A 52,356-nucleotide genomic window follows, 5' to 3' on the forward strand; every position below is an offset into this window, starting at 1 on the left:
GAAACTTAGAGCCTTTATAAGCCATCTGCAGGATCGTTCAACCGATCATTTATCTCTTAACTGATCGGCATTAGCCTTTCAGCTACCTTTTTACTTTCAATCCCTATTAATCGATGGTTCGACTGAGCCTCAAACTCGCCAGCAATCCTAACATGCCTAGGCTAAAGAACACCGCTAAGTTCAGTGTGCCAGCGTTAGCAAATGCGATCATAGGGTTAGATTCAACCAACACATCTAGCGGCAAGTTTGTGATGGCATCAATAAATTGGCTGACAAGATCCGTGGCAAACAAGTTGCTCGCCAACAGCTTAATCACATACAGAGCGATCAGCATAATCAACAGCGGTGAATTGACCTTTTGCGAAATTGCCATCGCTATGGTGGCAAAAGGCAACAGCGCTAAGCCAACCAGCCACATACGGCCAATAAACTCTAGCCAATGACTTCCAACGTAAAACAACGATTCACCAGTAAAGAACAGAGGGAATTGCTCAGACATCACTAGGTTGATAATCCACATCAAAAAGTCCGCTGCAATAACCAACATTGAGCAAATGACAGGAACCACCAGCAGGCCGAACGCCAACTTCACTGCGTGCATGTTTAAATCGGTGACCGGCATACTGCGCCAGAACATCACACTGCCCTCCTGACGCTCCTTACGCAGCGTTTTAGGAAAATAGAGACAGGTAAGCAGTATTGAGAGCAATCCACTAACAACCAAAACTAAGTGACTGAGCTGTTTCCCAAGTTCGAAACCCGACTCAAAACCATCATTCTGATAGGTCAATTCATAGGTAACATTGCTCTGGATAGTTGAGTTCATCAATAAACTCAACAGCAGCACCACGCCACAGATCAGCAAAGCAACAGGGATACGGGTAATGACCTTATGCTCCAACCACTCTTTTTCTAGCATATAAACATTCGCGTTCATTACACCGCCTCCTTTTGCAACGCTAAAAATAGATCGGCCAGTTTTACATTGTAAATCCGGTCAACATCTTGCAAGCGCTCAGCTTGTTCTGAACGCAGTAGCCAACGTGTAGAGCCTAAACCTCGTTCGCTTGAAAGCGGATTCAACGACTCGATTTGTTCATTCTGGTCGTGATTCGTTTCAACAACTACGAATCCTTGGGCAACATCTTCCATCGACGCCTGCAACACCACTTCACCACGCTTTAGAATCAACACATCTGTAAGAAGGTGTTCAATTTCAGACACTTCATGACTGGCAATAATCAGCGCGCGCTCGCCATCATGGAACCACTCTAGCAAGTGGCGGTAAAAAGTATCGCGATAAACAAGATCCAAACCGAGAGTTGGTTCATCCAAAATCAACACTTTGGTGTCCGTCGAAATGACGATCGCCAGATGCAACTGGACTTTCATCCCTTTCGACAACGCTTTGATTTTGCTATTTGGTCTAATATCCGTCTTAGCGATCACTTGCTGAGCTTTGGCTAAATCAAAACTCGGATGAACACCGGCGGTATAACGAAGCAGTTGTTCCACCGTCATCCACTCAGGCAACACATTAACATCTGATATATAGGATAAATGCTGCATCACATTGGCACGCTGCGCCAACGGTTCAAATCCAAGAACCTCGATATCACCACGATATTGATGTGCACCAAGTAAACTTTTGATCAAAGTGGACTTGCCGGCACCATTATGACCAAGCAGGCCTAAGACCTGACCAGGTTTCAACTCAAAGCTAATATTTTTTATGGCTTCGTTTTGTCCTTTCACACGACCTGAGTATTCTTTGCTTACCTGTCGAGCACTAATTAATACACTCATTGTTTACCCTCAACGTGCACCGTTAACCGTTCAATAAATTCATTCAGTGGAATATCTAGCTGTGTTAGTTTTGCTGCGATTGAAGGAATTTGTTGTTCAATAAAATCATGTTTCTGAACTGCTTTTAGACGTGCTATTGCACCCACCGCAACAAACATCCCTTGACCACGCTTTTTCTCAACTAGGCCTTCATCCACGAGTAATTGATAGCCTTTCATCACGGTTATGTGGTTGATCTTAAGATCACTCGCCACAGCCCGCACTGATGGCAAAGCCTGCCCTTCCAACCAAACTCCCTGCAAAATCTGCTCGGTAATTCGATCGGATAGCTGACGAAAGATAGGCTGTGTTTCGTTCCACTCAGTCATGAATTCTGCCTTATCATTTACGCTTTAGTGATATACATAGGTATAACACTAAAGCAATTCTAATAAATTGCAACAGAAAAGAGGTCTCACTCACGCAACTCGGTCTCTATAGATTCATTCATCCTCAAAACTCGCGAAAGCCACCATTTGTTTTTGACCCAGATTAATAAAAGGTTAACTAGTACCGCAGCAGGAGTCTGAAACCCGTAGAATGCGTGCTCATTTTCGATTTTATCTAAGAGGCGAGTAGTGACACGCGATCAATTTGAGTTGTTGGCCCCAGGGGGAGATATTGACTCTATTAAAGCTGCGATTGCCGCTGGAGCGGATGCGATATACTGTGGGCTTGATCGATTCAACGCTCGCAACCGAGCGACCAATCTAACATTGGCCAACTTAAACGGAGTGCTTCGCCTCGCACATCAGCACAACTGCAAAATCTTCCTGACGCTCAACGTATTAATTCTTGAGAGCGAAATTCCAGCAATCGTGCGCTTGCTCAGCCAACTCAACACCACCAGCATTGATGGCGTCATTGTTCAGGATCTTGGCCTTGGCTACATCTTAAAACATCATTTTCCTGATCTGGATGTTCATGCCTCGACCCAATTGAATACCCATAACGAAGGACAGATCCTATTTCTCAACCAACTAACGGCAAGTCGCGTCAATCTTTCACGCGAACTCAATATCAATGAGATCAGTCACTTGGCTCAGTTTGGCCGTCAGCATAACGTGATGATGGAAGTGTTTGTCCACGGTTCCTATTGCATCGGGTTTTCTGGTATTTGCTACATCAGTTCTGCACGTAACGGAGCATCGGGTAACCGTGGCCGCTGTAGCCAACCATGCCGAGAACAATATCAGCCAACTAACACAGGGCATCACTACCCGCTCAACATGAAAGACAACTCGGCCTTTGGCGATCTTGAAGCCTTAGCAGCAGCCGGTGTGTATTCGCTTAAAGTCGAAGGACGGATCAAAAAATCCCATTATGTTTATACGGTCGTCGACAACTGGCGTCAGCAAATCGATCGCCTGTGTGATGGTGTGGAGCTTTCAAGTGACACGAGAGAGCTTTACACCGTGTTCAACCGAGACTTTTCCAATGCTTTCTTGCAAGGAGATTTCGGTAAATCGATGTATATCGATAATCCACGCGATCACGCTGTAAAACATTTCTCTAAAATTTATCAATGTAAGACCGTAGAAGAAGTACAGCAGGTTAAGAAAACACTGTACGATGATAAAACAGCCATCATAGAAAAAGTCGCAGCCGCCACTGAGAGCTTCAACATCGAACAAACTGACAATACTGGCAGTAGCCTAAAAGGAGCGGTAGATGTTCCCGTCTTACCACCCTTGGTTCAGGCTGAAGCACTGGCAGCATCGCCAAGGCTATCTGTTCTCATCTCTTCGAACGAAGAAGTCGCACTGTGTGACAACCCAGATATTGACGTGTACTACCAAATGCCGATGGGACTAGCCGATGAACTGGAGGCTATGGTGGCCCTTTTTCAAGCCAATCCGAACCTCAAACCTTGGTTTCCAGCGATTTTAATCGGTGATGATTACCAAGCAGCAGGAGCATTTTTGCAAGCCATCAAGCCGCAACTGTTGATCACCAATAACTCCGGCGTCGGTATGCTTGCCAAAACCCTAGAATTGCCTTGGGTTGCAGGGCCACAGATGAACACCGTCAACTCCTACTCATTCAAGTGCTTGCAACAAGAGTTCGCAGCCTGCGGGGCGTTTATCTCTAATGAGTTAAATATGAAGCAGATGCGTCATATCAAACGTCCGCAAAGTATGCGCAGCTTCTACAGCATCTATCATCCGAATACGCTACTGACCAGCCGCCAGTGTCTATTCCAGCAGACGGAAGGATGCCGCAAGATAAAGGTCAACAAAGGTTGCCTCAAGCGCTGTGAAAAACGCACATCCATCATCAACCTCAAAGACAACCCTTATGTGGTACAGAAGCACAGAGGTAGCCACAATTCGATTTACAGCGAGCACAATGTACTCAATCTTCAGGTGCTGACAGACTTACCACATCTTTTCACAGATGTACTGATCGATCTTCGAGATATTGAGACTGAAACTAGGGTGGCGACAAGTAAGCTCAATTTGGTCGGAAAATTTCTCAAACTATTAGACGATATAAGCGAACCACAGATCTCTGCGCTGACCGCAGCGATTCATCCAACCTCGAACGCTCAATATTTAAAAGGAATGCAATAGGAAATCGCACGATTCTCTATATTGGTAGGTGTCGAATAAGACTAAATGATAAAAGGGTGCTAGAAAGCCTAGCACCCAGGTAAACACACTATAGGGGGGGAGTTTACCAAAATAGATGAAAGCTAAAGCTTACCTTCACTACCACACATATGAATCTTATCCATCACCACTTGTTTCATCGCAGCTTTACCTGGAGTGATATATTTGCGCGGATCATTCGCATCCGGATGTTCAGCAAAATGCTGCTTAACGGCATTTGAGAAGGCGATTTTCAGTTCAGTCGCCACGTTGACTTTGCACACACCTAAATCAATACAGCGACGAACCATCTCATCAGGTACACCTGAAGCACCGTGTAAAACAAGCGGAATGTCAACCACGGTTCGGATCTTATCCAGACGGTCAAAATCAAGCTTTGGTTCTGCTTTGTACAAGCCGTGGGCGGTCCCAATTGCCACTGCTAACGAATCAATTCCTGTACGACGAACAAACTCTGCTGCTGATGCAGGATCGGTCATTAGCGCATCAGAGCAATCGACAATCAGGTCATCTTCTTGACCACCCAAGCGGCCAAGTTCAGCCTCAACACTAGCGTCAAATCGATTGCAGTATTCGACAACCGAACGGACGATTTCTATGTTTTGGTCAAACGCATGATGAGAACCATCAATCATCACAGAACGAATTCCGTGATCTACTTTAGTGCGGATGTCCTGTAGCTCTTCATGGTGATCGAGATGTAGAACGAGTGGGATCGAGTGCTTGTGTGCGGCTTCTTTACAGATACTAATTAAATAGTCAGTCCCCGCGTAATCATAGGTGCCAGGCGTGCCGGCTAGAATCACAGGAGAACCCATCTCTGATGCAGTCTCAACGATGACCTGTACCGTTTCTAAGTTATGAATATTGAATGCAGGAACGGCATAGCCACCGAGTTGGGCACGTTTTAACATTTCACGAGAAGAGATTAGATACATAAAGCCTCCTGACTTGGTACGGAGTCCGTTTCGAATACAATGCGTCCGTTAACCCAAGTTTTTATAATTGAGAAATCTGATTGAATTGCCACCATAGAAGCGCGTTTACCCACTTCTAAGCTGCCAAATAAATGCTCTAAGCCTAACGACTTAGCGGGTGTTAACGAGGCCATCAGCCACGCTTGTTCTAATGGCAGACTTAACCACTGCTGGATATTTTTTACTGCTTGCACAAGAGTCAGCGTACTGCCGGCTAAACTACCTGTATCAACCGTCACCACACCATCGTTCATCTCAACGGTATACTCGCCCAAGGTATAGCGACCATTTGGCATACCAGTGGCACTCATTGCATCGGTAATCAGCATCATACGACTACTACAACAGTGGTGAGCAATATCAATTGCCGCAGGGTGAACATGATGTCCGTCCGCTATCATCTCTACGTAGCTGTTGGGGTGAAGAAGACCTGCGCCAACAACACCAGGATCTCGGTGATGTAATCCGCGCATACCGTTATAGCAATGGACGATGCCACTTGCACCAGCGTCTAGAGCTTGCTGAACTTGATCGTAGCTGGCATCAGTGTGCCCAAGCATCACTTGTACACCTTGTTCATTTAGATAACGGATAGCCTTCAAAGCGCCGCTTTTTTCCGGAGCCAGCGCTACCTTGAGTAACTGGTTATCACTGTAAGAAATCCAGTCATCAAGCTCTTCTACTGATAAGTCTCTAAACCATGCTGTAGGGTGTGCACCACGATTTTTCTCGGTGAAGTATGGACCTTCTAAATACGCCCCAAGGATTTCAGCACCATCAACGCCCTGCTGCTTACTTTTAGCCACTTGTTTAAGCGCACATCGAATTTTTGCCACTGGCGCCGTCACGGTCGTTGCAACGAAGGCTGTCACGCCAAGACTTGCAAAGTAACGCGACATAGTATTGAGACTTTCATGGCTAGCATCCATAACATCGCAGCCCTGTGCACCGTGAACATGACTATCAATCATGCCTGGGAGTAAACTCACTTCCCCCAAATCTATAAGATCTACATGCTGCTGAGGTTCAAATGGTTCGATAGCGTCAATAACTCCGTCAACATTAACGGTAATTAAGGCATCGTTGAGCCAGCGGTCACCATGTAATATGCGTTGAACACGATAGCTCTTCGGTATATTCGCGTCTCTTTCAGATGCCATCTTCTTCTACCGTATCCGCTATTGACGCTTTTAGTTCCATTTCCGCCGCCAATGAAGTTATTCCACGATATCCACACTCAACTGCTTGCTGGCGAAACTCAACCAGACTTAGCTCATCACGTTCAAGCAGCATTTCCGCCGCCATCTGCATATTAGTGCCGGTGACAACTTCAATATCATCTCGCTCTTGACTTAGAAGTGATGCTGTACGAAATGGCGTACCTCCCAATAAATCCGTCAGAAAAACAATCCCTTCACCAGAATCAATCTCTTCAATCGCCTCACGCATTGCTTGTTCAAGTTGTGGTGTAGTAGCTTCTTCTGGGAAGTCGATGAACTTGAACTGAGATTGATCTCCAATAACTTGAAATACCGCTTTTGCTAACCCCGAAGCGAAACCACCGTGACCAGATAAAATTACTGCAATCATTTTTACGTCCCTTAATGGGGCTGAACACTCAGCCCCGTTTTATCTTGTGTTAGAAATGCCTTACAAGAAGCCCATAAAGCGCCCTGCAACTCCGAGTAACACAGTCAAGCCAATCAGTTTCAGTGGACTCCAGCCGCGTTTAACCAATGCGTACATAGTCAAGGTGTAAACCAGAGGTAAGAATGCAGGCATCAGTTTGTCGATGACATCACCCTGCAACTTAACCACGGCATCACCCGCTGTGATTTCTGCGGTTGTAGACAAACGAACATAAGTAGCAACTAAAGCACCGATAACTGTCATCCCGACCATTGATGCGGCATGCCCTACCTTTTTGGTATTTGCTTTAATGACAGGGATGGCCGCAACTCCCATTCGGTACGCATAATGTGCTAGACCAAAACGAAGACCAAAGTGCACCACGTTAAACAGAACAATAAAGAACACGGCGCCCATAATAGAGCCCTGTAATGCAAGGTCAGCACCGATACCGCCACAAATTGGCAATAGAGTTAGCCAGAACATCGCATCACCAATGCCTCCCATTGGCGCACCAACTGCAATCTTGGTGCTTTGGATACTGTTGATGTTTTGTTTTGAGCGTTCCATTGCCAGAACGATCCCCATAACAAACGTCACCAAAAATGGGTGAGTATTGAAAAAACCCATATGACCTTGCATCGCTTTAGAAAGGTCAGCTTTGTTGGTGTGGATCTTCTTCAGTGCTGGCAGAAGGCCATATAGCCAACCAGATGCCTGCATACGTTCGTAGTTAAAGGACGCTTGGAGCAGTAGTGAACGCCAGGCCATACGGTTGATGTCTGCCTTCGTTAGCTCTGCACCTATTTCTTTATTTTCATACTCATCCTGTGCCACTCCTGGTGCAGGTTGCACTTCAGCGTTTTGACCACGGAAGTCGAGTTCGTTACTTACATTAGATTCCATCTTCAAAGTCCTCAGCTGGTACGGTTGCGGGGGTTGGTTCGGTTTTGCGCATAAAGTCGATAATAGCCATTGCAGTTGCCGCAGCAGCAATAGCGAGAATTGGGAGTTCAATCCACGCAGCGGCAACAAACCCTAGGATGAAATAAGGGATATAGGCATTTTTCATCATGATTTTCATCAGAACTGCAAAGCCAATTGCTGGCATAATGCCCCCCGCGATGCCTAGACCATCAATGAGATCTTTTGGTAGGACTTCGACGATTTTTCCTGCGTGTTCAGCGCCAAGGTACACGGGTAAGAAAGCACATAAGAAGTAGAAGGTACCCAGAACTGCAAGTGCCATGTAATTAATGCGTTCAATACTATTAGTGTCAGCATTCTGAGCGTACTCATCACACTTAGACATAACCGCTGACATAGCAGAGAAAAGTAGCGTGATGCCCATCTGTACGGCAACAGCAAAAGGTACTGCGACACCAACCGCGACATTGGGCTCAACTTTAGTGGTGATAGCGAAAGCTGTACCAACGATAGTACCGATAATCACATTTGGTGGCTGAGCACCGGCCAGAGGAGCGAGCCCCATCCAGATCAGTTCTAGCGTACCACCGACTAAAATACCGGTTTGCAAGTCGCCCAAAATAAGGCCGACAAGCGGACCGAGTACTACCGGACGGTGGAAGTGAGTAAGGCCGTTAAATAAATCTAGGCCAGCAAAGAAGGCTAAGATGCCCAGCATCAACGCCTGTAAGAGTCCTATTTCCATGGTTGTTGTCCTTATTGTTAGATAAGAGTAAAGAGGTCAGTTGCGCTTTCAGTGGGCACACCTTGAATGGTACAAACCACACCCAACGCTTTTAATTGTTCAAATTCCGCAACGTCTTCAGAATCCACTGAAACCGTTTTTGCAATTTGCTTTTTGCCATCAACATAGTGCATGTTACCTACGTTGATATTGCTGATTGGTACGCCGCCTTCGACCAATTGACGAAAGTCTTTTGGTGTACGACAAACCAGTAGAATTCGTTGACGATCTGCTGCTTTATGGATGGTGTCGATGGCCTTTTGTACTGACCAGAAGCGGATGGCAATCCCATCAGCTAGCACCATTTCCATCAGGTTTTGTTGAATACTGTCTTGCGCCACCTCATCATTCACAACAACAATGATGTTGGCATCAGCAAAGCCTACCCACTGCACTCCGACTTGGCCGTGAACAAGGCGCTCATCAATGCGACTTAATACGATATTTGGCATGGTCTAATGTCCTTATAGAAATCTTTACAGATTAAATGGGTAGATCGTGACGCCTTGCACCACACGGTTTACTTCACCAGTTGGACAAGGATTATCTGGTCCTAAGCCAAGCTGGAGTGACTTTTCACATGCCAACATTTGGCAGAAGAGAATAAATGGGAAACAAAGCCACTGATCACCCAAACCTAGTCTTCCAAGCTCAAAGACATCTTCTTCGTTAAGAGCAATTTCCGAGATTGCAACGTGACCAAGCGCCTGTTTATCGCGACGGATCTCATTGAACAGATCCATATCGTACTGACGTGTATATGGTTGACTGGAAAGCAATTGGATAACGATCGCTTTGTCGTTAATCGTAAATTTAGGACCATGGCGAAAACCGAGCGAGGAATCGAATGTCGTCATCACTTTACCCGCACTAAGCTCGAGAGATTTGAGTGACGCTTCTCGGGCCAATCCAGCAAAACCACCACTGCCCAATACAATCAAACGATCATAAGGAAGAGCAGCAAGCGCTTTTATGGCTGGTTGCCACTGTTGAAGTTTGTGCTCACACAAAGTGGCTGTCGCTTCAATTTGTTCATTCCACTCACTTGGAGACTGACCACCTAGTAGCGTTAGCGTAGCCATAAGCATGCACGTAAAACTAGAAGTCATGGCGAAGCTTTTATCGTTTGATCCTTCAGGCATCAGCATGCAATAAGCATTGTCAGCTGTTTGGGCATAACGAGAGAGTTCACCTTCACCATTACACGTTATAAATAGGTGGTGGCAGTCAGTAACCAACTGATCAACCAGAGCCACAGCAGCAACACTTTCAGGGCTATTGCCAGAGCGAGCATAAGAAACCAGCAAAGTCGGACGTGTTGAATCAAGATACTGCTGGGGATTTGAAACCAAATCGGTGGTCGGAATCGATTCCACTTGGAAGCCAAGTCCTTGCTGAATAAATGGTGCTGCGGCATCCCCAACAAAGGCAGAAGTTCCTGCTCCAGTCAAAATGATGCGCAAATCCGAACGTTGCAGCAGGGGATTAAGAAATATACTCACTGCTTGATACTGCTTGTCTAATATCGCAGACAGCGCACGCCATAAACGAGGTTGATGGCTAATTTCCTGAGCTGTATGAACACCATTGTGCTGCTCTAACCACGGAACTTCATAGCCTAGAAATGAACTCATTTGATAGTCTCCTTGCTAGCCACGATGTTTGCATAACAGGCTTCGGAATAGACTTGCGTCACTTCCATAATCTTGTGCATAACAATCTCTGCTGGCTGATTTTGAATTTGATTTTGAGAAATAGCCTTGGCCTGATTTGGCAGATATTGGCTAAGGATTGTTACTGGCAGCGGACGGTCCATCAGATTGTCAAACAAAGCCTTTTGCGCTGCTTGAACCTCTGGATGAGTCCAGTAGTAACGAATGCGATCACTCAAGCTATAACTGCAATCAAGGTACTGTTGGTGCCCTCTACTTGAATAATGTGAACGCCAGTAATCTGGTTGTTCGTGCATCACCTGTTCGATGGTGTCACGTAAGTGCGAAGAGTGATGGATTCCAAGCCACTCTTTTTCTGCTCGTTCAAGGCCATAGAGCGCCTCGCGTAGGGCAAAGGTCAAAGCAGGGCCGACCTTTAAAATAGCAAAATGGTCACGCACCAATTGATGGTATGCCGGCGGGTTTTGATAATCGGTAGAGTGAGCTTCAAACACGATGTGGGGCTGACTGTCTATAATCTTACTCAGCAACTGCGCTTCGTCACTCTGATAGTGGTGCACCATATGGTGGTCAAACTCAACACCTGGCTGAACAACCAAAGCAATCACTCGTGGCCAAACATAACCCAGTCCAGCATCGCTAAATGCCTGATGATGGGCATCCAATGTTGCCAACGCCTGCTCGGGTTGAGTTACTTCAATACACTCATCCTGCAACGATTCAAGAGCACCACCCGGAGTCGGTACTTCTGTACCGATGACATATACGGGTGCTTCACCACCAACACTTCTCCAAGCCTGCTCCGCAACCACACATAGCTGTGCGGCCCGCTGTGCCATGATCTCTTCACTTAGCGGAGTTTGGTCATCCGCGCATGGCATTGAACAATCGAGGTGAATTTTCTTAAACCCTGCACAAACGTAGTCATGGATCATCTGAGCTGAATATTCCATAGCCTGACTTGCAGACAGGTTTTGCCAGCAGTTTGGGCCAAGGTGATCGCCACCCAACACCACTTTTTCCGCAGGGAAATTGAGACGTTCTGCTAAAGCAGCGACATGGTTCGAATAATCCTGCGGTGTCATCCCTGTGTAGCCACCAAACTGATTGACCTGATTTGATGTCGCTTCTATTAACACCAGTTGCTGATCTTGTGCCGCTTGTTTAATCGCAGCTTCAAGAACGAGCGGATGCGCGGAACAAACAGAGTAAATACCCGTTGCTCGGCCTTGCTTATGCTGTTCAATTAGAGAAAGTAACGCTTTCATTTTGATTCCTAGTTAACGGTTTGGTCGGCAATAATCACGTCAACACCCATTTCGAGAAGAGCGCGATGCGTTGCATGGGGAATATTGCTGTCAGTGACCAACACATCGATTTGGTGAGCAGCACGGATCATGCAAAAACTTTTACGGCCAAATTTACTTGAGTCGGTAACAGCAATAACTTGACGTGCAACCTCACACATAGCTCGATTGACTTGTGCTTCCTGAGTGTCTGGAGTGGTTACACCGGCTTGCAGATCGAATCCATCTACACCGAGAAAAAGTTTGTCAAATAGGTAAGAGCGAATTTGCTGCTCCCCGTGATTACCCGTTAATGAACATGACGCACGACGAAGACTGCCACCCACAACATGAAGATCGACGTTTTCAAGCTTGCTAAGTTGATAAGCAGTGTTAAGTGCATTGGTCATAACAACCAATTGCTGTTTGTTTGCGAGGTACTGTGGCATTAAGCCTATAGTAGTCCCTGAATCTAAGATAACCGCTTCGCCATCATGGATAAGGTCAGCAGCTACTTGAGCGATCGACTGCTTAGCAGTTCGGTTAAGTTGATCTTTACGATAAAGAGGTTGATCAAATGCAAAGTTTGGATTGAGTGTTGCTCCACCATAACAACGGAATACACAGCCCTCTTTCTCGAGCAAATTCAGGTCATGACGAATAGTGACCGCAGAAACATTGTACTGCTCGACAAACTCGTCCACTTTTCCAGAACCATGGCTGCATATATATGCCAAAATTTGCTGTCTTCGTTCCGCACTGGTCATTTACCAAATCCTCTTTCGTTACATTTCACTTGGTGCATGAAATGTTTCGATTTCCTTTTGATTGGTATTAAAGCAGGACAGACTAAGGAAAAGTGAAAGCTAGATCACAGTCAGTTTCCTTTCGATTTGAACCCAAAAAACGTTTCACTTCAGAGAGAGTGAAAGACTAGACTTTCACTCTTGACCAAAATTTGCACTTCGTAAGTACCATGAAAGCTGGTTTTCACTATTTGATAACTGAAAGAAACAATTAATTGGGTACAATTCATTAGGTTTCGAAATGCAATCTGTCTTAGATCACAAACTGGAGCATCAATGAATTTTTATAGCGCTATAAAAATAAAACCAGCCGGTGTTTGGCTGGTTAAAAAAGTCACTTTTATAAGCACTAAGATAGATTTATGAAGGAATAATAAGGAACGAGATTAGGCAACAATATAAACATCTACACCTAATGCTGTGAGGTGGTCCACATAATTTTGAGGGATACCGCTATCAGTAATTAATATGTTAAGTTGTTCTGGACGAGCAATCAGGCAAAAGCTTTGACGGTCAAATTTCGACGAATCCGTTACCGCAATAACTGTTTGAGTAGCCTCTAACATTTTCCGGTTAATATCAGCCTCACCTTGATGTGGAGTGGTAATTCCAGCCGATTTATCAAACCCATCAACTCCCAAGAACAACTTATTAAACCTATAGCCAGTAACTAAGTCTTCTCCACCGACACCATGAACTGAGTAGGAATTTTTACGCATCGTGCCACCAGCCACCATAACAGTGACATTCGTTTTGTTGGCAAGGTGGTAAGCGATATTGATGCCGTTGGTCATGACAACAAGATCATGCTTAGAGTCGAGATGGTAAGCAATCTGCTCAGTCGTTGAACCTGAGTCAAGAATGACCTTATCGCCATCCGCAATAAGAGATGCAGCGTATTCACCGAGCTTAGCTTTGATACTACTGTTGAGCTGCTTCTTATCATTCAATGGACGCTCAAAAGCAAACTGGTTGTTAAGCAGTGCGCCCCCATAACATCTTTTTACACAGCCTTGTTTCTCAAGATAATTGAGATCATTGCGAATCGTTACTTCAGAAACCCCATATTGCTGCGCAAAATAATTGACATCCCCTTTTTGAGTATTCTGAATAAACTTCAGAATTTCTTTGCGTCTCAAGGCAGCATTCAATTTCATATAATGTGATAACCCATAATAGAAGTAGCGTTCTTATCCACGATATTTAACAACCGATGACCATTGATATAATGCAACCTTTTACACATACCATCAATGGAAAATCTCGCCAGAACGTTGCAATAACTAGGGGCAACGGGCGAACTAACAATACGCTAAAACCTTGCCGGCGTTAAATGCCTGCTAGAAAAAGGACAGGCTTGAATCCAAATCAAGCACTGACTACAATAACGCACTTTTTTTACGGACTTCAAGGTCGCAAACATGACAGATACAGCTAAACCAGCTCTACCAGATCGCCTATCAGGTAACCCACGCAGCCCTTTCTTTGTCAAAGAGTGCTTCGATCACCAAATCGGTATTCGTTTCAAAGGTAAAGAGCGCACTGACGTTGAAGAGTACTGCGTTAGCGAAGGTTGGATTAAAGTCGCTTCGCCAAAAGCAAAGGACCGTTACGGTAACCCTATGCTTATCCAACTTAAAGGTGAAGTAGAAGCGTACTACGTATAAGCGTATCGACCGCAAATACTCTCAAGCTCGAGTCTTCACTCGAGCTTTTTTGTATCTGCGACTAACATCGCCCGACAAAGTAGCATTGGAATCCTGCTGGCTGGGAGTTCAATCGTACCCGAACCAGTGCTAAACTCTGGCGAAATGAGTACCAACTAATAAGGAAACATGATGAATCCGATTATTGCACTGCTAAAAGAAAGCAACATCAGCGACGCACAAATCAACGAGATTTTTCAGACTCTGACACAAAACCCTTTTGCAGCGATGGCAACGATCAGCCAACTAGGCCTGCCACAAGACAAACTTCAAATGCTGATGGCTCAGGTAATGCAAAACCCTGCGCTAATCAAAGAAGCGGTTGAAGAATTGGGATTGGACTTCTCAAAAGTTGAAGAAGCGAAAGAGAAGCTTCAGAGCCAGAACCAGGCTAACTAAGCGCTTGATACAAAAAGGCCGTTAAACCCGACTAAGGTATTTAACAGCCTTTTGCTTTATCAGCGGTTTAATGCACTGAACTGCTCGGCAGTAATGCCGTAATAGAGCTTGTCATCAAAACCTTGTTCAAGCTTATAGTAGTCTTTCTGGCGTCCTTCCTGAACGAAGCCACACTTCTCAAGAGTTTTGTAAGAGCCGACATTTTCCGCGTAGCAATCTGCACTTACCTTATGTGCGTCCAGTTCGGTGAACCCTAGCTCAGTCATCATCTGACATGCTCGGGTTGCAATACCCTGCCCCCAGGCACAAACAGGCAGCTGGTAACCCACTTCGTAATTGCCGGTTAAAAACATCACTTGCGTTATCGCTGTCATACCCATGTAGTTATCCTGGTGGTCACGAATAACAAATGTTGGATTATCGGGCCAGAGTCCGTCTTTAATCGCCTGTGCTGTGTTGTCGATGATAGGACCAAAGAAACCTTGGTACAGGCTGTTTTCGGCTGGAGCAAAGAACAGGTACGGATTGACCTTATCATCGTTAAGCATCTCGATAATATCGGCCAGATCAGATGCTTGAATCAGCTTAATATTCAGTGACTCGCTAAACGCAATAGCTTGACCTTGTTTTAGTTTTTGATATGACATGTTTTACCTCGTTATCTGCCAGAGATAGTAGCGCAGCAGTCGAGAGAATAATTGGACTTTTGCGACAATCTGGATTGGTGCGATTACTCAAAGTCTCCGTAGATATCTATGGTCAAGTCACGTCTTTTCATATAGTTACCCGGCGTTTTTCTAAGCAGCTGTTTAAGCGTTCTTATCAGATGGGATTGGTCGCTAAAACCAAACTGCTGGGAGAAGTGGGTCCAGTCAACCGCGCTTTGTTGCTGATAAAGCGCCAGAATCATCTGCTCTAAACGTGCCATTTTCTGATATTGCTTGACGCTTAATCCCACGACCTGCTTAAAACTGCGCTCAAGAGTACGCCTAGAGCAGGCACATTGGCTGGCAAGCGCTTCAACATCCAACATCACGTCAGGTGTCATTACAGTTTGCTTATCCATCTCCTGAACCGCTTTCTGCACTGCGATAAACGACTTGCTTTGAGGTAGGGATAGAGACAGGGACGCAAAATGGCTCTGCAGATAGTCGACCAGTGATTCTCTGGTATTCTGTTGCCAAAGCCCTTGCTGAAATTCCGCGTTAAACAGTGGAGTCAGCCAGTCAAACCACTGACACTGATTGATTGCGCTCACCGGTTGGTCGACGTTAATCGCATGCTGAAGGATAAACAGCCCCTCGGGACGAAAGGTGATACCAATACGTTTGATCGGTGGATTGTCATCGAGTAAGAGTAAGTGTTCACTAGCCGCTAGGAGATGACTGCCTTTGCCTGAAAGTAGAGTTTCCCCACTGTCATACACGTAAGGTTGCTGCTGTGGAGTAAGCAGTAGATGAGCGCGAGGATTGGGAATAAGGTGCGGTTTAGGCTCGATCACTTCCCCTGGTTCCACCTCTAAGTACCAGATTTGGTGAATCAGCCATTCATACCCTGCTAACTGCTGCTTCCAAGCGATCATAATTGTCCTTATCAATGACGAAATTAAGCTGAAGTCTGAAGCAAAATGTCGAGACTCGCTATACATTTATACAATCATAGCTTTGAAACAAGCTGTCTGTGGGGTAGGCTTTTTAGCAAGTAAAGCAAGGATGTACCAACCAATGCGCGTTGATTATAAAAAACGGCTAATCCCAGTAATTCGCTATCTGGAAAGACACTTTAACCAGCCTCTGAACCTGCCAGAGGTCGCCGCCTTGGCGAACCTCTCTCCTTACCATTTTCACCGCACATTTAAAGCGGTTCAGGGTGAAACTCTGGCTGATTACATTCGTCGTTTAAGACTGGCCGCTGCTGCTGACGATCTGTTTAAGTCTAAGCAACCTGTGCTCAATATTGCCCTTGAGTATGGTTTTTCCTCTTCGCAAAGTCTGGCAAAGGCCTTTAAACAGCACTATGGCGTCACGCCAACTGCGTTCAGAGACTGTGAGAACTATCAGGAGTTTTCTAAGCTGGCACGAAACAGCAAGATTGGACACACGTTGCGCAAGAATGGAAACGAAGAGCTAAACAGCGATCCATATACTGGCTCTGAACCAACAATATGGAGCAAGACAATGGAACTACAACAATTTGATGCTACTAAACTCGCTTACATTCGTGTGACAGGCCCTTACGGTGAAGGTTACGAACAAGCAACTCAACGTCTCTATCAGTGGGCTGGAATGAAAGGTTTAGCTGGCAACACCTGTATTTTTATCTATCACGACAACCCGGAAGTCACACCAGATGACAAGTGCCGCACCGATATCTGCCTAATGGTGCCTGAAAATACTGAAGTACCAAACAATATCGAGCTGCAAGATTTTCCTGGTGGACAATACGCCGTGATGCGCCAGAAAATTACCGAACATAGCCAGTACTCCAGAGCGTGGGATGATTTAATGGATAACGTGGTTGGTTCAGGAATGGAAAACGATGATCGCCCTTGTTTCGAGCTGTACCACAGCTACGATCCAGAGACTCAACACTCAGATGTCAGCTTCTGTACAGCAATTAAGCAGTAATCCACTCCGTGGAGCGAACGACAAACCAAGCCTTCATATGTCAAGGCTTGGTCTGTTCTAATTCTAACCCACTATCACACCTTAGTTAACTCTACAAGCCGGGTTGGCTAACCACGAATAGCGCGACAACAGCCAAACTAGCGCCAAAGCATCGATTGATTGCCACCATCTTACGAGGTGATTCAATAAATCGGGTCAGCATCGAGCCAAAGTAAGCCCAGACCAACATACCAATCACTCCGGTCACGACCATGACGCTAATGATAAAAATCACTTGAGCCGTATAGCTTCCGGTTGGTGAGACGAATTGAGAAAATACTGTGATAGATGCGACCCAACTTTTCGGATTAAGGATCTGCACCAATATACCGGAGAAAAAGCCAGATTTTTTCACACTGGCGTCACTGTCGAGTTCCATATTGACAATTCCCCACGCCATGTACAACAGATACGCAGCACCTAGCCATTTGAGAATCAGATACAACGTCGGATAGAGATTCAATAGTCCGGCAACCCCGACGCTAGCCCCGACAAGTATCACGATCACCCCAACCGCATTACCGATAATGAAAGGTAATGTCGCCCCAACTCCATAACGGCCAGACAGGCCAATTAAAGCAATATTCCCCGCACCTGGAGTCATTGAAATTGAAATTGCGAACAGCATAAAAGCTGTCATTAACTGAGCACTCATTGCTCACTCCCATAAAGTCATTGTTGCGATATGAGATCCAGTCTACCTATCTCTACAGGAATAAAATTGCTATCTGGGTTATGGTAATCATTAAATTGAGCAAATTATTTCCATATGAGCTATGAAAAAGAAAGAATCCACCAACTTTGAGTTAGACAGTACAGATTTTTCCATTCTTGAACGTATCCAGAAAGATGGCCGCATCAGCAACAGCAAGCTAGCGGAAGAAGTTAATCTGAGCGAAACGCCATGCTGGCGACGCTGGAAGAAAATGGAACAAGAGGGCTACATCGAAGGTTATGCCGCAAGACTGAACCGCAAGAAGCTTGGCTTTCAGGTTTCGGGCTTTACTCTGGTGACTCTGGGCAGTCATGAAGTCGAAAATACTGACCCATTTGAGGACTATGTAGCGGAATCAGACTGGATCACCATGTGTCACTGTATAGCTGGCGGCGCAGATTACATCGTTCAGGTAGTCGCAAAAGACTTAGATGAATACTTTGACCGCATCAGCTCAATAAGACGAGTTAAAGGCGTGAGCGCGATTCAGTCCAATGTATCGGTTAAAGAGATTAAGAGTACTTTCCAGTTGCCGTTAAGTTAAAGATAAAACCCGGCTACATTGAATTCACCGATATCTACTTACCGAAAACTTGTCAGTCCATTCGGGTAATAAAGGTTTGCTCATCATCGACAAAAGCGACAAAGCCACCGTGATAGATAAACACCCGACCACGTCCCTCAACTAGGCAGGCAAGCTGTGGGTTTAAATCTTCTTCGTTATCCTGGCTTTGAAAAGTGCCGGTATCGGTGATGACTCCACTCAATGTTGGCAGGTAGCCATAAGCGCGTTTTGCTTGATCAATCAGGCTCAATTCGCTGGCGCTAGAGAAGCAAGAAGGGATCGCTCCTGCGTCTTCGATAAACATGGTTTTCAGTTCTTCAAAAGCGGTAATCACCAGCCAGTCGATGCCGTTAACATGATGGATAAACATAGAGTTTCTCGATAATTCTGATGCGCAGATTGTATCACCTTCAGAGCATCAAAGGGGAAGGGCTGACGGTTTTATATTATGGTGTGTGTCCCTCTAATACGTGTGTCCCTCTAATACCCATGTTACAAGTGAGATCACGCAAAACATCACCTCAATTAAAGATGTAGCGGATGAGCTTGTTATCAATGCTCAGGACAGCTCGCAAGAATCAGGCAAGCTGAAGCTGCAAGCTCAAGAACTGACTGACAAAGTGGCAACGTTTAAACTTTCGTAATAATAGTTAGTGTTAGACAAACGGCGAGATTCTAAGTCTCGCCGTTTTTTGTGGTGTGTGTCCTTCAAATCTTGTCCTTCAAATCTAGATATACTGCCACACTATTTTGCACGTGGCGCTGAGCGCTTAACCTTACCCTGAAACTGTTTAATACTCTTCTTGCTGTTGGTGCGGCGGTTAGCTTTTTTATCGCGAGGAGCGCGTTTGCTTTCGCCAGTTGACGGCTTATCGGTTACCGGAAAGCCCTCCAATTCAGCCAAAGGCAGTTCACGCTGAGTCAGTGCTCGAATTGCATTCAGCGCCTCCATTTCACCATGACAGACTAATGAAAGCGCCATCCCCTGCTCTCCTGCCCTAGCGGTACGGCCAACACGATGAACGTATGTTTCAGCATGCATCGGCAGTTCAAAGTTAACAACGGCTGGCAGTTGATCGATATGAACGCCACGAGCTAACAGATCGGTAGCAATCAAAACCTGACTCTGACCTGTCTTGAACTGAGCAAGAATCTGCTCTCGTTCATTCTGATCTTTGTTTCCATGTAGAGCTTGGCTGAAAATACCCGCCTTATTTAGTTTTTTACTTAGCGCATCTGCGTTCTCTTTGGCACCAATAAACACCAAAACCTGTGACCACTTATTCTGTTGAATCAACTCGATCAAAGCCTTCGTTTTGCTGCCCTTGTTAACCAGATACAAACTTTCAGAAACATCTTTATTAGTACTATTTTGCTGATGAGCGCTAAGTTCAATTGCACTGCGCATCACGGTGCTTGCCTGTTTTTTAAGCTGATCTGAAAAAGTCGCCGAAAACATCGCCGTCTGACGTTGTTGATTAGTACGACTGGCAATGGTTTGTACATCAGGCCAGAAGCCCATATCCAATAAACGATCCGCTTCATCGAGAACCAAATAAGAGACGCTGTTCAAATTCAGTCCATCATTGATAAGGTCAAGCAGACGACCCGTTGTCGCAACAATGATCTCCGGTTGCTGCAAAAGAGCTTGCTGTTGTTCAGCTTTATCCACACCACCACATAGACAGATGGCCGATAAGTTAAACGCAGCCGCTGTCTGGTTAAAAACCTGAGTTACCTGTATTGCTAACTCGCGTGTTGGAACGAGTACCACTGCTCGCTGTTTAGGGTCAGCCTTAATCTTCTCTACGAGTGGTAAGGCATAAGCTAACGTTTTACCACTCCCAGTATTCGCTAGTGCGATGAGATCCTTTCCAGCCAATATCTCAGGAATCACCAGAGTTTGGATATCGGTAGGTTTACTGATATCAGCAGATAATGAGCTCACGAGCTCAGGACTAAGTAAAAGAGTACTGAATGGCATGAATTAACGACCTTAGCAACTAGCGAAGAAACAGTGATTGCGTCCATATGGTGTGATAGCTCACAGGAACAGCCAGCGGGGGAGTATATCATCAAAACCCGCGTCACGGCGCGATTCAATAATAGGTAAAGCGGAGAATATTATGGCCGTGATTAACGATACAAAGAGCGGGCAATGGCTCTATTTCTGACATCACTGTGAATAGGAATTAGCTCAATCACCTAGCCGTTGCTCTTAACTCCGCAGCCTTTGATGACTAATTGGGTTAAAAACTCAGCAGCCTGACGATAGTCTTCGTTATCAAGCTGATGTTTCTGCATCACATTACAGATCTGCCAACCAAAGTCAGCGTATGTCTGAGTAGCCGCCCAGATGGTAAACATGAGGTGTTGAGGGGGAACATCATCCATAAATCCAAGCTGAGACCAGGTCGAGAACTTATCCATCATCATTCGAGCCTGCTTAAAAAGCTCATCACCAATATCTTTTGGCAGTGCTTTCGCACCCGACATCACTTCATTGGCAAACACTTTTGACGCATGAGGGTGATCTCTTGAAATACGTAGTTTGGCTTCTATGTATTGGCTCAAAGCCTCTACCGGATCGCTCAACTCTTCAATAGGACGCGATGCTTCAAGCAATGGCTGAGTCACGGTTTGCAGCACTGCGTAATAGAGCTTGTCTTTGGAACTGAAATAGTAGAACACGTTCGCTTTAGGGATATCAGCGGCCTTGGCAATATCGATCATTTTCGTCGCAGCGTACCCTTGAGTCGCAAACTGCTCACTCGCCACTTCGATGATCAAGTCCTGATTTTTCTGCCTAATGCGAGTCATTACGTATTCCTATATCAATCTATTAAGTCATAGTAAACAAACTGCTAACAATGGTAAATGACATTACCAAAAAGGTTAGAGCCCGTTTCATTGAGCAAATCCCTGTACCTTATAAGACAAACCAAGTATAGATTTGAATGATAATATCGTAACAAACTTCCAAAGTTTCCATTAAATAAAAACGGCCACTAAAATCGTGGCCGTTGGAAACATGAGAATAAGGTAACTTAATCAAACTTCATTGCTAGCGCAGCCGCAATATTACGTGAGGTCATTTCGACGTTAAATGCTGCTTCTTTTAGCGCCGTCGGTAAGTCCGTCGCACCTAAAACGACACTGTACACCGCATCTAGACCATGATCGTGAACCACACGGCAGTCCTGCGCGGTACTGCCTGCGATACCAATCACAGGCAAGTTATACAGCTTAGCGGTACGAGCAACACCAATCGGTGTTTTGCCATGTATGGTTTGGCTGTCAATTCGCCCTTCACCCGTAATCACTAAGTCTGCATCTTTGATCACTTCAGCAAGATTGACGGCATCCATGACAATGTTGATCCCAGGACGGAGCGTCGCATTAAACAAACCAAGTAACGCAGCCCCTAGCCCTCCAGCAGCACCCGCTCCGGCTTGATCAATCACATCCTTACCGTTGGTCTGAAGAATCACCTTAGCGTAGTGAGCAAGGTTTGCATCTAGCTGAACCACCATTTCTGGCGTCGCTCCCTTTTGGGGACCAAAGATATGTGACGCACCTTTCGGGCCACACAACGGGTTATCAACATCACAGGCCACTTCCAATTGTACGGTCGCTAAACGCGAGTCCAGCCCCGACAAGTCAATACTGACCAAATCAGCCAGAGCGCCGCCACCAAAAGGTAAGTCAACGCCCTTTGCATCAACCAGTTTCGCACCCAGTGCCTGTGCCATACCCACACCGCCATCATTGGTCGAACTGCCACCAATACCGATAATAATATGGTCAACACCTCTATCAAGTGCCGCTTTAATCAGTTCGCCGGTGCCATATGTGGTAGTCAGTAATGGGTTTCGCTCATCGGGTTCAACTAAATGAAGGCCTGATGCTGCCGCCATTTCAATAACGGCAGTCGAACCATCACCAAGTAGTCCGTAAAAGCCTGTGACTGGCTGACCCAGAGGCCCCGTCACTTCAACCGTTACGATATCGCCTCCAGTCGCGTCAACGAGGGATTGCACTGTGCCTTCCCCACCATCCGCCATCGGCAGTTTGATGTACTCTGCGTCTGGCATGATTTCTTTGAAGCCACTTTCAATCGCAGTCGCCACTTCCATAGCAGTGAGACTTTCTTTGTAAGAGTCTGGAGCGATCACTACTTTCATATATGTTTCCTATTTTGGCTTGTTACAGAAGAACAAGACTTAGAATGTAAACCAGTGTCATTGCTGTCACGCCCTGAACCAGAGTTGCCATGGTTTGTGCGCGGTAAGCGAGTCCAACCGACATGCGGCTAAACTGCGAAACAACCCAGAAGAAGCTGTCGTTCGCATGCGATACCGTCATAGCACCAGCACCAATCGCCATCACTGTAAGTACTCGTCCCATTTCAGAGTCTAGTCCGAGTTGAGCTAACATCGGGGCAACAAGCGCAGACGTAGTCACTAGAGCCACCGTTGACGAACCTTGCGCAGACTTTAGGGCCGCCGCAACGATGAATGGCATAAAGATACCGACGCCCAAAGCAGACAAGGTTGTTCCTAAATATTCACCCAGTGGTGTTGCTTTTAGAACCGCACCAAATGCACCACCAGCACCAGTAATGAGTAGAATTGGAGCCGCCGCGGTAATGCCTTGGCTAATACGCTGACCAAACTCTTCAACCTTGTTGTCGCTCTTTAGCAAACGTACTGACAAGAACAAACCAATCAGCAGTGCAGTCAGTGGTTGACCTAAGAACACCAACACATCAAACAGTGCACCCTCACCCAAAGGTAGGCTTGGGAACTTGGCAATTGAGCCAAAACAGATCAATAAAATAGGCACAAAGATTGGTGCAAATGCCTGCCCCGCAGTCGGCAGCTCGCCGTAAGAGGCTTTAAGTTCTTTCCAGTCCTGCTTGATCTCTTCTGCCTGTTCAGCCGCATCTGGTTCAACATCTTTAAAACGATTAGCCCACAACATACCCGCTAGCGCTGCGGTTGCGGCAACAAAGATACCCACACCAATAACCAGACCTAGATTAGATTCAAGACCTAGATTACCTGCGGCAGCAATTGGACCAGGAGTTGGCGGCACGAATGTATGCGTTGCGTATAAACCCGTTGCTAGCGCCACACTCATTGCGACACTGGATGTTTTCATACGGTTTGCCAATGACTCTTTCAGCGAGTTAAGGATGACAAAACCAGAATCACAAAAAACTGGCACCGACACGATGTAACCAATAATGCTCATCGTCAGAGTCGGGAAACGATCGCCCAGTACTTTAATCACAGTATCGGCCATCGTAATCGCTGCGCCGCTTTTCTCTAGGATGACACCAATTATGGTACCGAGAACAATCACTAGGCCGATATAGCCAAGAATGCCGCCAAAACCTGAAGCGATGGTCTTAGCAATACTGTCAGCTGGTAAGCCATAAGCAAATGCAGCTAAAAATGCTGCTACGATGAGTGCTAAAAAGGGGTGTAACTTAAACTTGGTGGTTGCGAGGACGATAAAGGCTATCACCCCCAGCAGGATTAGGATCAGACTCATAATAACTCCGTTTATAGTAATGTTTGTTCTCTACGCCAGAACTCATTTCCGACATTGAGGGTGTCAGTAGGGACGGGGTTATTATTCAGTGATTCCACCATCATTCCTTTATGCAAACTGACAAATTTTAAGCGACCAAGACGCCCTAAATATGTCACATTGCACAAATTACTCTATTAAATTACAAACATTCAAGTGCTAAATATAACTGCACCTTATGATCTAACTTATTGATTTTTAAGTTAGTAATTTCTTCTATCTTATCTAGCCTATATCGCAGAGTATTGCGGTGAATATGTAGCGCTGCACAAGCTTGAGCTAGATCGCAGTCTTGATCAAAAAACACTCTGAGCGTCTTAATAAGTACGCCTTTGCTATCGTGTCGCACCAGTTTTTCTAGCGGTTCCGTCAGTTGAGAGCGCCTCCATTGGTCTTGTTTTAGTCCGCCAACCAATACTGACAACTTATGATCTTGATAGAACAAGATCGCTTCTTTGCTCTTCTCTGCACTCGCAAGCGTCGCTTTAGCGGTTTCGTAAGAGCGCGCTAAACCCGCTACCCCTGAAAAGTATTGCCCTAGTGCGATCTGAATTGAGAAGTCCGCTTCCTGCGCGATGCGTTTCAACAGACGTTTAACCCGCGCTTTCTCTTCATTCTGGTTCCAGTTCCCTTCCACAAGAGTCACTGGTTTTAGCACCACCACTTCGTTCATTGACACAGAGACTATGCCAACAATATTGTCTCGTTCAGGATAGTCCAAGAGATGCACCAGCTTCTGCAAATGCTCTAATGTCAATGACTGTCCCTGTTTCGGTATAACCTTTACTACGGCCGCAACTCTTGGCTGCGCAAGATTCAGATCCAGTCTCTCTGCGATCGATAGCAGTTGGTTCTCGTTTAGGGTCGACCCTTGTATTAGTTGCATCAGCAACTCTTCTCGATGACGCTTGTTCCACTGAATCTGTGCCATCAAGGCTTCTTGCTCAATGATCAGTTCTGCCGTCATCTTGACCAATTCGCCATAACTTCTGACGTCATCCGGTTGGCCCGATATGCCTACCACTCCGATCACTTTGTCTTGATAAAGAATGGGGAGATTGATTCCCTCTTTTACACCAATCAGTGTACTGGCAACCGTCTGATTAATTTCAATAGTACGGTTATCATGAATCGCCAGTAAGGCTCCCTCGTGAGTACGATGTAAACGGGTTGGATCACTGGATCCGATAATCTGTCCGTTCTCGTCCATAACGTTAACGGGAAACTGGATAATTTTCGTCGCACGTTCAACAATTTGACGAGCGATTAGGGTATTTAACTGCATCTCTTTTGCCCTGTGATATCAGCCTGTCGGCATACCCGATTAACATATCACAAGCCTCCCTCTATAAACTGAACTCACTATATTGCGCAGTTCACAATGAGAAGAAAAAATCCCGAAGTAAGTACGCCAGGTGCCTGCTAAGACGGAGCCCGATAAGCACTCCTACCTTTTGCCTTACAACGGGAACGCGTATAAAAGGAGACAAAAAACTACGCGATTTAGTAGCAATAAATTTAGGGTTCATACCAAACCCAAGGAGCAATAAAGGGAGAGGAATCCTTTACGCCCCGGATGGAATTACTTTCTGATTGAATGATCAGAGCGTTTCTCAATCGCTTTAATCAAAGCAGAATGATCCCAATTTTGGCCACCTAACGCCGCGCAATCTTCAAACAGCTCTTGAGCTGTGGCGGTATTAGGTAGTGCAACTCCCAGCTCTTTCGCGCCTGTCAGTGCAAGATCTAGGTCTTTTTGGTGTAGAGAGATTCTAAAGCCCGGATCGAAGGTACCTTCAATCATGCGCTCACCGTGAACTTCGAGAATCTTCGAGCTAGCAAAACCACCTAATAGAGCCTGACGGACTCGTGCGGGATCCGCACCGGCTTTTGAAGCAAACACTAACGCTTCAGAAACCGCTTCAATGTTTAAAGCAACGATAATTTGGTTGGCTACTTTACACGTTTGACCCGCACCATTGTCGCCCACCAAAGTGATATTTTTACCCATCGCTTCGAACAGTGGACGGGCTTTATCAAACGCTTGTTGTGAACCACCCACCATGATGCTTAAAGTGGCGTTAACCGCGCCCACTTCACCACCCGACACTGGCGCATCGAGATACTGAGCACCACTTTCATTAATACGTGCTGCAATCGCCTTGGTTGCCATTGGTGAAATCGAACTCATGTCGATAACCAATTTGCCCTCAGCGCTAGTCGCTGTCAGGCCAGCTTCAACACCTTTTTCACCAAATAGCACATCTTCAACCTGAGGTGTGTTTGGCACCATGAGGATAACCACATCGGCTAAACGTGTTGCCTCTTCTGGTGAGTGACAAACTATCGCTCCCGCTTGCACAAGATCCTTTGGCGGTGGGTTGAAATGGTCTGAAACCACAATGTCATAGCCTGCTTTTTGTAGATTGGCAGCCATTGGTCTGCCCATGATTCCAGTACCGATAAATGCAATTTTCATATTCTGTTCTCCGTAACTTGTGCCTACCTGTATAAGGTGGGCAATACCGTAATTAACGGTATAAGTTGATCCAATCTAAGCCTTCTGCTGTGGTTGTTTTCGGCTTGTATTCACAGCCAACCCAACCTTGATAGCCGAGATCATCCAAATGCTTGAGGATAAATGGGTAGTTGATTTCCCCCGTCCCCGGTTCATGTCGTCCTGGATTGTCAGCCAACTGCACATGAGCGATTTGCTCGATATTCGCTGACATGGTTGGTGCCAAATCACCTTCCATGATCTGCATGTGGTAGATGTCATACTGAATAAACAGGTTGTCACTACCGACTTCCTTGATGATCGCTTTCGCTTGCTCTGTGGTATTAAGGAAGAAACCCGGGATATCACGCGTGTTAATCGCTTCAATAACCAGACGAATACCCGCTTCTTTAAGTGCTTGAGCGGCGTAACGAAGGTTAATCACAAATGCGGCGTGTGCATCGTGTTGGCTTACGCCTTGTGGAACGATCCCCGCAAGACAGTTGATTTGGGTATTACCCAGTACTTTGGCGTATTTGATCGCAGTTGCGACGCCTACCTGAAACTCCTCAATTCGCTTTGGGTCCACCGCGATACCGCGATCGCCCGCTTCCCAATCACCGGCCGGCAAGTTGAAGAGCACTTGGGTAAGTTGGTTTTCATCAAGCTTCTCCTTAATTTGCTGCGCTTCTAAGGCGTAAGGGAAAAGATATTCCACGCCTGAGAAACCGGCCTTAGCGGCGGCTTCAAAACGATCTTCGAAGTCCAGTTCGGTAAACAACATCGAAAGGTTTGCTGCAAACTTAGCCATTTTGATTTCCTTATTCTGTCTTGATTAGCTGTTGTGAATCAGTGCTGTCGGCGCATCATCAACACTCTCTGCTAGCGCTTCAAACTCATTGATCGCATCTATTTCAACACCCATGGCAATATTGGTGACACGTTCAAGAATAACTTCAACAACCACTGGAACCTTGTGCTTATTCATGAGCTCTTTCGCTTGTGCGAATGCCACCTGCATTTGCTCTGGGTCAGTAACACGAATCGCTTTACAACCTAGACCTTCGACGACCGCCACATGGTCAACACCGTAGCCATTAAGTTCGGGGGCATTTTGGTTCTCGAACGCAAGTTGAACACAGTAATCAATGTCAAACTGACGCTGAGCCTGTCGAATCAAACCTAGGTAGGAGTTGTTCACCAATACATGGATGTAAGGCAAATTAAACTGAGCACCAACCGCTAATTCCTCGATCATAAACTGGAAATCATAGTCACCAGAGATAGCGACGATATCTCGATTTGGATCCGCTGCACGAACACCTAGTGCCGCCGGAGTTGTCCAACCTAACGGCCCCGCCTGACCACAGTTAATCCAGTGACGCGGTTTGTATACATGTAAGAACTGGGCAGCAGCGATTTGCGACAGACCAATGGTGCTGACATAACAGGTATCGCGACCAAACGCCTTATTCATCTCTTCATAAACACGCATTGGTTTGATTGGCGCATCGGTGTAATGGGTTTTACGTAGCATCGTCGCTTTGCGCTGCTGACATTGGCCCACCCAAGCACTACGATTTGGCAATTTACCAGCGTCTCGCCACTCACGAGCCACTTCAACCAAGAGTTCTAATGCCGCTTTAGCGTCAGAGACAATGCCTAAGTCTGGACAGAACACTCGACCAATTTGCGTCGGTTCGATATCAACGTGAACAAACTTACGTCCTTTAGTGTAAACATCCAGTGAGCCGGTATGTCGGTTCGCCCAACGGTTACCGATACCAAAGACAAAATCAGACTCAAGTAGAGTGGCGTTACCGTAACGATGTGCGGTCTGCAAGCCAACCATACCCGCCATTAGCTCATGGTCATCGGCAATAGAACCCCAGCCCATTAAAGTAGGGATGACGGGGACGCCAGTGATCTCGGCGAATTGCTGCAACAATTGTTCAGCGCCCGCATTAATCACGCCCCCACCAGAAACAATCACTGGATTTTCTGATTCGCATAGCATTGCCATCGCTTTCTCAACCTGAGCTCGAGTGGCTTTTGGTTGGTAAGCTTCCAACGGCTCATAGGTATCAATATCAAATTCAATTTCCGTTAACTGTACGTCTATCGGAAGATCGATAAGAACCGGACCAGGGCGGCCAGAACGCATCAGATGGAATGCATGCTGGAATGCTCGTGGCACCTGAGCGGGCTCTAGAACTGTCGTCGCCCACTTGGTGACAGGTTTGGCAATCGACTCAATATCAACCGCCTGAAAATCTTCTTTGTGCAAACGCGCACGTGGTGCCTGTCCGGTAATACACAAGATTGGAATTGAATCTGCCGATGCCGAGTAAAGACCGGTAATCATATCCGTACCCGCTGGGCCTGATGTACCGATACACACACCAATATTGTTTTGATTGGTGCGGGTGTAACCTTCAGCCATATGCGACGCACCTTCCACGTGACGCGCTAAAACATGATCGATTCCACCAAGCTTTTTCATTGCTGCGTACATTGGGTTGATGGCTGCACCAGGAACGCCAAAGGCAATGTTTACACCTTCCTTCTTCAACACCTCTACCGCTGCTTCAATTGCCTTCATCTTTGCCATGCGAACCTCCATTTCGATTGTATACAATTCAAAGATACTTTGTGTACTATGAATCATATTTAGAATTTGGCAACCCCAAATGCAACATTTTTTCAACATAGAGCATTTACTTTAAGCGTTCACTAACCCTTTAAAGCCTAGAAATCATTGCTTTACATAAAATATCTTTATATAAAAATAATTCCCCATACGCTCAAATGAAAAATAATTGTTAAATACCCTTTGATTGTTTACATAAATTGAAATATAAGTATTCGTGAACAATCAATTTTGTACACAAAATCATTCGATATTGTTTAAAGGAGACGAACAATGAGTATGAACGATGTAGCAGAAAGAGAAGAGACTGCCTGTCTACGCGTGGTTGGTAATACAGAGAACCCAGAATTCCAAGCCATACTGTCTAAAGAGGCTCTCTCTTTCCTAACCAAACTTGTAGAGAAGTTTGCACCGCGTAGAGATGCACTATTGCAAGCTCGCGAAGAACAACAAAAGCGTTATGACGCTGGCAAATTGCCAGGCTTTCGCGCTGATACTAAGCAAATTCGGAATGACAAGAGCTGGAAGATCGCCACACCCCCCCCAGAACTGCTTGACCGACGAGTAGAAATTACAGGTCCAATAGATCGTAAGATGGTGATCAATGCACTTAATTCTGGCGCTAAAGTGTTTATGTGCTGCTTTGAAGATGCGTCATCCCCAACATGGGAGAACATGGTTCAAGGTCAGATTAACCTACGCGATGCAAATGCTCGCACTATCAGTTATCACGATGAAGCAAAAAACAAACATTATCAGCTCAGTGATGACCCTGCACTACTGATTGCCCGTCCGCGAGGCCTGCACCTGCCGGAGCAATCAATTCAATACGCAGACAAACCCATTCCGGGTTGTTTGATGGATTTTGCGCTTTACTTCTATCACAACTATTTGGCACGTGCTGAGCAAGGACTCGGTGTGTACTACTACATTCCTAAGCTGGAAAGTATGGAAGAATCCCAATGGTGGGATGATGTTTTCTCATTCACCGAAGATTACTTTGGCGTTCAACGCGGCACCATTCGCGCCACAGTGCTCATCGAAACGCTACCAGCCGTATTCCAGATGGATGAAATGCTGTATGCCATGCGCGACCACATCGTCGCAATGAACTGTGGTCGCTGGGACTATATTTTCAGCTACATCAAAACGTTGAAAAATCACGCTGATCGCATTCTTCCAGACCGTCATGTGGTCGGGATGGACAAAGAGTTCCTCAATGCCTATAGCCAGCTGTTAGTGCGTACTTGCCATCAACGAGGAGCACTCGCGATGGGGGGGATGTCGGCCTTTATTCCAGCTAAAGATCCCGCAGAGATGGAGCGCGTGACCGCCAAGGTCATCGAAGATAAAGAGCGTGAATCACGCAATGGTCACGATGGTACTTGGGTGGCTCACCCAGCGCTAGTTGACCTCGCAATGTCGGTATTCGAAAAGAACCTTAATGGCAAACCAAACCAGCTTGATTTCGTTAGTCCAATCAACGAAATAGGAGCCGATTTACTGCTTAAGCCATGTGAAGGTAGTCGAGACGAAGCAGGCGTGCGCAAAAACATCCGCATTGCTCTCTACTACATCGAAGCATGGATCCAAGGTCATGGTTGTGTGCCGATTTATGGCCTGATGGAAGATGCTGCAACCGCGGAGATCTCACGTGCCAACATTTGGCAATGGATACATCATGGCGTCGTACTCGACGACGGACAAACCTTTACCAAAGAGCTCTTCCACCAATGGTTATACCAAGAGCTCGACACCATTAAACAGGAAGTGGGCGACACTCGATTTGCTGCTGGCCGCTTTGAACAAACCGCTGACCTTTTCTTCGAGCTGTCGACAGCAAAAGAGTTCGCCACCTTCCTGACCTTACCAAGCTATCAGCTTCTACAAGGAGCTGAGTAATACCTCGCTGACTTACATTGTGTAAGTCAGGCTGGTAAACGTTAACAGGAGATAACATGGGAAGTTTAACTCTAGAACAAGCACTGTCCGTCATAGACGGCACCTTTCAGGCAGGCTTAAAGAACAAATGCGCACCGCTTACGGTCGCTGTTCTCGACAGCGGGGGTAAGCTCATTTCCCTGCAACGTCAAGATGGCTCTAGTATGATGCGACCAGACATCGCCATCGCTAAAGCTTGGGGGGCACTCGCGCTCGGTTGTTCGTCGAGGAAACTCGCTCAGGATGCCGACAGCCGTCCTGCATTTATCTCCGCCGTTAACGTATTGGCTCACGGTAATATGGTTCCAGTGCCCGGTGGGTTGCTGATCCGCGATGCTGAAAAGAACATTCTCGGTGCAGTCGGTGTCAGTGGTGATCTGTCCGATATTGATGAGTCTTGCGCACTTGGAGGCATTGATCACGCACGACTCTACTGTGACGAAGCCATCTCTTAACTAACTTGCTAAAGGAATAGGCTCCATTAATTCATAATAATAACATTCTAAGTTAAATTATAGCTTACCAACCAAGCACCTAATCGGTTTCAATTATTTGAAACCGATTATAATCAACATTTTAATTATCGACACTGTAAACATTGTTGATTATTGCCAACATTTCCTCACTTTAAAATCTATATTTTTAAGTAAAAAAACCTACAAAAATATAGGAAACCATATCATCTAATTAACAAAACAATCATTAAAAAAAATAAAATATAGAATAAAAATCCCGAAGCAACAATAGTTATTATTTTTTACATAGAATGTATCCACAGGTCATGTATGGTAAAAATATGAATTGGCATTATTACACTAGATATGATGTATTATGAAAAACTTAAACGAATTTCACAAACTGGCCAAAACAAACCTAAAAAAAATCCTAAGTGAAATTAATAACAAAGATACAATATCACATGTAAAAATTGCATACTATTATACAAAATTAGACAGTTTATTGTTTGATATTCTATGTGAGATTAATTGGAGAAAAAACATAAAACTCCCATTAGACAAAAAGTGGGAATATGCAGTAATTCTCTATTCAAAAAAGTTACAAACAATATACTCAAATACAAATGAAAACATTAAGGAAAACCTCGATAAGCTCATGTGTGATAGACATAATGAAAGACATGAACTAAAGGGAAACAATATAATAACATTGAGCCCGCCTACCTTTTATCGTCTAAAAAACATATGTTTAAATCAGTTAAAATCAGAACCAAAAGCAACAGAAATAAGAAGAAAACCTGAAGATCTAAAACAAACATTCATCAAAATAATGAGAACCAATGATTGGAAAATAAAAAAACACTGGCTAAATTGCAACATCCACGAGCAGAATGGATTTAGTTCATCATTGACTTGTCTTAGTGGATATAAGAAGACTCCAAATATACTTTGGTATAACAATTTCATTATTGGAGACGATCTAGTTCTATGGCATGAGTTAGCTCATGTAATGCATTATAACCTAGCAATGGAAAATCAAAGTTTCTATCAATTTGAGCCATCAATATTAGTGAAAGAAATCATTGCATTTTTTTGGGAGGCTCTATCGCTTGTTTACATAACACAAACTACAAAACCAGATGAAGCGAAAGCTTTTTGGAATGCATATAAAGAGCAATCAGATTGGTATATAAAAAATGCAGGTGACTTGGAAAAAGAAAACAAAGTGGAGTACGGAAGTTACTACCCGCTAGCGAGAGCAACAGGAGAGCGCCTTGCTTTAGCGTTATTGGACAACCGAGTTTCGCGAAAGCAAATTATTGACTACATGTGCATGGGAGAAAAACTAACGGCAACCACTCTCATCCAAGCAGCAGGACTCAAGAACGATGATGAACCCATTACCACCAATTGAAGATAAAACTAACATTGATTTTCCTGTCGCACTTGGCGTGTTCGGTATGTTAGCCGCTCTTTGCACTCGACAGGAGCAGAGCATCGACCAAGCATATAGTTTGCTCGTCAATGCAGCAAATAAAGGGCGCAATTTTATCTCTTTAGACAAAGAAAAAAAGCCAACGGGTTTTGTTATATGGGCAAAAGTACCTAAATCCCGAATTAAAGAGATTCAAACGCATGGTTATGCATCGGAAGCTGAACGATTAGCTTTGTTAGAAGCATCCACTGACGACGGAGAGCCGACAATTTTATATATGCTCTCACCTTTTGGTCAGCATTTGAATGTAATCAAAGCGTGGCAAACAACCTTTGAATTCGAGCGAACTACGTGCTGGGCTCTGGCTGACAAGGGGTACGCCAATATCCGAAAACTGAGTTAAGCCTTTGGAGAAACAATAATGAGCACCAATAATTTCTATCGCAATCTAGGGTATTGCTTTCACCTACTTGCACATTCCAGCACGCATAAAGATTTCAACTTGGCAGACTATATGGACGTTGAAATCTGCCCAGCTAACTGGCGAGGTCAATTACGTGTATATAAAAACAATGAAAAACACCCAGTTGGTTTTGTGACTTGGGCGAAAGTAACCGAAAGCACCAAACAAGCATTGATTGAAGATAGCCGAGCCCTGTACTACCAAGAGTGGGATTGTGGTGATCATTTGTTCTTTAACGACTTTGTTGCCCCATGGGGAGGGGTAAAAGAGATCTTATCGGATCTGACGTCGACGGTGTTCCCTAAAGAGCAAGCATTTAGCATCAGCCGAGACAAAGAAGGCAAAACCAAAAAAGTACATCGCTGGACGGGTAAGGAATACGCCAGCTAATAATGAGGTGGCCAGAGGTGGATACACGATACATCGTTAAGTGTAACGGCCTGACGTTGTATCGCCTATCCACTTACATAATTCAATTAATAAGGAAATCAAATTATGTCTAAAGTATATAAGATTTGTAACTGTGTAGAAAGTGCTAACGGTATCGCCTTTGGTGGTGGCGGCGGTGGTGGCGGCGGTGGTGGCGGCGGTGGTGGCGGTGGCGGTGGCTATCCTGCATCACCAAGTGCTGTCGAACAGCAGGCAAATAGTCCGACTAGAGTCCCAGCAATAGTTTGCGGTACAGCAGCCGTCACAGCAGTTGCAGCCGTTGCTTCAGGTGGCACAGCTGCCCCTGCAGCAATAGGAGCTATTGGATCGTGTGTTACATCAATTGCAGTTACAAATGTAATGAATCAACAAAAGTAATTACACTTTGTATTAATATTTGATTTTTGGACGAGTATTTCACTCGTCCTTTATTGGACCACTAAAATGAACAAAAAAATAATAACCTTAACTATACTCATAAATGCTATAGTCATCATGATAATTTTATACACCATAGAAAATTATAGTATAAAAAACGACAGCTTTGTTTTTTTGATTTCAATCTTTCTTTTTATTTTTTCTTATTTATCATATTACTTAGTTAAATATATTTGTTACAAGACGAACCGAAAAAAATAATCACCATTATATGTGATTAATTACATACAAATCAAAGTCACACTCAGAATTTAAATTTCAAGCGCAACTGAATAACATAGGGCCTACGTGATAAAAATAATTACAAATTTACTAATTTTTAAACTTCGATCACCATTGTTTATAGTGCTTTTAAGTTCAATCTTTGGTTATATAATTTCACTATCTGTCCCATTATCTTTTATGGCGATTATAGATAGAGTTCTAGTTTCGGAAGGTAGCGCAACTCTTATTGTTATTCTTACTGTTTTAATCACAGCGGCTTTAATTGATTGTTCTTTATCGACACTAAGTTCAATTTTAAGCGCCTGGATGAACAATACTCATATATCGGAAGTAAGCCACCACTTCTTTGAGAAACTATTCAGCCTTAAAAAAACTGAAGTTGACAACACCAATGTCGGCGACGTGTTATCTCGCTTGGGTGAGTTAGATCAAATAAAAAACCATATATCCAACTGGCTCTCTCAATTTAGCTTGGATTTGATTTTTATGGTCATCTTCTTCATCGTGATCTTTAACCTTAATGCTTCACTTAGCTTAATACTGTTAATGACTGTACCTCTTCACCTATTGCAGTATTTCATTTTTAACAAAAAAATTAAGAAATCAAATGAACAGATGTTCTCTGCGAGCATTGATTATCAAAATAGGATGATAGAGAGTATCACCGCGTATGATCACCTTAAAGCAAACCGAAAGAGCGATGCGGTATTAGGTCGAATTTACCATGCATTCGACTTCAAACTAAGAAAAGGGTATGAACTCGCAAAGGTCAACATTTACTCTGGTCAATTATCTGAACTTATAAATAAGTTTTCTGAGGCTGTCATTTTATTTATGGGTGCAACCTATGTATTGGATCAGTCCATGACGTTAGGTGCATTAGTTGCCTTTAATATGATGAAAGATCGAGTAACGGGCCCCCTGCTTCGGTTAGCCTCAATTTGGGAAGAAATTGTCGCCTTCAAAATATCGTTAGAACGCGTAAACGTGATCATGGAGGCTGAATCTGAAAGCAGTGGAGAGCATCTGCATAAAATTAAAACGCTCACACAGGGTGTTCAATTTTGTAATGTTTCATTTCAATACAATCAAAATGAACTGGCGGTTAATAAACTCAGTGTAGAGATACGCCGTGGAGAAACCCTATGTATTTTGGGCGAATCTGGAGCAGGCAAGAGTACCTTAGCGAAGTTATTAGCTGGGAACTACGACCATTACCAAGGCGACATTTTATTCGATGGCATAGAACTCAAAGAAATCGCTTTACCTTCGCTACGAGAGCAAGTCGCTGTCGTGCAACAAAAGAGTATTTTGCTTGCCGGCTCCATCCGCGAGAACATTTTGTTCGACTCCTTAATCAATGATCACACATGGGTCGAAAGAGCTGGAAAACTGGCCGATATTCACGATTTTATTATGAGCTTACCCCAAGGCTACGATACCCCAGTAGCTGAGCAAGGAGGGAACCTCTCTGGTGGGCAAATTCAGCGGATTGCCCTTGCCCGTGCCTTCGCATCAGACAAGCAGATTATGATTCTGGATGAAGCGACCAGTGCTTTAGATTACGAAACCGAAGCCAATATTGTGGCCAATTTGGCGCAGCTAAAAACAGACAAAACCATCATTATTATCACTCACCGCTTATCGTTAGCGCGGATTTCCGATGCCATTATTTACATGAAAAGTGGCGAGGTGCTCGAACAAGGTAACCATAAATCGTTAATCAACGCACCAAGTCACTACCGTAAGCTGTACCAATATCAGATAGGTGAAGTGCCTTCGAATAGTGCATTACCAGCGCCTGACAATGCGGGGTGAATAACATGACGGAAATTTGTTTTCACCCAGAAGTGTTAAGGAATCGAGCTAAACATAAAGCTCCATTCTCCTCCAGTTTAATAGTGGTGATGATCGTTTCCATCATAATCGCCATTGTTATTTCGGTTTACTCGGAAATTGAGATCATTTCACCAACGACAGGACGCATTATTCCAGTAGGGAAAGCGAACACGGTGCGGAGTACATCGATGGGCTTAGTCGAAGAGGTACGTGTTGAAGAAGGGCAGCAAGTTCGGCAAGGGCAAATACTGGTGACGTTAAACACCAAGCAAATTACGGCAGATATAACGTCTGTATCGTCTGAGCTCATGGATGTACAAGCAAGAATTAATGCACTTGTGCCATACAGGCAATTAACCGCAATAGAAAAGCAAGAGGAGTTCTCAAACCTCTATCAAGAAATTGCCTATGCCAGATACCTAAAGCTTAATAATGATTTAGAGGATCTAGACGAGCAAAAACGCGAGCTGGAGTCGGAAAATGCGGTAATCGACCAGCAAAGAAAGCGATTGATGAAACAGTTACCATTGGAACAAAAGCGATTGCAAGCTAACTCTCAGCTTAAAAATAGCGGTTACGCCAGTGAAATGACATTCCTCAACCAAGAAGTAAAATTGGCTCAGCTTCAATCCGATATTTCACTAAGTCGTGCACAGTCTTATGCCTTGAATATCAAGATAGCCAACTTAGAAAAAGACAAGAAAAAAGTACAAGACAGTTTCCAGTTGGCATTAATGGAAGAGTTAAGGGTGCTTAAGTTGAAAAAAGTCGATCTTGAGCAACGGTTAGCAAAGCTGGAAGAGGTGCGCCGAAATAGCCAAATCAAATCTCCTATCAGTGGGGTGGTTCAAGAATTGTCGGCAATTGATCAAGGGAATTACATTGAAGAAGGGGAAGTACTACTCAAAGTCATCCCCGCCGATGCACCGCCGATTGCGGAAATCATGATCCCCAGTAAAGACATTGGGTTTATCCATGTCGGTCAAAACGCTCGCGTGAAAGTGGATGCGTTTTCCTACACTCGATATGGCAGTTTACCTGCTGAAGTCAGCTACATCTCACAAGATGCTGTGATGGAAAATGAACAGCTCTTTTACCCAGCTTATCTAACGCTAGAAGAAACACACTTCGATATCAAAGGCAAAGAAATGCGCGTTCAATATGGCATGTCAGTAAAAGCGGACATCATTACCGGAGATCGTCCTTTGATAGATTATTTCATCGCACCGATTAAAGAAAACCTCGATCAAGCACTAATTGAAAGATAAGGATATAGTTATGATTCCATTGATGAATGTGTTACGGCAAGGCTTTGAAAACCCAGAAGGGTTGCCCATGAGTTGCCAGTTTTTGTTTGAACAACAAGATAAACAAGCAACAGGTTTTTATATCCAGTGTGATTCTAAAGGTGAACAGATTAAAGAAGGGGTTATATCCAATCCGAAATGCACGATTCGGTTGCCTCTGAACTTAGCTCAACAGATTGAGCGCGATATTACGACCATTGACTACCGTGATCCTGAGATTATTGGACAAATTAAATTCGAAGGAGATGAGCATATCGCCAATCATATGGCGAAAGCGATGCTCCAACCAAATGAATGGATTCAATCTCGTTTTAAAGAAGCGGAAGAGCAGCACGCTGAAATGAACGCGGAATCCATTTCAAATTTTGCTCGTTTATCCAACCCTACCGAAATCGAACTACTTGAAGAATTAGCCAAGAATAGACCATTTATTGTAACAGACATGGTATTGCCTAGGGATCACACTTACTGGACATTAGACACGCTAGATGAACACTTTGGGGATGAAACAGTTCGCGTTCGATCGGCTGAAGACAAAGAAACCATGCGTCAATTTACACAACGTATGCGCGAGTTTGAAGTAAGCTACGATAAGAACTTTGTGGAGGGGTTTACCAAACCGTATACAGAAGGAGCGTCGTTACCAGAAGCAATGAAACCCTGGTTCATGCCCCTTTATTTTACAGCTGAAGACTTTTCCGATCCTCAGATATGGCTAGGTTGTGTTCCCACACACATACCGGCCAGTAGTTTACACCGTGATCCCATGTGTGGTTTTTTATATCAAATTATTGGGCGTAAAAAGCTATTGGTGTACTCAGCAGACCAAGCCCCCTACTTGTATCCAATGAAGGCGTACAACAGCAATTATCAACCCTGCTGGGTAAAACCAGAAGACCCCAACTTAGATGTATTCCCTCAATTTAAAAATGCCAAGGTCGTTGAGGTGATACTACATCCAGGAGAAATGTTGGTTCAACCTAAAGGGTGGTTTCATAGTGTATATGCGTTAGACAGCCCTACTTTTTCGGTAAGCTACTTCTGGCGTTACTGAATCTTATCCATTCAATTAAAACTTTCTCGTTACAAGGAACTGATATGAAGGTTTGGAAAACACTCTTACTCGCAGGATGGGCTGTCATTTTACTTCTCCGCGCATAGGTGCGGCTTCAATCAAAGAGCGAGTTGCATTTCTCATTATCGCAAGCAATTAAAGAGGTTACATATAAATTTTAGCTGATGAAAGAAAAAGGGATTAGCGTTCAAGAGCTACAGCAGTTCAAAACTATGCTTAGAGATTCATTTGCTTCAACGCTCTCTGATGATCTGAGTACTGCGTATGGCAATAACGCTGCGGTGGGTATTAACGACTATGATGCGCTCAACTATGAAGAAACCTTTAACGAAATTACGTTAGATTATGTTAATGCCTTAATACCGAATTTTCTTCCAGATACAGGCATTAGTATTGGAATCCTTACTGAATAAATAATTTCTTAAAAAACAACGCCAACGATTCGTCGCTGGCGTTCTAGTTTGAAAATTCCCATCTCAATAACTACTCATACTGAGTCAACCAACTCTTTAGAATCGTATTGAGCTGCTTCTTCTGATTAGCATTCATACCTTTAACCAGCTTGGCCTGAACTGCCGCATGCTCTTCGATGATTTTATCAATCAGAACAAAACCATCTTGGGTCAGTTCTACAGTGACGCTGCGGCGATCTTCTTTGCTGTGCTCTCGGCTAATCAGCCCTTTTGATTCCAGTTTATCTAAGCGGTTAGTCATCGCTCCAGACGTTAACATCATCGAATCAATCAGCTCTGAGGGAGTAAGGCGAAAGGGTTTCCCGCTGCGACGCAGTGTCGCCAGTACATCAAACTCTCCCAATTTTAGGTCATAGCGCTTATGTAGCTGAGCAACTTCAGTCTCCATATATTTGGCGATTCGCATCAATCGACCCATAATCGCCATCGGCTCTGTCTCTAGATCCGGCTTTTCCTTAGCCCAATGCTCTACTACTCTATCAATAGCATCCATGAATGTTTGTCTCCAGTAACAAAATGCTGTGTCGAATATCTTAACATAGAGATACTTTACAAACAGCGATTTTAAGCGTACATTTCTCACAAAAGTATCTTAACGTAAAGATAGTTATTATGAATATACTACTTGCCATGATTCCGGCATTCTTTTGGGGAACCACCTATGCGGTCACGCAATATACACTTGCGGACTGGCCTCCCCTATTACTGGGCGCGATTCGCGCACTACCAGCCGGACTTCTGTTGTTGGCATTCAGACCTAGTCTGCCGAAAAAAGGCGACTGGCAAATCCTATTTAGTCTTGGATTAATCAACATCGCGACCTTCTTTGGTTTGATCTTCGTGATGGCCCTGACTCTGCCATCGGCGATTTCCGGCGTCGGGATGATTTCTGTTCCAGTGTTTGCCATGGTTTATAACTGGCTGATCAACAAACGTCGCCCAGGTATCATTCAGGCGGTAAGTGGGGCGGCCTTAATTGTTTTGGCGTGGATGTTGTTTGATCCAAGTTCAATCACGCTCAACCCTATTGGCCTAGGCGCTATGCTGGCAGCCATCATGTGTATTGTTGTTGGTAGTTCGCTAACTAAATCACTGGGTAGCCGGATGCACTGGTGGACAGTGTTAACATGGCAACTGATTCTTGGTGGTGCGATTTTATCGGTTGCCGCAGGCGTTCAAGCTACGATGGAGCCGACTAAGTACGCGGCGCTGGCGCACAATTTCTCAATGACTAACTTGTCAGGTCTACTTTGGGTGGTTGGTTTGAATACCGCTCTTGGCTATGGCATGTATGTTTGGTTGTTGCAACGCATGTCTGTCGTCGACTTTACGTTTGGGGGAATTGCTAACCCAATTGCAGGTATTGTCTCAGGGCTGGTACTGCTTGGAGAGTCTTTCACACCATTCCAGTACAGCTTAATGGTTGGCATGATTGTGATGTCATTACTGCCTCAAGCCATACTTGCTATCCGGCAAAATCGCCCAGCCCCTGCTGAGTGCCAAACCCAATAGCCTAAAAAGCCGGATTGATGCCATGAGTTCTCTCGTAGCATCAATCCAATTGGCTCTATGACTGCTCAATAGGTTTAAGTACCCGACATGGATTGCCCGCCGCAACAACATTGGCCGGGATATCTTTAGTCACCACACTGCCTGCACCAATCACGCTGTTATCTCCGATGGTCACACCTGGGCAAACAATCACGCCACCGCCAAGCCAGACGTTATCACCTATGACAATCGGTGTACCAAACTCCACCCCTTCCTCGACGCGGCCTTTAACATCTAAAGGATGACCAGCCGTGTAAATCTGTACATTGGGGGCAAACAGCACATTGTCACCAATCGTCACCTCAGCCACATCCAACACAACACAGTTAAAGTTGGCGTAGAAGTTCTTACCAAGCTTGATATTAGAGCCATAATCACAGCGAAACGGAGGCTCTAGATACGCCTCTTGTGAATCAGGGATCAAGCGATCTATCGCGGATCGCCACTCATCAGTATTTGGAATGCTGTTGTTTAACTTTTGCAAAACTTTACGGCACTCAATTCGTTCATTGTAAAGTTGCTCATCCCATGCCTGATAAGGCTCACCCGCTAACATTTTCTCTTTTTCAGTTCTCATTACTGTCACCGCTATCGTATTCTGACATCTCTGCGTCTGCGTGAAATATCGCGCATCAACAACAATTTTACGCCTGAGAATGCCTCATTTGGTGACGAAAAACTTGCTATAAGTGCTCACTTGACCGTTGATGTACTCGATACCACTATGGATGTTATCAGTGCTGCTACCAACGATTTGGTACTCTACGACAAATTCACCACTAATCACCTTAATAAATAAAAATCCATCGACCACCTTCCAAAGCCCTTGAAGAGATTTATCGCTGAAGAGATCTTTTTCCAATAGTGTGCCATTAGGGTTAAGGCGGATTTGTGACGCAAAACCATCAATATTCACTTTGACCCAAGTCTGTTGATGGACTTCGTAGCTCAATATTTTACGATGTTTTTTCACCCACTCAATGAGCTCTTGCTCTTGGCTAGCAGTCAAGGTCGGTAAATCTTCCATCTCCAACAACGTGTGATGTTTTTCGTACCAGAACAGTTGTAAGTGAAGCAGTTTCATGTGCGTAGGCAGCTTATCGGTGGAAAAGTCAGCGCAACTTTGCGTCAAGCTAAGCTGTAAGTCAAATCTTATACGTTCGACTGAAAGTGTGCAGCATAATACGGGGGGGATTTATGCTGCACTATCCCATTTGGGATCAACGGTGCTTAAACAAGCTCCGGAGCAGGAGGCTCTAGGAAACTAAAATATTTAACGCAGAACTAAGCCGCAAATAGTTTCGGCAGATTGGCATGGTCACAAGCTTGATTTAATCTGTGTTGAGCAGTCATTATGTTCTGTTTCCAATTATCATCTTGCGCCCACATTTCAATGACCAATGGTACAACACAATCCGTCTGCTTAAGCGTAGTAAAGATGGCGTTGAAATCGACCTCACCCTCCCCTATGACAAGATCCCGAAACTGACCTTGAGAATCAGGCGTCACTCGGTAGGTATCTTTGAGATGAATCTGCGTGATATGTGGCTTGCTCAACTTTAACTCTGTCACGACGTCATAGTTCCACCCAGAGATGTTACCTACATCGGGGTAAGCGGTGAAGTACGGAGAGTCAACTTCTCGACGTAGCAGCTCAAATTTACTCAAGGAGTTAAGATAGTCGGTATCCATTATCTCAACCGCAAGCATCACACCCGCTCGTTCGGCTAACTTAGCAGACTGTTGCATCCCTTCGATAAATCGTTGGTGAGATACATGATTTGAAGGCTCATAGTAAACATCGTACCCAGCAAGTTGAATGGTACGAATCCCCAGTTTGTATGCCAATGCAATCGCTTTTTCCATATGCAGTAACGCTTGCTTGCGAATTTCAGGATCGGCAGAACCAAAAGGAAATTTGCGGTGCGCACTTAAACACATCGACTGCAAGGGCATAGCGTACTGCTCACACTGGTGACGCAATGCATATATGGTCTCGTCATCCCAATCCAAACGGCAACGACGTTCATCAGACTCATCAACAGATATCTCAAGAAAATCAAAGCCAAGTTGCTTGGTGGTTTTGAGCTTCTCTTCCCAACTAAATCGATTAGGCAGCGCCTTTTCATACAAACCAACACGATGACGTTGCAAGTTTTGAAACATAGCTTCCCCCTAATTCCAGAAACGGTCAATTTGAGTACGTAGAGATTCCGCCGTTTGCTTGCCCGTTTCTCCCGCTAAGGCACGGCCAGCGATAAAAGTTTTCGCTTGAATACCTTCAAACAGGTAAATATCTTCAGGCACAATACCGCCTGTAATCGACAATTGAAGCCCCAGTTCAGACAGCGCGCGCATCTTATCCAGATCCTCTTCACTCCAGCCAACCCCCGCCAATTCAGCATCTCGTGAGCGGTGATAAATGGCTTGTGAGATACCAAGATCGACCCAAGCCTGCGCATCGGTCATCGTCCAGTTGCCATAAATTTCAATCTGAATTTCACCACCATGTTCATCCGCAACTTTTTTGCATGCTGCAATCGTGGCAATGTGCGCGGCAGCCGAAACCGTGATCCAATCTGCACCCGCTTCAAAAGCCATTTTAGACAGAATGGCACCACCGTCTGTGGTTTTCATGTCACATACAAGAATATGTTTAGGGTGATTTTTGCGTAAGGTAGAAACCGCATTCATCCCTTCGGCAAACGCTAAAATGGTACCGATCTCGATGACATCTACAAAACTTTCAACATTGCTCGCCACTTCAATCGCAGCGGGCAGGTTAGTTTGGTCTAGAGCAATTTGAATCATTGGTTTTGCCATTGTTTTATCCCTTAATTTTTTCACGTATTAGACGGGCTAGCCCATCATGGTTATTATCTGTAGAGCACACGAGCTTTGAGTGTGATTTAACCTGGTCGTCAGCATTGAGCATGGCAACCCCTAAATTGGCGTATTGCAGCATTGAGATGTCATTGTGATTATCTCCCACTGCAATCACATGATTGGCGTGATAGCCTAGCTCGGAAACATACTCAGCTAGGCGATGACCCTTACTGTTACCTTTGGCGGAAAAGTCGATTCGATTTGACCAAGAACGTTCCCCATTAAACTGTCTTTTGACCCATGGATGTTCTAGTAAACGCTCTACAGAACTCGGACACCCTTCGACGACAAATTTCCAAATGTACGGACTCTGTTTCGCCGTTTCGCTGAATGAATCCACTCGGTAGATCTTCGGTCTAAGGGAATTTGGTACCGTACTTGCCCACCCTTCTAAGGCTTGCATATAAGTAATCGGGTTGTAGTTTGAGTAAGTCATCGCATCGGAGATATACATCACCATCTTGACCTGAAACTCTCGTGCTAATTCGATAAAGACCAGCGCATCATCTTTCGCTATCGCATTGTGCTTTAGCACCTGATCGTTGGCATAGTCGTAGACATAAGTGCCATTACAACAGATGATCGGTGTGTCTAGTCCAAGTTCGTAATAATAGGGTCTAGCTGCGGTATGATGGCGTCCAGTGACCACCACCACTTTGCACTTGTGCTTAGCTTCTTGAATTGCTTGCCTTACTTGTGGATGGATAGTGTGTTCATCAGTCAACACTGTGCCATCCAAATCTAATGCTAATACTTTGTACATCGAGTCTCCTCGCAACAAAAAGGGTTAACGCTGGCCGTAATAAGCGTTATCGCCATGTTTACGTAAGTAATGCTTATCAGATAACTCAGGCTGTATCTTGATTCCGCTGTTTAATGAGCGAGTCGCCAAAGCCATCGCTGAAATTTCTTCCAGAACAACGGCATTGTGCACGGCATCATCCGAGTTCTTACCCCATGAAAATGGTGCATGTCCTGCCACTATCACGCTTGGAACCGCCATAGGTTTGATACCGCGCTTTTCAAACTCTTCGATGATAACTAGCCCAGTATTTTGCTCATAAGCTCCGGCAATTTCGTCATGAGATAACTTACGAGTGCAAGGGATATCACCGTAGAAGTAATCCGCATGAGTGGTGCCTAAAGCGGGGATATCAATCCCTGCTTGCGCCCAGATAGTCGCACTACGTGAGTGAGTGTGTACTACGCCACCAACTTCTTGAAATGCTTTATAGATCTCGATATGTGTTGCGGTATCACTCGATGGTTTTAACCTTCCCTCGACCACCTTGCCTTGCAGATCAACCACAACCATGTCATCAGCTGTCATTGCGTCATATTCAACCCCCGAGGGCTTGATAGCGATAACGCCGAGTTGGCGATCGATTTCAGATACATTGCCCCAAGTGAAAGTGACTAGACCATATTTAGGCAGCTTAAGGTTAGCTTGCAAAACACGTTGCTTGAGTGCGCTATACATACTTTCTCCTTAGACCAATTCCGCAAGAGCTTGATCAATAACGTTAAACACATCGGTCTTAGTACGGCAACGACGTAACTTGTTTAGGTCTACCCCGGTTTCGGACTCTTCATCATCAAGTACACTAGTCACTTCCATTAACCCTTCCATATGCTGATTAGAACAACTACCTGCTAAGGTAATCAGTACATCAACGGGTTCTTCCTCACCATCAAACAACACTGGCTGTTCAAGAGTAACGAGGGCAAATGCGGTTCTAATCACCCCGTCTTCAGGGCGGGCATGAGGCAGTGCTAAGTTTGGCGCTATACAAATGTATGGACCAAGTTTCTCAACACTGTCGATGATGGCTTGATGATAACTTGGCAAAATTGCGCCTGAGGCAATCAACATGTCCGTACCGATAGCGATAGCCTCACGCCAATTGGCTGCACTGGCATGCAGTTTGATTGAGTTATTGTCGATTAGTGATTGCTTAAAACCCATGGTTCTATCTCCAATGGAGTGCCAGCGATAACTGGCACTTAATTATTGTTATTAGATACTTGCCTATTGATTGACAGGCTACTTAGCTTGGACAAAGTTCTTATTGATGATGTCGAGTAGCTCGTCACCAAAAGAGTTTGGATTGAGCATATTTTGTACTCCGAGTACAAACTTGCCCTCTCCAGGTTCCATTTCTGCCGATAGATGCTTTGAAGAAACAATGATGTCTGTCGATGCCAACTTTGACTTGTAGTCAGATACCGCACACGAGTCCATCACATGAGGGATACCTTTTTTCTCCAAGTACTTGCCTATTTTCATTTTCATCATCATCGACGAACCCTGACCATTTCCACATACCGCAAGAATGCTCACCGGACGCACACCATCACTCACTTTGAGTGCTTGCTCGACGGCTTCGATAACTTCAGGCTCTTCACATACCGTCACCACGCCTTGAGCATCTTCTTCCGCACGCAATTGCTTAGCAGCAAAGAACATGTACACGCCAGACAGAGCCAATAGAACAAAGAAGAACATTCCAGATGCTGAGAGGCCTTGCATAATTGGCGGGAATACCAAAGCCCAGTCAGCCATACCCATCCAGCCACTAAATTCAGTACCTTGTTGGCTAAATAGGTGAATAGCCCATGCACTACCTAACACCTCAATGATGCCCATCACAAAACAGATCTTCATCACCGCTCGCCAGCCACCAAAGTGATTGGCAAACACACCAATTGTGGCATTAGAGAAAAACATCGGAATAAATCCAGGAATGATCATAATGGGTGCATCAAATGCCAACATTGCCAGAACTGCAGCAAATTGGCCTAAAGCCCCCCACATAAAACCAAATACCATTGCGTTAGGAGAAAAAGCGTAAATCGCCGCACAATCGATTGCTAATACGGCATTAGGAATAACGCGCTCAGAGATCCCTTTAAATGCCTCCGAAAGTTCGGCAACAAACATACGAACACCAGCAACAATCACTTGAATCGCGACCGCAAACTTAAGACCAGTTTCGAGAATATAAATAGACCAGTGGGTTGAACCCGCCATCTGTTGAAGATTATCCAAACCAAATGAAAGTAAGATAATGCCAAAGAATACCGTCATGACGATGGCCGTTGCCGCAATACTGTCATGGAAAATGTGGAGCCATTTAGGCAACTCAAGATGGTCAACACTGTCTTTTTTGTCGCCCAGTTTTGGCGCAATTTTTGTCGCAATCCAAGAAGCAAACTGCTGTTGGTGACCAATTGAGAAACCCGCACCACCAGTAACTTCTTCTGTCGGTTTAAACATGATGTTGGAAGATATCGCCCAGTAGAGTGCCATCAATACCGCTGAGTAAATGATGGTTTCCCACATGCTCGCGCCAAGAATAAAGTAGAACACGGCAATCAAACCCGCTTGCTGAAACATAATGTGGCCAGTCAGCATGATTGTGCGTATACCCGTATAGCGACGGAGAAGGACAAGAAGAATGTTGATACCCAGCGCAAGAATAACCGCATACCCCACCCAAGAGTAGTTGTCGCCCATGGTTTCCATGGTCGCCATCATTGAGGTGTATGGGTCAATAACCGAGCCAGTTAAACCATGATATTCAGATAGTTTTGAAATCACGGGTTTAAAGCCAGCAACCAGAGTGCCCGCACCGACTTGAACAAGCATAAAGCCGACAACGGTTTTGATTGATCCTTTGATGATAGTAGTGGCATCACGTCTAAGCAGCCAATAGCCAATCAATGTCACTAAGCCCAGCAATAGCGGAGCCTTGGTCATCACTTGGCTGTAAAAAATATAGAAGATGTCGTATAAGAACTCCATATCTTTACCCCTAATAGTCTTTGTATTTTTATTTGGTTTGTAGGACAGGGCGCTTCCATTTGTAGGTAGTGAAATACGCCCTCTTTTGCTCACGGATTAAACTTTAACAATCAAAAGTAATCATTCAATGCTCATTTGTGATTATTTTGATTTTTATCAATTTTGCCTCTCACTTGTGGCTATTTTTGGGTAGCTTGTCACACAGAATTCAGCAAAAAACTTATAAATCAATAGGTTATGTAATATTGTGATTTATAGCATGTTTTTGTTTCACGCCCATTTGACATTCAAAGCGGTGATTATTAGAATCAAAAAAAATCACAAGCAATCACCAAGTAATCACAAACTTGAACAGGTGATAACAATGAATGAAGTACAAAGACACAACGGCATATTGTCGTTATTAGAAGAAAACCACACCATCAATGTTTCACATATCATTGATAGTTTTAATGTTTCTCCTGCGACTGCCCGTCGCGACATTTCAAAACTGGATGAGCTAGGTAAGCTGCGTAAAATTCGCAACGGTGCAGAACGAATAGAAAATCAAAAGAAAAAATGGTCACCACTTAACATCAACAGCACTGACCACTACGAAGAGAAGTCCCTGATTGCACTGCGTGCAGCTGAGTTGTGTGACTCTGGAGATAGTGTCGTGATCAACTGTGGTTCGACCGCATTTTTACTCGGCCAAAAGTTATGTGGCAAAGATGTCCAAATCGTCACAAATTACTTTCCATTGGCGAGCTACCTGATCAATGAAGATCATGAGGACGTGATCATTATTGGGGGACAATACAACAAGGCACAAAACATCTTCCTTAACCCAGCTCCAGATTCATTGGGTAGCTACGCGGGTAATTGGATGTTCACCTCAGGCAAAGGACTGACCGATGCTGGGCTCTATAAAGCAGACATGCTAACCGCCGTGGCCGAGCAACAAATGCTCGAACAAATCGACAAACTGGTCGTGGTCGTTGATAGCTCTAAAGTGGGGCAAAGAACCGGAATGCTTTTCTGCCCAGCAAGTAAAATTGACATTGTCATCACTGGCAAAGATGCCAATCCAGATGTCGTCAAAGCGATAGAAGCCCGTGGTACGCAAGTCATTCTGGTTTAGAAAATAAGTAGATAAATAACAAACACTTAGTTCAGCGTCTCAACTGCCTGTTAAGACGCTTGGCTTCCTGCACCCTAAATTAATCCAATATCGTCAACTCAAAGGTACTGTTATGAGCAAAGTGAATGAAATAACCCGTGAATCTTGGATCTTAAATACCTTCCCAGAATGGGGAACATGGTTAAACGAAGAGATTGAAAACACAGTAGTCGAACCCGATACGTTTTCTATGTGGTGGCTTGGCTGTACAGGCATCTGGCTCAAAAGCGCAGGTAACACCAATATCTCCATCGATTTCTGGTGTGGCACAGGTAAAAAAACGCAAAAGAATGCGTTAATGAAAAATCAGCATCAAATGATGCGCATGGGCGGGGTTGAAGCACTCCAACCTAATTTGCGCACAGCTATCTTCCCGCTTGATCCCTTTGCTATCAAAGAAATCGATGCGGTACTCGCCTCCCACGACCATGCTGATCATATCGATATCAACGTCGCCGCTGCGGTGTTGCAAAACTGCCCTGAGCATGTGAAGTTTATTGGCCCACAAGCTTGTGTCGACTTATGGATCAGTTGGGGTGTACCCGAGCAGCGCTGCGTCGTGGCAAAAGTCGGCGATCTACTTCAAATCGGTGATCTCAAAATCCGAGTTTTGGACTCTTTTGATCGTACAGCACTGGTCACTCTTCCCGAAGGCACATCCTCTTACGACAAAAACATTTTAGATGGAATGGACAAAAGAGCGGTGAACTATTTAATTGAAACAACCGGAGGCTCCGTCTACCACTCAGGGGATTCACACTACTCGAATTACTATGCGGCGCATGGTAACGAATACCAAATCGATGTCGCTCTCCTTTCATACGGGGAAAACCCTCGTGGTGTAACGGATAAGATGACATCATCCGATATTCTTAGAGCTGCAGAGTCTCTCGATTGTGAGGTTGTGGTGCCATTCCACCATGATATCTGGGCTAACTTCCAAAATGATCCACGTGAAATTGAAGTATTGTGGAACATGAAGAAAGATCGCCTGCAATATCAATTTGCTCCATTCTTTTGGCAAGTCGGTGGCAAATACACCTACCCAACGGATAAAGGTCGTATGCACTACCAGCATTTCCGCGGCTTTAAAGACATCTTCAAAAACGAACCTGAACTGCCATTCAAAGCATTCTTGTAATTATCAGCACTACGCCAAGCCGAGTAACACTATACTCGGCTTTATCTGCTCAAAATTGCCCTCTTACCTCGCCTTTATACGTCTATCTGCGTAGAATACGCGCTCTCTTTTTCATTCCAGAGCACATAAAGGCAGCCAGTTTGCATACATTAGAACAACTTAAAAGCGGCGAATTAGCCGGTATTCAACGTCTTCAACTTCGCGAGCAGCTAACAGAGCTACCTCGAGAGATTTTAACTTTGGCTGACTCACTAGAAATTCTGGATGTGTCAGACAACCTTTTAAGTGATCTACCGCAGTGGCTAACTGAGTTAACGGGTTTAAAAATCCTTTTTGCGTCTAACAACCGATTCACACATTTACCTTTGATATTAGGTCAATGTAAGCAGCTCGAAATGGTTGGCTTCAAAAGCAATCAAATCGTCAGAGTTGCCGAGGATTCGTTACCAGAAAAACTGCGTTGGTTAATATTAACTGACAATCAAATTGTGCAGTTACCAGAATCTCTGGGCTATCGACCTCGTCTGCAAAAACTCGCGCTAGCCGGAAACATGATCAAGGAACTGCCATCCAGCTTTGGCAAGTTAAATAACCTCGAGTTAGTGCGCCTGTCGGCCAACCAGCTTGAGCAATTCCCTGATGTGCTGCTGCAACTGCCTAAACTGGCTTGGATGGCCTTTTCTGGTAACCCGTTTTGTGAACGACTATCTGATCAGCAGAGCGTTCCACAAGTCAGCTCCGACAGCTACAAGCTCAATCATGTTTTGGGACAAGGGGCTTCAGGCGTCATTTCTCATGCCAACTGGCTAAACTCCGACTTCGACTTCCCTACCAATGTGGCGGTGAAAGTATTCAAAGGTGAGGTGACCAGCGACGGCTACCCTTGTGACGAGCTACAAGCCTGCCTGCAAACTGGACATCACGATAATCTAGTCAAATCCATCGCTCAGGTTAGTGAGCAGGATTATCTGGCATTGGTGATGGAGTTAATCCCTGATGATTACTTTAATTTAGGCCTGCCACCGACTCTAGAAACCTGTACTCGTGACGTGTTCAAAGCTGACTTCACCCTTTCGGTGAAACAGATAGAAAAGATCGTCGATCAGATGCTGGATGTGTTTCATCATTTGCATGACAACCGAGTATGTCATGGCGATCTTTATGCACATAATGTACTGATCAACGAGCTTGGCGAGATGATCTTTGGTGACTTTGGCGCGGCTAGCGTTTACGACTACCTCAACGAAGCTCAACAGCGCGGCGTACGTAAGATTGAAGCTAGAGCATTTAGCCATTTCATCGATGATTTACTCTCTATATGTAAGCCGATTGATCATCAGACTGCCGTGTACAAGAGTTTGCGAAACCTCGCTTTAATTACAAGCTAAAGTGTCAAAAGATATAGCGCGATATTGTCGTCGCGTTGTAGCTTTAGTAAGTAACCATCGTTGGTAAATTAATCTTATTGGTACTATTCTTGCTTCCGGGCAACTTTTTGCTCGACCTGAGCAAGATCTTGCTCGATTCGAGCAAAAAGTTGCTCAGCTTGTATATTAACAAACGCTTAAATTGTTGAAATATATACATTTTCATTTTGGCACGCTTTTTGACTAAGAGTTAGTGTTATTACACACAACCTCTAAGGATTTTACTATGCCAACTCCATGTTATATTTCTATCGACGGTGAAACTCAGGGTCTGATCACGGCGGGCGCCTGTACGGCTGACTCTATCGGTGACTCTTATGTAGAAGGTCACGAAGACGAGATGCTGGTTCAGAAGTTTGACCACGTCATTTCGGTTCCGACCGATCCTCAATCTGGTCAACCTTCTGGTCAACGCGTCCATAAACCTTTCAAGTTTACTGTCACTCTCAACAAAGCCGTACCACTGCTGTACAACGCGCTTTCTTCTGGTGAGAAGATGAAGAACGTAGAGCTTAAATGGTACCGCACTTCTATCGAAGGCAAACAAGAGAACTTCTTCACCACTAAGCTAGAAAACGCGTCTATCGTCGATATCCAGTGTGAGATGCCACACTGTCAAGATCCGTCGATGTCCGACTTCACGCAAAATCTAACGGTCTCAATGTCGTACCGTAAGATCACTTGGGATCACGTCAACGCAGGTACGTCTGGTTCAGACGATTGGCGTAAACCTATCGAAGCTTAATCACTTTGATTTTCAGAGGCTTCCTACAGGAAGCCTCCTGAAAGCCTTAACCCCAAATTACCGTTGTCGCGGTAATTTGTATTTAAGGTTTTTGTGCTTGGTGTTAACGATAGGAGAGACGTATGGCGACATTGGCGTACACCATAGATATAGAAGGACTCGGCGATGATGCCTTGGTTGTGACTCAGTTCGATGGGCAAGAGTCCTTGTCTGCCAGCGTGTTT

54 protein-coding genes are annotated in these 52,356 nt (G+C 44.8%); 20 read left to right on the plus strand and 34 right to left on the minus strand.

The window, feature by feature from the left end:
* Nucleotides 1–106: 106 nt before the first annotated feature.
* The 3 genes from ACQEXR_RS13320 to ACQEXR_RS13330 are packed head-to-tail and all read right to left on the minus strand — an operon-like array spanning nt 107 to nt 2,174.
* Entirely contained in the window at nt 107–937 is an 831-nt protein-coding gene (locus tag ACQEXR_RS13320) for a hypothetical protein (protein ID WP_138971272.1), read from the minus strand.
* Nucleotides 937–1,806 (minus strand): ABC transporter ATP-binding protein, encoded by an 870-nt coding sequence (locus ACQEXR_RS13325; RefSeq protein ID WP_427020511.1) that lies wholly within the window; start codon nt 1,804–1,806, stop codon nt 937–939. The genes ACQEXR_RS13320 and ACQEXR_RS13325 overlap by 1 nt, the downstream gene beginning before the upstream one ends.
* The gene (locus tag ACQEXR_RS13330) at nt 1,803–2,174 is read right to left on the minus strand and encodes a GntR family transcriptional regulator (RefSeq protein ID WP_138971274.1); all 372 of its coding nucleotides are present in this window, start codon (nt 2,172–2,174) and stop codon (nt 1,803–1,805) included. The genes ACQEXR_RS13325 and ACQEXR_RS13330 overlap by 4 nt, the downstream gene beginning before the upstream one ends.
* Nucleotides 2,175–2,423: 249 nt before the next feature.
* Between ACQEXR_RS13330 and ACQEXR_RS13335 the strand changes: the two genes are divergently transcribed.
* The gene (locus tag ACQEXR_RS13335; protein WP_427020512.1) at nt 2,424–4,418 is read left to right on the plus strand and encodes a U32 family peptidase; all 1,995 of its coding nucleotides are present in this window, start codon (nt 2,424–2,426) and stop codon (nt 4,416–4,418) included.
* A 122-nt stretch (nt 4,419–4,540) separates the two neighbouring features.
* Here the strand turns inward: ACQEXR_RS13335 and ACQEXR_RS13340 are convergent, their stop codons facing one another.
* The 10 genes from ACQEXR_RS13340 to agaR (ACQEXR_RS13385) form a co-directional block, all read right to left on the minus strand.
* Nucleotides 4,541–5,395, minus strand: coding sequence for a tagatose bisphosphate family class II aldolase (locus tag ACQEXR_RS13340; protein WP_427020513.1), 855 nt, complete (start codon nt 5,393–5,395; stop codon nt 4,541–4,543).
* Complete coding sequence (gene nagA, locus ACQEXR_RS13345; protein ID WP_426951784.1) at nt 5,386–6,594, minus strand: N-acetylglucosamine-6-phosphate deacetylase; 1,209 nt, start codon at nt 6,592–6,594, stop codon at nt 5,386–5,388. The genes ACQEXR_RS13340 and nagA overlap by 10 nt, the downstream gene beginning before the upstream one ends.
* A complete protein-coding gene (gene agaF, locus ACQEXR_RS13350; RefSeq protein ID WP_426951786.1) occupies nt 6,584–7,024 on the minus strand; it encodes a PTS galactosamine/N-acetylgalactosamine transporter subunit IIA in 441 nt (146 codons plus the stop codon). Before agaF ends, nagA begins: the two co-directional genes overlap by 11 nt.
* Before the next feature lie 60 nt (nt 7,025–7,084).
* Entirely contained in the window at nt 7,085–7,969 is an 885-nt protein-coding gene (gene agaE, locus ACQEXR_RS13355; RefSeq protein WP_269375351.1) for a PTS N-acetylgalactosamine transporter subunit IID, read from the minus strand.
* Entirely contained in the window at nt 7,959–8,735 is a 777-nt protein-coding gene (gene agaW / locus ACQEXR_RS13360) for a PTS N-acetylgalactosamine transporter subunit IIC (RefSeq protein ID WP_427020514.1), read from the minus strand. Before agaW ends, agaE begins: the two co-directional genes overlap by 11 nt.
* A 17-nt stretch (nt 8,736–8,752) precedes the next feature.
* Nucleotides 8,753–9,226 (minus strand): PTS N-acetylgalactosamine transporter subunit IIB, encoded by a 474-nt coding sequence (gene agaV, locus ACQEXR_RS13365; RefSeq protein ID WP_426951789.1) that lies wholly within the window; start codon nt 9,224–9,226, stop codon nt 8,753–8,755.
* A 24-nt stretch (nt 9,227–9,250) separates the two neighbouring features.
* Complete coding sequence (locus ACQEXR_RS13370) at nt 9,251–10,408, minus strand: SIS domain-containing protein (protein ID WP_427020515.1); 1,158 nt, start codon at nt 10,406–10,408, stop codon at nt 9,251–9,253.
* On the minus strand, nt 10,405–11,715 hold the full coding sequence (locus tag ACQEXR_RS13375; RefSeq protein WP_427020516.1) for a D-tagatose-bisphosphate aldolase, class II, non-catalytic subunit: 1,311 nt from the start codon (nt 11,713–11,715) through the stop codon (nt 10,405–10,407). The genes ACQEXR_RS13370 and ACQEXR_RS13375 overlap by 4 nt, the downstream gene beginning before the upstream one ends.
* Before the next feature lie 8 nt (nt 11,716–11,723).
* Nucleotides 11,724–12,500, minus strand: a complete 777-nt coding sequence (gene agaR, locus ACQEXR_RS13380) for a transcriptional repressor AgaR (protein WP_427020517.1) — start codon at nt 12,498–12,500, stop codon at nt 11,724–11,726.
* Nucleotides 12,501–12,925: 425 nt separating this feature from the next.
* Nucleotides 12,926–13,696: a transcriptional repressor AgaR gene (gene agaR, locus ACQEXR_RS13385; RefSeq protein ID WP_427020518.1), complete on the minus strand. Its 771-nt coding sequence runs from the start codon at nt 13,694–13,696 to the stop codon at nt 12,926–12,928.
* 264 nt (nt 13,697–13,960) lie between these two features.
* On the opposite strand from agaR (ACQEXR_RS13385), the gene ACQEXR_RS13390 reads away from it, so the two are divergent.
* On the plus strand, nt 13,961–14,206 hold the full coding sequence (locus ACQEXR_RS13390) for a DUF3297 family protein (RefSeq protein WP_006880246.1): 246 nt from the start codon (nt 13,961–13,963) through the stop codon (nt 14,204–14,206).
* 171 nt (nt 14,207–14,377) lie between these two features.
* Nucleotides 14,378–14,644 (plus strand): DUF2999 family protein, encoded by a 267-nt coding sequence (locus ACQEXR_RS13395; protein WP_138971295.1) that lies wholly within the window; start codon nt 14,378–14,380, stop codon nt 14,642–14,644.
* 59 nt (nt 14,645–14,703) lie between these two features.
* Here ACQEXR_RS13395 and ACQEXR_RS13400 read toward each other — a convergent pair whose 3' ends face one another.
* Entirely contained in the window at nt 14,704–15,291 is a 588-nt protein-coding gene (locus ACQEXR_RS13400; RefSeq protein WP_427020519.1) for a GNAT family N-acetyltransferase, read from the minus strand.
* A gap of 83 nt (nt 15,292–15,374) precedes the next feature.
* Entirely contained in the window at nt 15,375–16,226 is an 852-nt protein-coding gene (locus ACQEXR_RS13405) for a helix-turn-helix domain-containing protein (protein WP_427020520.1), read from the minus strand.
* A gap of 142 nt (nt 16,227–16,368) precedes the next feature.
* Here ACQEXR_RS13405 and ACQEXR_RS13410 point away from each other — a divergent pair, with 142 nt between their 5' ends.
* Complete coding sequence (locus ACQEXR_RS13410; RefSeq protein ID WP_427020521.1) at nt 16,369–17,271, plus strand: AraC family transcriptional regulator; 903 nt, start codon at nt 16,369–16,371, stop codon at nt 17,269–17,271.
* Nucleotides 17,272–17,362: 91 nt separating this feature from the next.
* On the opposite strand, the gene ACQEXR_RS13415 is transcribed toward ACQEXR_RS13410, so the two are convergent.
* Nucleotides 17,363–17,965: a LysE family translocator gene (locus tag ACQEXR_RS13415; protein WP_427020522.1), complete on the minus strand. Its 603-nt coding sequence runs from the start codon at nt 17,963–17,965 to the stop codon at nt 17,363–17,365.
* Between the two features lie 121 nt (nt 17,966–18,086).
* Between ACQEXR_RS13415 and ACQEXR_RS13420 the strand changes: the two genes are divergently transcribed.
* On the plus strand, nt 18,087–18,569 hold the full coding sequence (locus tag ACQEXR_RS13420) for an Lrp/AsnC family transcriptional regulator (protein WP_427020523.1): 483 nt from the start codon (nt 18,087–18,089) through the stop codon (nt 18,567–18,569).
* Between the two features lie 52 nt (nt 18,570–18,621).
* Here ACQEXR_RS13420 and ACQEXR_RS13425 read toward each other — a convergent pair whose 3' ends face one another.
* The 9 genes from ACQEXR_RS13425 to gcl all read right to left on the minus strand — a co-directional run bounded on the left by ACQEXR_RS13425 (nt 18,622) and on the right by gcl (nt 29,296).
* A complete protein-coding gene (locus ACQEXR_RS13425) occupies nt 18,622–18,960 on the minus strand; it encodes a cytosolic protein (protein ID WP_138971292.1) in 339 nt (112 codons plus the stop codon).
* A 375-nt stretch (nt 18,961–19,335) separates the two neighbouring features.
* Complete coding sequence (locus ACQEXR_RS13430) at nt 19,336–20,574, minus strand: DEAD/DEAH box helicase (RefSeq protein ID WP_427020524.1); 1,239 nt, start codon at nt 20,572–20,574, stop codon at nt 19,336–19,338.
* 221 nt (nt 20,575–20,795) lie between these two features.
* The gene (locus ACQEXR_RS13435) at nt 20,796–21,410 is read right to left on the minus strand and encodes a TetR/AcrR family transcriptional regulator (RefSeq protein WP_427020525.1); all 615 of its coding nucleotides are present in this window, start codon (nt 21,408–21,410) and stop codon (nt 20,796–20,798) included.
* A 227-nt stretch (nt 21,411–21,637) separates the two neighbouring features.
* On the minus strand, nt 21,638–22,774 hold the full coding sequence (locus ACQEXR_RS13440) for a glycerate kinase (protein ID WP_426951805.1): 1,137 nt from the start codon (nt 22,772–22,774) through the stop codon (nt 21,638–21,640).
* 22 nt (nt 22,775–22,796) lie between these two features.
* Nucleotides 22,797–24,149 (minus strand): GntP family permease, encoded by a 1,353-nt coding sequence (locus ACQEXR_RS13445; RefSeq protein ID WP_138971643.1) that lies wholly within the window; start codon nt 24,147–24,149, stop codon nt 22,797–22,799.
* Between the two features lie 181 nt (nt 24,150–24,330).
* Nucleotides 24,331–25,473, minus strand: a complete 1,143-nt coding sequence (locus tag ACQEXR_RS13450; protein ID WP_427020526.1) for a sugar diacid recognition domain-containing protein — start codon at nt 25,471–25,473, stop codon at nt 24,331–24,333.
* Nucleotides 25,474–25,770: 297 nt separating this feature from the next.
* Nucleotides 25,771–26,667 carry a 2-hydroxy-3-oxopropionate reductase gene (locus ACQEXR_RS13455; protein WP_426951807.1) on the minus strand — a complete coding sequence of 299 codons (897 nt, stop codon included), beginning with the start codon at nt 26,665–26,667 and terminating at the stop codon, nt 25,771–25,773.
* Between the two features lie 52 nt (nt 26,668–26,719).
* On the minus strand, nt 26,720–27,496 hold the full coding sequence (hyi, locus tag ACQEXR_RS13460; protein WP_427020527.1) for a hydroxypyruvate isomerase: 777 nt from the start codon (nt 27,494–27,496) through the stop codon (nt 26,720–26,722).
* Nucleotides 27,497–27,520: 24 nt separating this feature from the next.
* A complete protein-coding gene (gene gcl / locus ACQEXR_RS13465; RefSeq protein WP_426951808.1) occupies nt 27,521–29,296 on the minus strand; it encodes a glyoxylate carboligase in 1,776 nt (591 codons plus the stop codon).
* Nucleotides 29,297–29,608: 312 nt separating this feature from the next.
* On the opposite strand from gcl, the gene aceB reads away from it, so the two are divergent.
* From aceB to ACQEXR_RS13515, 10 genes are all read left to right on the plus strand, one after another.
* Complete coding sequence (gene aceB / locus ACQEXR_RS13470) at nt 29,609–31,237, plus strand: malate synthase A (protein ID WP_427020528.1); 1,629 nt, start codon at nt 29,609–29,611, stop codon at nt 31,235–31,237.
* 56 nt (nt 31,238–31,293) lie between these two features.
* Nucleotides 31,294–31,731, plus strand: a complete 438-nt coding sequence (locus tag ACQEXR_RS13475; RefSeq protein WP_426951811.1) for a GlcG/HbpS family heme-binding protein — start codon at nt 31,294–31,296, stop codon at nt 31,729–31,731.
* Between the two features lie 376 nt (nt 31,732–32,107).
* A complete protein-coding gene (locus tag ACQEXR_RS13480; protein WP_427020529.1) occupies nt 32,108–33,148 on the plus strand; it encodes a hypothetical protein in 1,041 nt (346 codons plus the stop codon).
* Nucleotides 33,123–33,572: a hypothetical protein gene (locus ACQEXR_RS13485; RefSeq protein ID WP_427020530.1), complete on the plus strand. Its 450-nt coding sequence runs from the start codon at nt 33,123–33,125 to the stop codon at nt 33,570–33,572. The genes ACQEXR_RS13480 and ACQEXR_RS13485 overlap by 26 nt, the downstream gene beginning before the upstream one ends.
* A gap of 18 nt (nt 33,573–33,590) precedes the next feature.
* Nucleotides 33,591–34,022 carry a toxin-activating lysine-acyltransferase gene (locus ACQEXR_RS13490; RefSeq protein ID WP_427020531.1) on the plus strand — a complete coding sequence of 144 codons (432 nt, stop codon included), beginning with the start codon at nt 33,591–33,593 and terminating at the stop codon, nt 34,020–34,022.
* A 105-nt stretch (nt 34,023–34,127) separates the two neighbouring features.
* Entirely contained in the window at nt 34,128–34,439 is a 312-nt protein-coding gene (locus ACQEXR_RS13495; protein ID WP_427020532.1) for a hypothetical protein, read from the plus strand.
* 348 nt (nt 34,440–34,787) lie between these two features.
* Complete coding sequence (locus ACQEXR_RS13500; RefSeq protein WP_427020533.1) at nt 34,788–36,542, plus strand: peptidase domain-containing ABC transporter; 1,755 nt, start codon at nt 34,788–34,790, stop codon at nt 36,540–36,542.
* A gap of 5 nt (nt 36,543–36,547) precedes the next feature.
* Nucleotides 36,548–37,831 (plus strand): HlyD family type I secretion periplasmic adaptor subunit, encoded by a 1,284-nt coding sequence (locus ACQEXR_RS13505; RefSeq protein ID WP_427020534.1) that lies wholly within the window; start codon nt 36,548–36,550, stop codon nt 37,829–37,831.
* A gap of 10 nt (nt 37,832–37,841) precedes the next feature.
* Complete coding sequence (locus ACQEXR_RS13510; RefSeq protein WP_427020535.1) at nt 37,842–38,924, plus strand: cupin-like domain-containing protein; 1,083 nt, start codon at nt 37,842–37,844, stop codon at nt 38,922–38,924.
* 233 nt (nt 38,925–39,157) lie between these two features.
* Nucleotides 39,158–39,358, plus strand: a complete 201-nt coding sequence (locus ACQEXR_RS13515) for a hypothetical protein (protein WP_427020536.1) — start codon at nt 39,158–39,160, stop codon at nt 39,356–39,358.
* Nucleotides 39,359–39,428: 70 nt separating this feature from the next.
* Here the strand turns inward: ACQEXR_RS13515 and ACQEXR_RS13520 are convergent, their stop codons facing one another.
* Nucleotides 39,429–39,911, minus strand: a complete 483-nt coding sequence (locus ACQEXR_RS13520; RefSeq protein ID WP_269375329.1) for a MarR family winged helix-turn-helix transcriptional regulator — start codon at nt 39,909–39,911, stop codon at nt 39,429–39,431.
* A 119-nt stretch (nt 39,912–40,030) separates the two neighbouring features.
* Here ACQEXR_RS13520 and ACQEXR_RS13525 point away from each other — a divergent pair, with 119 nt between their 5' ends.
* Nucleotides 40,031–40,930: a DMT family transporter gene (locus ACQEXR_RS13525; RefSeq protein ID WP_269375328.1), complete on the plus strand. Its 900-nt coding sequence runs from the start codon at nt 40,031–40,033 to the stop codon at nt 40,928–40,930.
* A gap of 55 nt (nt 40,931–40,985) precedes the next feature.
* Here ACQEXR_RS13525 and ACQEXR_RS13530 read toward each other — a convergent pair whose 3' ends face one another.
* The 8 genes from ACQEXR_RS13530 to ACQEXR_RS13565 form a co-directional block, all read right to left on the minus strand.
* Nucleotides 40,986–41,546: a sugar O-acetyltransferase gene (locus tag ACQEXR_RS13530; RefSeq protein ID WP_427020537.1), complete on the minus strand. Its 561-nt coding sequence runs from the start codon at nt 41,544–41,546 to the stop codon at nt 40,986–40,988.
* Nucleotides 41,547–41,630: 84 nt separating this feature from the next.
* Complete coding sequence (locus ACQEXR_RS13535) at nt 41,631–42,053, minus strand: hypothetical protein (RefSeq protein ID WP_138971580.1); 423 nt, start codon at nt 42,051–42,053, stop codon at nt 41,631–41,633.
* A gap of 200 nt (nt 42,054–42,253) precedes the next feature.
* The gene (locus tag ACQEXR_RS13540; protein WP_426951813.1) at nt 42,254–43,135 is read right to left on the minus strand and encodes an L-ribulose-5-phosphate 3-epimerase; all 882 of its coding nucleotides are present in this window, start codon (nt 43,133–43,135) and stop codon (nt 42,254–42,256) included.
* Nucleotides 43,136–43,144: 9 nt separating this feature from the next.
* A complete protein-coding gene (locus tag ACQEXR_RS13545; protein WP_138971582.1) occupies nt 43,145–43,792 on the minus strand; it encodes a 3-keto-L-gulonate-6-phosphate decarboxylase UlaD in 648 nt (215 codons plus the stop codon).
* A gap of 4 nt (nt 43,793–43,796) precedes the next feature.
* Nucleotides 43,797–44,618, minus strand: coding sequence for a Cof-type HAD-IIB family hydrolase (locus ACQEXR_RS13550; protein WP_138971583.1), 822 nt, complete (start codon nt 44,616–44,618; stop codon nt 43,797–43,799).
* Between the two features lie 24 nt (nt 44,619–44,642).
* On the minus strand, nt 44,643–45,335 hold the full coding sequence (locus ACQEXR_RS13555; RefSeq protein ID WP_138971584.1) for an L-ribulose-5-phosphate 4-epimerase: 693 nt from the start codon (nt 45,333–45,335) through the stop codon (nt 44,643–44,645).
* Between the two features lie 9 nt (nt 45,336–45,344).
* Entirely contained in the window at nt 45,345–45,821 is a 477-nt protein-coding gene (locus tag ACQEXR_RS13560; protein WP_138971585.1) for a PTS sugar transporter subunit IIA, read from the minus strand.
* A gap of 78 nt (nt 45,822–45,899) precedes the next feature.
* A complete protein-coding gene (locus tag ACQEXR_RS13565; RefSeq protein ID WP_426951815.1) occupies nt 45,900–47,660 on the minus strand; it encodes a PTS ascorbate-specific subunit IIBC in 1,761 nt (586 codons plus the stop codon).
* A 364-nt stretch (nt 47,661–48,024) separates the two neighbouring features.
* On the opposite strand from ACQEXR_RS13565, the gene ulaR reads away from it, so the two are divergent.
* From ulaR to ACQEXR_RS13585, 4 genes are all read left to right on the plus strand, one after another.
* Nucleotides 48,025–48,780, plus strand: a complete 756-nt coding sequence (ulaR, locus tag ACQEXR_RS13570) for an HTH-type transcriptional regulator UlaR (protein ID WP_138971587.1) — start codon at nt 48,025–48,027, stop codon at nt 48,778–48,780.
* 112 nt (nt 48,781–48,892) lie between these two features.
* Nucleotides 48,893–49,960, plus strand: coding sequence for an L-ascorbate 6-phosphate lactonase (gene ulaG, locus ACQEXR_RS13575; RefSeq protein ID WP_138971588.1), 1,068 nt, complete (start codon nt 48,893–48,895; stop codon nt 49,958–49,960).
* 140 nt (nt 49,961–50,100) lie between these two features.
* On the plus strand, nt 50,101–51,348 hold the full coding sequence (locus ACQEXR_RS13580) for a leucine-rich repeat-containing protein kinase family protein (protein WP_427020538.1): 1,248 nt from the start codon (nt 50,101–50,103) through the stop codon (nt 51,346–51,348).
* A gap of 265 nt (nt 51,349–51,613) precedes the next feature.
* Complete coding sequence (locus ACQEXR_RS13585; protein ID WP_138972011.1) at nt 51,614–52,132, plus strand: Hcp family type VI secretion system effector; 519 nt, start codon at nt 51,614–51,616, stop codon at nt 52,130–52,132.
* The last annotated feature ends 224 nt before the right edge of the window (nt 52,133–52,356 follow it).

The sequence above is a fragment of the Vibrio sp. TRT 2004 genome, from assembly GCF_050113735.1.
In the GTDB taxonomy this organism is placed as follows: domain Bacteria; phylum Pseudomonadota; class Gammaproteobacteria; order Enterobacterales; family Vibrionaceae; genus Vibrio.

Coding starts and splice junctions, on each gene's coding strand:
- ACQEXR_RS13320 (WP_138971272.1), bottom strand. CDS start 937: ATGAACGCGAATGTTTATATGCTAGAAAAAGAGTGGTTGGAGCATAAG.
- ACQEXR_RS13325 (WP_427020511.1), bottom strand. CDS start 1,806: ATGAGTGTATTAATTAGTGCTCGACAGGTAAGCAAAGAATACTCAGGT.
- ACQEXR_RS13330 (WP_138971274.1), bottom strand. CDS start 2,174: ATGACTGAGTGGAACGAAACACAGCCTATCTTTCGTCAGCTATCCGAT.
- ACQEXR_RS13340 (WP_427020513.1), bottom strand. CDS start 5,395: ATGTATCTAATCTCTTCTCGTGAAATGTTAAAACGTGCCCAACTCGGT.
- nagA (WP_426951784.1), bottom strand. CDS start 6,594: ATGGCATCTGAAAGAGACGCGAATATACCGAAGAGCTATCGTGTTCAA.
- agaF (WP_426951786.1), bottom strand. CDS start 7,024: ATGATTGCAGTAATTTTATCTGGTCACGGTGGTTTCGCTTCGGGGTTA.
- agaE (WP_269375351.1), bottom strand. CDS start 7,969: ATGGAATCTAATGTAAGTAACGAACTCGACTTCCGTGGTCAAAACGCT.
- agaW (WP_427020514.1), bottom strand. CDS start 8,735: ATGGAAATAGGACTCTTACAGGCGTTGATGCTGGGCATCTTAGCCTTC.
- agaV (WP_426951789.1), bottom strand. CDS start 9,226: ATGCCAAATATCGTATTAAGTCGCATTGATGAGCGCCTTGTTCACGGC.
- ACQEXR_RS13370 (WP_427020515.1), bottom strand. CDS start 10,408: ATGAGTTCATTTCTAGGCTATGAAGTTCCGTGGTTAGAGCAGCACAAT.
- ACQEXR_RS13375 (WP_427020516.1), bottom strand. CDS start 11,715: ATGAAAGCGTTACTTTCTCTAATTGAACAGCATAAGCAAGGCCGAGCA.
- agaR (WP_427020517.1), bottom strand. CDS start 12,500: ATGACCAGTGCGGAACGAAGACAGCAAATTTTGGCATATATATGCAGC.
- agaR (WP_427020518.1), bottom strand. CDS start 13,696: ATGAAATTGAATGCTGCCTTGAGACGCAAAGAAATTCTGAAGTTTATT.
- ACQEXR_RS13390 (WP_006880246.1), top strand. CDS start 13,961: ATGACAGATACAGCTAAACCAGCTCTACCAGATCGCCTATCAGGTAAC.
- ACQEXR_RS13395 (WP_138971295.1), top strand. CDS start 14,378: ATGAATCCGATTATTGCACTGCTAAAAGAAAGCAACATCAGCGACGCA.
- ACQEXR_RS13400 (WP_427020519.1), bottom strand. CDS start 15,291: ATGTCATATCAAAAACTAAAACAAGGTCAAGCTATTGCGTTTAGCGAG.
- ACQEXR_RS13405 (WP_427020520.1), bottom strand. CDS start 16,226: ATGATCGCTTGGAAGCAGCAGTTAGCAGGGTATGAATGGCTGATTCAC.
- ACQEXR_RS13410 (WP_427020521.1), top strand. CDS start 16,369: ATGCGCGTTGATTATAAAAAACGGCTAATCCCAGTAATTCGCTATCTG.
- ACQEXR_RS13415 (WP_427020522.1), bottom strand. CDS start 17,965: ATGAGTGCTCAGTTAATGACAGCTTTTATGCTGTTCGCAATTTCAATT.
- ACQEXR_RS13420 (WP_427020523.1), top strand. CDS start 18,087: ATGAAAAAGAAAGAATCCACCAACTTTGAGTTAGACAGTACAGATTTT.
- ACQEXR_RS13425 (WP_138971292.1), bottom strand. CDS start 18,960: ATGTTTATCCATCATGTTAACGGCATCGACTGGCTGGTGATTACCGCT.
- ACQEXR_RS13430 (WP_427020524.1), bottom strand. CDS start 20,574: ATGCCATTCAGTACTCTTTTACTTAGTCCTGAGCTCGTGAGCTCATTA.
- ACQEXR_RS13435 (WP_427020525.1), bottom strand. CDS start 21,410: ATGACTCGCATTAGGCAGAAAAATCAGGACTTGATCATCGAAGTGGCG.
- ACQEXR_RS13440 (WP_426951805.1), bottom strand. CDS start 22,774: ATGAAAGTAGTGATCGCTCCAGACTCTTACAAAGAAAGTCTCACTGCT.
- ACQEXR_RS13445 (WP_138971643.1), bottom strand. CDS start 24,149: ATGAGTCTGATCCTAATCCTGCTGGGGGTGATAGCCTTTATCGTCCTC.
- ACQEXR_RS13450 (WP_427020526.1), bottom strand. CDS start 25,473: ATGCAGTTAAATACCCTAATCGCTCGTCAAATTGTTGAACGTGCGACG.
- ACQEXR_RS13455 (WP_426951807.1), bottom strand. CDS start 26,667: ATGAAAATTGCATTTATCGGTACTGGAATCATGGGCAGACCAATGGCT.
- hyi (WP_427020527.1), bottom strand. CDS start 27,496: ATGGCTAAGTTTGCAGCAAACCTTTCGATGTTGTTTACCGAACTGGAC.
- gcl (WP_426951808.1), bottom strand. CDS start 29,296: ATGGCAAAGATGAAGGCAATTGAAGCAGCGGTAGAGGTGTTGAAGAAG.
- aceB (WP_427020528.1), top strand. CDS start 29,609: ATGAGTATGAACGATGTAGCAGAAAGAGAAGAGACTGCCTGTCTACGC.
- ACQEXR_RS13475 (WP_426951811.1), top strand. CDS start 31,294: ATGGGAAGTTTAACTCTAGAACAAGCACTGTCCGTCATAGACGGCACC.
- ACQEXR_RS13480 (WP_427020529.1), top strand. CDS start 32,108: ATGAAAAACTTAAACGAATTTCACAAACTGGCCAAAACAAACCTAAAA.
- ACQEXR_RS13485 (WP_427020530.1), top strand. CDS start 33,123: ATGATGAACCCATTACCACCAATTGAAGATAAAACTAACATTGATTTT.
- ACQEXR_RS13490 (WP_427020531.1), top strand. CDS start 33,591: ATGAGCACCAATAATTTCTATCGCAATCTAGGGTATTGCTTTCACCTA.
- ACQEXR_RS13495 (WP_427020532.1), top strand. CDS start 34,128: ATGTCTAAAGTATATAAGATTTGTAACTGTGTAGAAAGTGCTAACGGT.
- ACQEXR_RS13505 (WP_427020534.1), top strand. CDS start 36,548: ATGACGGAAATTTGTTTTCACCCAGAAGTGTTAAGGAATCGAGCTAAA.
- ACQEXR_RS13510 (WP_427020535.1), top strand. CDS start 37,842: ATGATTCCATTGATGAATGTGTTACGGCAAGGCTTTGAAAACCCAGAA.
- ACQEXR_RS13515 (WP_427020536.1), top strand. CDS start 39,158: ATGCTTAGAGATTCATTTGCTTCAACGCTCTCTGATGATCTGAGTACT.
- ACQEXR_RS13520 (WP_269375329.1), bottom strand. CDS start 39,911: ATGGATGCTATTGATAGAGTAGTAGAGCATTGGGCTAAGGAAAAGCCG.
- ACQEXR_RS13525 (WP_269375328.1), top strand. CDS start 40,031: ATGAATATACTACTTGCCATGATTCCGGCATTCTTTTGGGGAACCACC.
- ACQEXR_RS13530 (WP_427020537.1), bottom strand. CDS start 41,546: ATGAGAACTGAAAAAGAGAAAATGTTAGCGGGTGAGCCTTATCAGGCA.
- ACQEXR_RS13535 (WP_138971580.1), bottom strand. CDS start 42,053: ATGAAACTGCTTCACTTACAACTGTTCTGGTACGAAAAACATCACACG.
- ACQEXR_RS13540 (WP_426951813.1), bottom strand. CDS start 43,135: ATGTTTCAAAACTTGCAACGTCATCGTGTTGGTTTGTATGAAAAGGCG.
- ACQEXR_RS13545 (WP_138971582.1), bottom strand. CDS start 43,792: ATGGCAAAACCAATGATTCAAATTGCTCTAGACCAAACTAACCTGCCC.
- ACQEXR_RS13550 (WP_138971583.1), bottom strand. CDS start 44,618: ATGTACAAAGTATTAGCATTAGATTTGGATGGCACAGTGTTGACTGAT.
- ACQEXR_RS13555 (WP_138971584.1), bottom strand. CDS start 45,335: ATGTATAGCGCACTCAAGCAACGTGTTTTGCAAGCTAACCTTAAGCTG.
- ACQEXR_RS13560 (WP_138971585.1), bottom strand. CDS start 45,821: ATGGGTTTTAAGCAATCACTAATCGACAATAACTCAATCAAACTGCAT.
- ACQEXR_RS13565 (WP_426951815.1), bottom strand. CDS start 47,660: ATGGAGTTCTTATACGACATCTTCTATATTTTTTACAGCCAAGTGATG.
- ulaR (WP_138971587.1), top strand. CDS start 48,025: ATGAATGAAGTACAAAGACACAACGGCATATTGTCGTTATTAGAAGAA.
- ulaG (WP_138971588.1), top strand. CDS start 48,893: ATGAGCAAAGTGAATGAAATAACCCGTGAATCTTGGATCTTAAATACC.
- ACQEXR_RS13585 (WP_138972011.1), top strand. CDS start 51,614: ATGCCAACTCCATGTTATATTTCTATCGACGGTGAAACTCAGGGTCTG.